The organism is Phocaeicola faecalis (assembly GCF_021730445.1).
Classification (GTDB): Bacteria; Bacteroidota; Bacteroidia; order Bacteroidales; family Bacteroidaceae; genus Phocaeicola; species Phocaeicola faecalis.
Window position 1 is genome coordinate 1 of the sequence record NZ_JADNRM010000017.1, and the last position, 57,671, is coordinate 57,671.

General features: G+C 49.7%; 54 protein-coding genes (1 of these 54 running past the window's edge). 20 read left to right on the forward strand and 34 right to left on the reverse strand.

From position 1 onward, the window contains the following. The first annotated feature begins 736 nt into the window (after positions 1–736). The 11 genes from IR173_RS14170 to IR173_RS14220 all read left to right on the forward strand — a co-directional run bounded on the left by IR173_RS14170 (position 737) and on the right by IR173_RS14220 (position 9,702). Positions 737–2,566: a VapE domain-containing protein gene (locus IR173_RS14170; protein WP_237040244.1), complete on the forward strand. Its 1,830-nt coding sequence runs from the start codon at positions 737–739 to the stop codon at positions 2,564–2,566. 405 nt (positions 2,567–2,971) lie between these two features. Then, the gene (locus IR173_RS14175; RefSeq protein ID WP_237040245.1) at positions 2,972–5,293 is read left to right on the forward strand and encodes a hypothetical protein; all 2,322 of its coding nucleotides are present in this window, start codon (positions 2,972–2,974) and stop codon (positions 5,291–5,293) included. Positions 5,294–5,808: 515 nt separating this feature from the next. Further along, positions 5,809–6,195 carry a hypothetical protein gene (locus IR173_RS14180; protein ID WP_009126113.1) on the forward strand — a complete coding sequence of 129 codons (387 nt, stop codon included), beginning with the start codon at positions 5,809–5,811 and terminating at the stop codon, positions 6,193–6,195. A gap of 161 nt (positions 6,196–6,356) precedes the next feature. Next, positions 6,357–6,572 (forward strand): hypothetical protein, encoded by a 216-nt coding sequence (locus tag IR173_RS14185; RefSeq protein WP_004291535.1) that lies wholly within the window; start codon positions 6,357–6,359, stop codon positions 6,570–6,572. Between the two features lie 11 nt (positions 6,573–6,583). Beyond that, on the forward strand, positions 6,584–6,805 hold the full coding sequence (locus IR173_RS14190; protein ID WP_004291534.1) for a hypothetical protein: 222 nt from the start codon (positions 6,584–6,586) through the stop codon (positions 6,803–6,805). A gap of 13 nt (positions 6,806–6,818) precedes the next feature. Continuing rightward, complete coding sequence (locus IR173_RS14195; RefSeq protein WP_004291533.1) at positions 6,819–7,235, forward strand: PcfK-like family protein; 417 nt, start codon at positions 6,819–6,821, stop codon at positions 7,233–7,235. After that, positions 7,232–8,563, forward strand: coding sequence for a PcfJ domain-containing protein (locus IR173_RS14200; protein ID WP_004291532.1), 1,332 nt, complete (start codon positions 7,232–7,234; stop codon positions 8,561–8,563). Before IR173_RS14195 ends, IR173_RS14200 begins: the two co-directional genes overlap by 4 nt. 24 nt (positions 8,564–8,587) lie before the next feature. Next, positions 8,588–8,845, forward strand: coding sequence for a hypothetical protein (locus tag IR173_RS14205; protein WP_004291531.1), 258 nt, complete (start codon positions 8,588–8,590; stop codon positions 8,843–8,845). A gap of 19 nt (positions 8,846–8,864) precedes the next feature. Continuing rightward, a complete protein-coding gene (locus IR173_RS14210) occupies positions 8,865–9,098 on the forward strand; it encodes a DUF3873 domain-containing protein (protein ID WP_004304291.1) in 234 nt (77 codons plus the stop codon). Next, entirely contained in the window at positions 9,095–9,340 is a 246-nt protein-coding gene (locus IR173_RS14215) for a DUF6956 domain-containing protein (protein WP_004291529.1), read from the forward strand. The genes IR173_RS14210 and IR173_RS14215 overlap by 4 nt, the downstream gene beginning before the upstream one ends. A 53-nt stretch (positions 9,341–9,393) precedes the next feature. Beyond that, a complete protein-coding gene (locus IR173_RS14220) occupies positions 9,394–9,702 on the forward strand; it encodes a hypothetical protein (protein ID WP_004304290.1) in 309 nt (102 codons plus the stop codon). Positions 9,703–9,735: 33 nt separating this feature from the next. Here the strand turns inward: IR173_RS14220 and IR173_RS18160 are convergent, their stop codons facing one another. The 19 genes from IR173_RS18160 to IR173_RS14315 form a co-directional block, all read right to left on the reverse strand. Then, a complete protein-coding gene (locus IR173_RS18160) occupies positions 9,736–10,125 on the reverse strand; it encodes a hypothetical protein (RefSeq protein WP_004291527.1) in 390 nt (129 codons plus the stop codon). Positions 10,126–10,189: 64 nt separating this feature from the next. Beyond that, the gene (locus tag IR173_RS14230; protein ID WP_004291526.1) at positions 10,190–10,717 is read right to left on the reverse strand and encodes a glycoside hydrolase family protein; all 528 of its coding nucleotides are present in this window, start codon (positions 10,715–10,717) and stop codon (positions 10,190–10,192) included. Next, positions 10,714–11,217: a DUF3872 domain-containing protein gene (locus tag IR173_RS14235; RefSeq protein WP_004291525.1), complete on the reverse strand. Its 504-nt coding sequence runs from the start codon at positions 11,215–11,217 to the stop codon at positions 10,714–10,716. The genes IR173_RS14230 and IR173_RS14235 overlap by 4 nt, the downstream gene beginning before the upstream one ends. After that, positions 11,214–12,116: a toprim domain-containing protein gene (locus tag IR173_RS14240; RefSeq protein ID WP_004291524.1), complete on the reverse strand. Its 903-nt coding sequence runs from the start codon at positions 12,114–12,116 to the stop codon at positions 11,214–11,216. The genes IR173_RS14235 and IR173_RS14240 overlap by 4 nt, the downstream gene beginning before the upstream one ends. A gap of 7 nt (positions 12,117–12,123) precedes the next feature. Next, positions 12,124–12,699, reverse strand: a complete 576-nt coding sequence (locus tag IR173_RS14245) for a conjugal transfer protein TraO (RefSeq protein WP_004291523.1) — start codon at positions 12,697–12,699, stop codon at positions 12,124–12,126. 2 nt (positions 12,700–12,701) lie between these two features. Next, positions 12,702–13,688: a conjugative transposon protein TraN gene (gene traN, locus IR173_RS14250; RefSeq protein ID WP_004291522.1), complete on the reverse strand. Its 987-nt coding sequence runs from the start codon at positions 13,686–13,688 to the stop codon at positions 12,702–12,704. 34 nt (positions 13,689–13,722) lie between these two features. Next, positions 13,723–15,075: a conjugative transposon protein TraM gene (traM, locus tag IR173_RS14255; RefSeq protein WP_004291521.1), complete on the reverse strand. Its 1,353-nt coding sequence runs from the start codon at positions 15,073–15,075 to the stop codon at positions 13,723–13,725. Next, the gene (locus IR173_RS14260; RefSeq protein WP_018697145.1) at positions 15,056–15,343 is read right to left on the reverse strand and encodes a TraL conjugative transposon family protein; all 288 of its coding nucleotides are present in this window, start codon (positions 15,341–15,343) and stop codon (positions 15,056–15,058) included. Before IR173_RS14260 ends, traM begins: the two co-directional genes overlap by 20 nt. 27 nt (positions 15,344–15,370) lie before the next feature. Further along, entirely contained in the window at positions 15,371–15,994 is a 624-nt protein-coding gene (gene traK, locus IR173_RS14265) for a conjugative transposon protein TraK (RefSeq protein WP_004291519.1), read from the reverse strand. A 31-nt stretch (positions 15,995–16,025) separates the two neighbouring features. After that, positions 16,026–17,030, reverse strand: coding sequence for a conjugative transposon protein TraJ (gene traJ, locus IR173_RS14270; RefSeq protein ID WP_004291518.1), 1,005 nt, complete (start codon positions 17,028–17,030; stop codon positions 16,026–16,028). A 3-nt stretch (positions 17,031–17,033) separates the two neighbouring features. Continuing rightward, positions 17,034–17,663, reverse strand: a complete 630-nt coding sequence (locus IR173_RS14275; protein WP_004304283.1) for a DUF4141 domain-containing protein — start codon at positions 17,661–17,663, stop codon at positions 17,034–17,036. A 23-nt stretch (positions 17,664–17,686) separates the two neighbouring features. Next, positions 17,687–18,067 (reverse strand): DUF3876 domain-containing protein, encoded by a 381-nt coding sequence (locus IR173_RS14280; RefSeq protein ID WP_004291516.1) that lies wholly within the window; start codon positions 18,065–18,067, stop codon positions 17,687–17,689. 40 nt (positions 18,068–18,107) lie between these two features. Further along, the gene (locus tag IR173_RS14285; RefSeq protein WP_004291515.1) at positions 18,108–20,612 is read right to left on the reverse strand and encodes a TraG family conjugative transposon ATPase; all 2,505 of its coding nucleotides are present in this window, start codon (positions 20,610–20,612) and stop codon (positions 18,108–18,110) included. Next, positions 20,609–20,941, reverse strand: a complete 333-nt coding sequence (locus tag IR173_RS14290) for a DUF4133 domain-containing protein (RefSeq protein WP_004291514.1) — start codon at positions 20,939–20,941, stop codon at positions 20,609–20,611. The genes IR173_RS14285 and IR173_RS14290 overlap by 4 nt, the downstream gene beginning before the upstream one ends. A gap of 10 nt (positions 20,942–20,951) precedes the next feature. Continuing rightward, positions 20,952–21,269: a DUF4134 domain-containing protein gene (locus IR173_RS14295; RefSeq protein WP_002560983.1), complete on the reverse strand. Its 318-nt coding sequence runs from the start codon at positions 21,267–21,269 to the stop codon at positions 20,952–20,954. A gap of 201 nt (positions 21,270–21,470) precedes the next feature. Further along, on the reverse strand, positions 21,471–22,199 hold the full coding sequence (locus IR173_RS14300; protein ID WP_004304280.1) for a hypothetical protein: 729 nt from the start codon (positions 22,197–22,199) through the stop codon (positions 21,471–21,473). Positions 22,200–22,215: 16 nt separating this feature from the next. Beyond that, the gene (locus tag IR173_RS14305) at positions 22,216–22,569 is read right to left on the reverse strand and encodes a DUF3408 domain-containing protein (protein ID WP_004291505.1); all 354 of its coding nucleotides are present in this window, start codon (positions 22,567–22,569) and stop codon (positions 22,216–22,218) included. A 2-nt stretch (positions 22,570–22,571) separates the two neighbouring features. Further along, entirely contained in the window at positions 22,572–23,012 is a 441-nt protein-coding gene (locus IR173_RS14310) for a DUF3408 domain-containing protein (RefSeq protein ID WP_004291503.1), read from the reverse strand. Positions 23,013–23,014: 2 nt separating this feature from the next. Next, entirely contained in the window at positions 23,015–24,064 is a 1,050-nt protein-coding gene (locus IR173_RS14315) for a ParA family protein (RefSeq protein WP_004291492.1), read from the reverse strand. Between IR173_RS14315 and IR173_RS14320 the strand changes: the two genes are divergently transcribed. The 4 genes from IR173_RS14320 (at position 24,049) to mobC (ending at position 28,189) form a co-directional block, all read left to right on the forward strand. Next, positions 24,049–24,216, forward strand: a complete 168-nt coding sequence (locus IR173_RS14320; protein WP_004313591.1) for a hypothetical protein — start codon at positions 24,049–24,051, stop codon at positions 24,214–24,216. The genes IR173_RS14315 and IR173_RS14320 overlap by 16 nt on opposite strands. Positions 24,217–24,485: 269 nt before the next feature. Continuing rightward, positions 24,486–24,914, forward strand: a complete 429-nt coding sequence (mobA, locus tag IR173_RS14325) for a conjugal transfer protein MobA (protein ID WP_004291488.1) — start codon at positions 24,486–24,488, stop codon at positions 24,912–24,914. After that, positions 24,893–26,140, forward strand: a complete 1,248-nt coding sequence (mobB, locus tag IR173_RS14330) for a conjugal transfer protein MobB (RefSeq protein ID WP_237040246.1) — start codon at positions 24,893–24,895, stop codon at positions 26,138–26,140. Before mobA ends, mobB begins: the two co-directional genes overlap by 22 nt. A gap of 30 nt (positions 26,141–26,170) precedes the next feature. Next, on the forward strand, positions 26,171–28,189 hold the full coding sequence (gene mobC / locus IR173_RS14335) for a conjugal transfer protein MobC (protein WP_004291482.1): 2,019 nt from the start codon (positions 26,171–26,173) through the stop codon (positions 28,187–28,189). A gap of 131 nt (positions 28,190–28,320) precedes the next feature. Here the strand turns inward: mobC and IR173_RS14340 are convergent, their stop codons facing one another. The 13 genes from IR173_RS14340 to IR173_RS14400 all read right to left on the reverse strand — a co-directional run bounded on the left by IR173_RS14340 (position 28,321) and on the right by IR173_RS14400 (position 51,726). Beyond that, the gene (locus IR173_RS14340) at positions 28,321–31,575 is read right to left on the reverse strand and encodes a P-loop NTPase fold protein (protein WP_237040247.1); all 3,255 of its coding nucleotides are present in this window, start codon (positions 31,573–31,575) and stop codon (positions 28,321–28,323) included. Positions 31,576–31,591: 16 nt separating this feature from the next. Then, entirely contained in the window at positions 31,592–32,722 is a 1,131-nt protein-coding gene (locus IR173_RS14345; RefSeq protein ID WP_004291480.1) for an ATP-binding protein, read from the reverse strand. A 301-nt stretch (positions 32,723–33,023) separates the two neighbouring features. Then, the gene (locus IR173_RS14350; protein WP_004304269.1) at positions 33,024–33,629 is read right to left on the reverse strand and encodes an RteC domain-containing protein; all 606 of its coding nucleotides are present in this window, start codon (positions 33,627–33,629) and stop codon (positions 33,024–33,026) included. A gap of 238 nt (positions 33,630–33,867) precedes the next feature. After that, positions 33,868–34,290, reverse strand: coding sequence for a dihydrofolate reductase family protein (locus IR173_RS14355; protein ID WP_004291474.1), 423 nt, complete (start codon positions 34,288–34,290; stop codon positions 33,868–33,870). A gap of 279 nt (positions 34,291–34,569) precedes the next feature. Next, the gene (locus IR173_RS14360; protein ID WP_004291471.1) at positions 34,570–35,892 is read right to left on the reverse strand and encodes a sigma-54-dependent transcriptional regulator; all 1,323 of its coding nucleotides are present in this window, start codon (positions 35,890–35,892) and stop codon (positions 34,570–34,572) included. Beyond that, positions 35,885–38,203 carry a hybrid sensor histidine kinase/response regulator gene (locus IR173_RS14365; protein WP_004291467.1) on the reverse strand — a complete coding sequence of 773 codons (2,319 nt, stop codon included), beginning with the start codon at positions 38,201–38,203 and terminating at the stop codon, positions 35,885–35,887. The genes IR173_RS14360 and IR173_RS14365 overlap by 8 nt, the downstream gene beginning before the upstream one ends. Further along, positions 38,203–40,128: a tetracycline resistance ribosomal protection protein Tet(Q) gene (gene tet(Q) / locus IR173_RS14370; protein WP_004291466.1), complete on the reverse strand. Its 1,926-nt coding sequence runs from the start codon at positions 40,126–40,128 to the stop codon at positions 38,203–38,205. Before tet(Q) ends, IR173_RS14365 begins: the two co-directional genes overlap by 1 nt. Before the next feature lie 657 nt (positions 40,129–40,785). Then, entirely contained in the window at positions 40,786–46,602 is a 5,817-nt protein-coding gene (locus tag IR173_RS14375) for an N-6 DNA methylase (RefSeq protein WP_004291462.1), read from the reverse strand. Next, the gene (locus IR173_RS14380; protein ID WP_004304266.1) at positions 46,592–47,044 is read right to left on the reverse strand and encodes a DUF1896 domain-containing protein; all 453 of its coding nucleotides are present in this window, start codon (positions 47,042–47,044) and stop codon (positions 46,592–46,594) included. The genes IR173_RS14375 and IR173_RS14380 overlap by 11 nt, the downstream gene beginning before the upstream one ends. 162 nt (positions 47,045–47,206) lie before the next feature. After that, on the reverse strand, positions 47,207–49,294 hold the full coding sequence (gene topB, locus IR173_RS14385) for a type IA DNA topoisomerase (RefSeq protein WP_237040248.1): 2,088 nt from the start codon (positions 49,292–49,294) through the stop codon (positions 47,207–47,209). 60 nt (positions 49,295–49,354) lie between these two features. Continuing rightward, positions 49,355–50,926 (reverse strand): DUF3945 domain-containing protein, encoded by a 1,572-nt coding sequence (locus IR173_RS14390; RefSeq protein ID WP_004291455.1) that lies wholly within the window; start codon positions 50,924–50,926, stop codon positions 49,355–49,357. A 20-nt stretch (positions 50,927–50,946) separates the two neighbouring features. Then, positions 50,947–51,297 (reverse strand): helix-turn-helix domain-containing protein, encoded by a 351-nt coding sequence (locus IR173_RS14395; protein ID WP_004291454.1) that lies wholly within the window; start codon positions 51,295–51,297, stop codon positions 50,947–50,949. A gap of 3 nt (positions 51,298–51,300) precedes the next feature. Beyond that, positions 51,301–51,726 carry a helix-turn-helix domain-containing protein gene (locus IR173_RS14400; RefSeq protein ID WP_004291432.1) on the reverse strand — a complete coding sequence of 142 codons (426 nt, stop codon included), beginning with the start codon at positions 51,724–51,726 and terminating at the stop codon, positions 51,301–51,303. Between the two features lie 138 nt (positions 51,727–51,864). On the opposite strand from IR173_RS14400, the gene IR173_RS14405 reads away from it, so the two are divergent. Together IR173_RS14405 and IR173_RS14410 are read left to right on the forward strand one after the other, a co-directional pair. Beyond that, positions 51,865–52,164, forward strand: a complete 300-nt coding sequence (locus tag IR173_RS14405) for a helix-turn-helix domain-containing protein (protein ID WP_004291426.1) — start codon at positions 51,865–51,867, stop codon at positions 52,162–52,164. Positions 52,165–52,195: 31 nt separating this feature from the next. After that, positions 52,196–52,501 (forward strand): helix-turn-helix domain-containing protein, encoded by a 306-nt coding sequence (locus IR173_RS14410; protein ID WP_004291424.1) that lies wholly within the window; start codon positions 52,196–52,198, stop codon positions 52,499–52,501. Positions 52,502–52,578: 77 nt separating this feature from the next. Here IR173_RS14410 and IR173_RS14415 read toward each other — a convergent pair whose 3' ends face one another. Both IR173_RS14415 and IR173_RS14420 read right to left on the reverse strand, forming a co-directional pair. Then, positions 52,579–52,941: a hypothetical protein gene (locus IR173_RS14415; RefSeq protein WP_004291423.1), complete on the reverse strand. Its 363-nt coding sequence runs from the start codon at positions 52,939–52,941 to the stop codon at positions 52,579–52,581. Between the two features lie 11 nt (positions 52,942–52,952). Then, positions 52,953–54,188, reverse strand: coding sequence for a site-specific integrase (locus IR173_RS14420; protein WP_004291422.1), 1,236 nt, complete (start codon positions 54,186–54,188; stop codon positions 52,953–52,955). A 467-nt stretch (positions 54,189–54,655) separates the two neighbouring features. Here IR173_RS14420 and IR173_RS14425 point away from each other — a divergent pair, with 467 nt between their 5' ends. The 3 genes in view from IR173_RS14425 to lepB are tightly spaced (at most 29 nt apart) and all read left to right on the forward strand, a layout consistent with a single transcriptional unit that may run on beyond the window. Then, positions 54,656–56,941, forward strand: a complete 2,286-nt coding sequence (locus IR173_RS14425) for a hypothetical protein (protein ID WP_237040249.1) — start codon at positions 54,656–54,658, stop codon at positions 56,939–56,941. A gap of 11 nt (positions 56,942–56,952) precedes the next feature. Next, positions 56,953–57,486, forward strand: a complete 534-nt coding sequence (locus IR173_RS14430; protein ID WP_237040250.1) for a hypothetical protein — start codon at positions 56,953–56,955, stop codon at positions 57,484–57,486. 29 nt (positions 57,487–57,515) lie between these two features. Then, positions 57,516–57,671: the beginning of a signal peptidase I gene (gene lepB, locus IR173_RS14435; RefSeq protein WP_237040251.1), read on the forward strand. It continues 705 nt past the right edge of the window; 156 of the gene's 861 nt are visible here — the first part of the coding sequence; its start codon is at positions 57,516–57,518; its stop codon lies off the right edge, out of view.

Consider the following 57,671-nt stretch of genomic DNA (forward strand, 5'->3'; position numbering starts at 1 on the left):
CCATAGTCTTTATGAGAAATAAGTATACATTTCAATCATATTGTCACGTTTCTTGCATTTTGCTTGTAGGGGCAGGCTGAAAAGAGGTGTAGAAAGTACACAAGGGATTGTGAAGGGACTCGGGAAGCGCGGCTGAAGGGAGGATGAGGGGATGTGCTGTCATTCTTAACCGACTGATTATGTGAGTGTTTTAATTAAAATGTAAGGATGAACGGAAAAGAAGGATGACCGGCTTAATGAGGGGATGATGCAATCTGCCCCTACATGAAAAACATACCGAGCTTTATTAAAAAGATGCCGAGCTTTTCTGAAAACACAACGACCTTTTTCAAAAAGACTTTGAGTTTTTTTTTAAACACCAAGGTCTTTTTGGAAAACATCAAAGTCTTTTTTGCAGCATGGGAAGTGTGTCAAAACGAAACTGGGCTATCCCATCGTCAGTTGTAGGGGCAGGGTTCGCCTGCCCGAAGACACAAAACAAACCGTTTTCGGGCGAGCAAACCTCGCCCCTACGCACGAAACGACAGCATTATCCACATTTTGACCCCCCTGTTTGTAAAGTGTGTACGTACGCATCGGTCTACACATACGGTGGCATAAGCCCACACGTATATATGTCATTGTGTCAGGCTCCGTCATATTGAGGTGCCGGGATTGGATTAGTTTGTCTTCCCTCTTGACAAAGGCTTTTTTATGTTGTATATTTGTAGTTCGTCAAATCTAAAAAGAAGTGCTCATGAATGTATTCGCCACTCTCAAAACAGTCTTCTTCGGAAGCAAATTCCTGTCAAGCCCTGTTCCCTCCGACGGAACACCGCGCCGTGACCTCGTATCTGCCCTCAACGGATTGATGCCGCTTTGTCGGACCATGCCCGGTGTGCACCTGGCAGTGGATATTCGCGAAGGCCGGGTGGCTTTGGTGTTGGACTGGACTCCGCGCACCGACAGAAATGCGCTGGCGGGCAGTTACCATTATATAGTTTCCGATGAAGACGGAGTGAAGGAAGTGGACAAGTCACAGGTTCTTCTTGCTGAAAACGGCAAGGGAAACTTGCCGGAAAGCAGAGACGGTTTTTTCGGGTGTCCGACAAACTTAACAGAAGAAACGGAGGAAGATTCCGTGCGACTGGGAAGCGTTCAAAAGGTTATGAATACTGTAGGCTCGAAAGACATTAAAAAGGAAGTCGAACCAACATCTTTGGAAGATATCCGAAAGGAACTCGGAGTGAAGTCCTCGAAATATATTGAAAATAAAGTCGGAGTGATATCTTCGAAAGACATCCGAAAGGAGCCCGGACTGAAATCCTCGAAAGATGTTGAAAAGGAAGTCGGACCGATATCTTTGGAAGATACTGAAAAGGAAGCCGCGCCCATATCTCCGGAAAAAACTGTTGGGAAGGCGAAATCACGTTCCTTAATGCAGGAAGTGACCGCTTTTCTCACCTCCCGCTACCACTTCCGGTTCAACGTGCTGACCGAGGAAACCGAGGTGGCGGGCGTGGAACACAGTATTCCCGATGACCATTTGCGCTACGCCAAGGTGGACGAACGGTGGATGAACTCGCTCAGTCTGGAAGCCATCGAAGCGGGCATAGACTGCTGGGACAGGGATATCCAACGCTTTGTGCGCTCGCGCCGCATCAGCGAATACCATCCCTTTACCGCCTACTTTGAGCAGCTTCCCGAATGGGACGGCACCGACCGGGTATCGGCACTCGCCCGCAGGGTGTCCGACGACCCGGTATGGGTGAACGGTTTCCACCGCTGGATGCTGGGACTCTCCGCCCAATGGATGCAGTTCCGGCCGGATACCAACCGCGCCAACAGCGTGGCACCCCTGCTGGTGAGCAGTCGTCAGGGACTGGGGAAAAGTACGTTCTGCCGCCTGTTGATGCCCGATGCGCTGAAAGCCTACTATACAGAGAGTTATGACCTCAGTTCCCCGGCATCCGCCGAAGCCAGGTTAGCTGCCTACGGCCTGATTAACCTGGATGAATTCGACAAACTCAGCGCGTCCAAAATGCCCCTGCTGAAGAATCTGATGCAGGCTTCCGCGCTGAATATTCGCAAGGCCTACAAACGCAGTGCCTCGGCACTTCCCCGCATCGCCTCGTTCATCGGCACCAGCAACCGGGAAGACCTGTTGGTGGACCGCACCGGCTCGCGACGTTTTCTCTGTGTCAGTCTGGAACACGCCATTGACTGCGTCACGCCTGTAGAGCATGAGCAACTGTACGCCCAACTCAAGGCGGAGCTTCTGTCCGGTGAACGCGGCTGGTTTAACAAGGAAGAGGAACAGGCCATACAGCAACACAACGCACTGTTCTACAAGCATGTACCCGAAGAGGAGGTGTTCCGCCTCTGTTTCCGCTTTGCCACGGAAGAGGACCATCCGCAGGAGGTGCTGACCCTTTCCGCCACCCAGTTGTTCGAGCGGATGAAGTCCGCCCATCCCTCGGCCATGAGGGGTATGACGGCCTACAGCCTGAGTCGCATCCTGCCCCAGTTGGGCGAGCGGGTGCATACTGCCAAGGGGAATGTGTATCGGGTGGTGGAATCGTATTAGCAATAGTGGAAGCTTTATCAGCAGTTCGTTAGGCTTGTTCATGCCGGATAAATACCGGAGAAACAACGTAGAATCAATGGATAACTGGACTTTACAGACTTGCTAACCACCGCAGTAGTATAAAATAGTTTAACAATGTATAATTGGTGGTAAGATAACAACAACCAGTCTTTAAAAGGCATATTTTTATTAAAGATTATGAGGAACACAGCAAACATAAATAATATCTCTGGAAGTAACCGATTTTTCATGTCCTTACTGTCCCTTGCCTTCTTTTTGTTTGCCATTGTTTGCCGTCCTTTGGCTGCCCGGACTTTTAAGGGAGGAGGACTGACTTCTGCTCTTTATAATTTGGAAAAACTATTAAAACAACAGCATAAAGAGTAATCTTTATCATAAAAAATAATGGAAATGCGGCTTTATAATGTAAGGTTATTATTTTTCTTTTTCCTGTGTCTGTTGATTGGTCATACGCTTACTTGCCATTCGCAGGAGAGAACCATGCCGGAATCCAGAGAACTTGTCTACCTCCAGACGGACAAAGGGATTTATGAGACGGGTGAAGACCTTTGGTTCAAGACATACGTTATGGATGCTCAGAACCTTGCTCTTTCCGAGCGAAGCAAGACGCTGTTTGTGGAGATGCTCAATGCCAAGGATAGCATCGTGTGGCAGGAGAAATATCCCGTCCTCTCCGGTATTGCCGAAGGGCACATGTATATAGATAAGGACTTGAAAGAGGGCGATTACCGCATCCATGCCTATACCCGCTTTTCTTTTCTGAATGACACGTTGCGTCCGGTCTATCCCAAGAAGATACGTGTTGTAAAGAGCATAGCCTACAAAGGAACGGACAGCCCTCAGGAAAAAGACCAACCTGTCGCCCGTCTTTCGTTCTTCCCCGAAGGTGGTGATTTGATTGATGGCATCCCCACCAAGGTGGCTTTCAAGGCACAGGATGCCAAAGGGATGCCCGCAAAAGTGGCAGGCCGATTGCAGGAAAACGGCAAGGAAATTGCGCGTTTGGAAACCGTGCATGATGGCATGGGATTTGTTTTCATACTTCCGCGAAAAGAATCATCCTACAAAGTAGTATTGTCCGATGGTCGGGAGTTTCCGTTTGCCGAGGTGACAGCTTCCGGCATGTCCATCCACCTGCGGAAACAGACCGATGAGTATTTGGAATTTCATCTTTCCCAGCCCAAGGAAGCTACTCCACAGAAAATAAGGCTGACAGGCAGAATGAGAGGCAAACTCTATTGTATGGCGGAAGGTACTTTACAGAATATTCTACGGATTAAGATTCCTGTCAAAGAGTTTCCCTTACAGGGCATAGCCGAGTTCACTTTATATAATGAGAACGGCCAGCCAATGGCGGAACGCTTGGTATATGTCCATCCCGAGCGTAAGTTGCACATCGAGTTGAACACGGACAGTGCACGCTACTTTACCCGTGGCAAAGGCAAGCTGAACGTAAAGGTAACGGACGAGGCGGGCAAGCCTGTACAGGCGCATTTGGGGCTGAGTCTTTTCGATGGTGCTTATCAGAATGAGTTGAATCCAGAGAATATGCTATCGTATTGTTTACTTTCCACCGAGATAAAGGGTAATATCCACAATCCGGCGTATTACTTTGATGGCAACAACAAAGACCGCCTGTCAGCTCTTGATTTATTGCTTCTCACCCAAGGATGGCGCAGGTATGTATGGGAGAAGGCTGATACGGCAATGCTGGCGGACTGTTTCCTTTCGGATGAAATCAAGGGAAGGCAGATTCTCGGCAAGAAAAAGAAGCGGAAAGAGTTGGGGAATGGAGAGCAGTTGCTACAAGTTTCCGGTCCAAGCACTGAAAGCCGTTTTGTGCTTATAGACTCTTTGGGAAAGTTCGTGGTGCCGACGGACTTGATGCTCGGATTGCGAGGCGGATATGTCTATTTGAAACCCATGCTGGATAAAGACGAATACAAGCCTTCCGTCATCGTGGAAGAGACTTTTGGTAAGGCAGGCAGCTTGCGGAAGTCTTGCCAGTCTTATTTCCCATATATGAATCCTTCGCAAGTGTTGTCGGAATTGCAGCTTGATTATCCCATTATCAGTCAGGATAGCAGTATTCTTTTGTCTGAGATAACAGTTACAGGTAAGAAAGGAAGAGTGTTTCGGGATAAGATGATGGGAAGATTGGATAGTTTGGCACAAATGACTTTGGGAGTTTCATGGATTTGCGGATGTAAGTCAGATTGTGGAACCTTCCTGAATGATTATAAAGGATATTCACATCATCCAATAGGATGTCCGGGTGCTCCACCCAAAAAGAAAGCACCTCCTGTTATTGGAGAGACGTATGCGCTTATAAAATATGAACCTGTGGGGAAAAAAGGTGAATGGAATGATGGATGGATTGTAACTGCTAAGGATCATGTCATTTATCAGGGAGAGGAATTTACCGAAGAAGAACTTCTTCGCATGAACAACCTATGGCGTGTAAAAGGCTATTACGGCACGCGTGAGTTCTACCAACCCGATGAGCTGGACATGCAAAGCCCGATGCCGGATGCGCGGAACGTCTTGCTGTGGAAACCGGACATTGTCACCGATGAGAAAGGAGAAGCCGAAGTGGAGTTCTTCTGCTCGGACATCAATACAAGTTTTGTGGGCGTGATGGAAGGGACGGATGGCTTAGGAAACTTAGGCACGTCGCAATGTGAGTTCAGGGTACTGAAACCATAATCATCCATAAAGGTATGAAAGAAACCGATATGGATTTTGTACATTTGCATCCTGAAGTTACGAAAAGAGTGTAATTTATTGGAAATGAGCGTAGGTTAATTGCTCTTGATAGTAATAGGTTACGATTTAGTTAGTTATCTACTGCATTATCCTTCTGCGCGTTGCGTAACCTTCAAAGAACTCTTCGTATGCAAAAGTAGCTATTTAATTCGAGATTTTGATATAAACTCCCGTTTTTTATCCCCTCATTCATAAGAATTTTCCGTAAAAGCGGTATTGTCCGTCGGCACACCATTGCCCAAAACGAGTTTGGAACAAACGTGTGCCGACTACCGCATAGCTGGAGAAAAGGGCATTGCCTCACGCCTAAACGATGTTTAGACAGATGAAGCAATGCCCCTTTCTTTTGCGCCTATGCCAAGAGATGCTTTTACGGGTTTTCAAATGATTTTTCTTTTTTCGCTGTCTCTTTTGCCGGAAGCGGAAAGTGAATGCAGAGTGTGTCAGCCTGCCCCATGAATGAAACAGGCGCCCACACACAGCCGGACAAACCGGGAAGAATGATTGTTGCCACCCGGCTGAACAAGTTCCGTCGGATCGGAAACAATCATACTTCCTTTGTTGTGGTTTGCCCTTTTCACGCTTCCGGTGATGTCTTTTTCCTTTTGGTGATTCTTTTTTTTACGGATTTTCCCCTGAAGTTTTTTTCTACACAATCTGCCTCTGTTTTCGTTTACCTCCATTTTGCGCCTTTCAGTAAGCCGCATCAGTCAGTCATTTTCGTTCTGGGCGCAAAGGTAATTCCGGGATTGGACGGGAAAGCAAGGTCAAGCCTCCTGTTTTCGGTAAAAATCTCCAGCCCTGCGGGTAGTATTTTGACCGAAAAACCTTGCATTCCCTAATCCCTACCTTTTCAAGCACCCGAAACGAAAACGACCGATGCGACAGAAAGACGCATAAAAAAAATGTCGGATAAACGAGAGGCAGATAAGATAGTTTGAAACTCAACTCCCTCAGCTCTTGAATCCGCATTAAAAACAAAAAAATCAAAAACAGCGAAGATATGACGGCAACGGCAAATTTCAGACAAATGGCGCAACACATCGGGTTGGCGATATGCGGCTTGATGATGCGCACCGCCTTCGGGGTGTTCGGCATCCTTTGGGGCATCATCAGAGAGATTGTAAACGGAGTGTTCCGAGTGGCGATAGGTGTAATCGTGGCTATCCTTTCCACCATTGCCTTCTTTGGCTTCATCCTTTGGTTATTCACCCTTTAACCCTTACCGACATGGCAAAAAGAAACAGCAAGACGGCAGCGCAGCAGTGCAGATATTACGAGGTGGACAACATCTTCGTGTATATGGTGGAAACGTACATCAACGGCAATTTTGAAACTTTCCGAAGATTGTACCACGAACTGAACAAGGACGCACGGAGGGATTTCATGGACTTCCTTCTCAGCGAGGTAGAGCCGACCTATTGGAGAGAGATACTGAAACAGATAATCTAAAAATGACAGCGATATGAAAGGAACAGACCATTTCAAGAGAACGATATATATGTACTTGGAACAGCGTGCGGAGGAAGATGCGCTATTTGCAAAGAAGTACCGCAACCCTGCCAAGAACATGGACGAGTGCGTGACCCACATTCTGAACTATGTGCAGAAAAGCGGTTGCAACGGTTTCACGGACGGAGAGATATTCGGGCAAGCCATCCACTACTATGAGGAAAACGAGATAGAGGTGGGCAAACCGATGGACTGCCAAGTGGTTGTGAACCACGTTGTGAAACTCACGGCAGAGGAAAAGGCGGAGGCACGTCAGAACGCTGTCCGCAAATACCAAGAGGAGGAACTCCGCAAGTTGCAGAACCGCCACAGACCGTCAGCGAGAAAAGAAAACCAACCCCAACCCTCATTATTTGATTTAGGCTTATGAAACCGAAGACCAAGATACAGAAAGAGGTGGCAAGACTTTCCGCCAACCTTCGCCCCATATCAGCGACACAAATAGATTGGGCATACCGCCACTGCGTTGAGCATATCGGCTACCGCACCAAGAAAGGGAACATCACCTGTTCCGACTGCGGTCACGAGTGGCACAGCGACAGCGGACTATGCGACACCCTTGAAGGCTGCACCTGCCCCAAATGCCATGCCGAACTCAAAGTGCAGGACACACGCAGACGCATCTACAAGGAAACGCAGAATTTCAGCGTGATAACCACCTGCAAAGGGTATCAGGTAATCCGCGTGGCGCAGGTCAGATGCGAGAGCAGGAAAGGCGAACCGATGCGTTTCTACTGCCACGAGGTCGTGCAGCGTTGGATTTCACCCGACGGCAAGGTTACGGACATGGCGTTGCTCCGTGGCTTCCTTTTCTGCTATTGCGATGTGTGGGCATTAGGCAGCGATATGGAGGTAAGACCGCACAACAGCCTATACGATGATGTGGTGGCAAGAAGCTGTGCATATCCAAAGATGAGGATATTGCCCCAACTCAGACGTAACGGCTTCAAGGGCGATTTCCACGGCATCTCCCCCGTGCGTCTTTTCAAAGCCTTGCTTTCAGACCCAAGAATTGAAACCCTTATGAAAGGCGGTGAGATTGAGGTCATGAAACACTTTCTTTTCAATACCCGTACTGCCGATGAATGTTGGGCATCATATCTGATTGCCAAGCGTCACAAGTATCAGATAGACAACCTCTCAATGTGGTGCGACTATCTGCGTATGCTCAAAAAACTCGGTCAAGACCTCCGTAACCCGAAGAACATCTGTCCCGAAGATTTCATGGCGGCACACGACAACGCAACCCGAAAAATTGAAGCCATACACGAGAAGGAAAGAGCCGCAGAGCAACGCCGTTGGGAGATTGAAAGGCGTGAGCGTGAGCAACAGCGACAACTCCAACGAAAGAAAGATGCGGAGGATTTCATCGCCAACAAATCCAAATTCTTCGGCTTGGTAATCACGGACGAGGAAATAATCGTCAAGGTGCTTGAAAGCATAGACGAGTATTACAACGAGGGCAAGACGCAGGGCATCTGCGTGTTTGGCAGTGGATACTACAAGAAAGCCGACACCCTCATACTATCGGCAAGGATTGGCGATGAGATTATTGAAACCGTAGAGGTGGACTTGCGAACCCTCGAAGTGGTGCAGTGCCACGGCAAGCACAACCAGGACACCGAATATCACGAGCGCATCATAGACCTTGTGAACAAGAACGCCAACCTTATCCGTGAGCGGATGAAAGCGGCATAGCATAACCCCTAAAACAACATTGATATGGAAGTAAGAATTGAAAGTATGATTTGTGTGTGGGATGATGCAATCCCCACGATGTTCCTTGAATTTGTGAACCTCCTCACTCTCACAACGAGTGAGGGGGAATTGAGAAAGAGCGTAAAGGAGTTTGCCGAGAAGCACGAACTTGACAAGTTTTTCCTTTACGGCTTCGGCTCACACCATTTCTACCTGCACCAACGCTACACAAGCAACCCCGAAATGGTGATGAAGAACAGAGTTCTGTCAGTACATTTTTAACCATCTAAAAAGCAACATTATGACAACACGAATGACCATCAACGGAGTAAGCACCTGCGCGGAAGCAGGTACGGAGAAATACGAGCGTTTCCAATCGGGTATCGGAAGACGCAGGCGGACACTTGTGCAGTACGACTACCGCCACCCCATAGACAGAGAATTGTTCTCTTGTGTCAAACCCACGTTGGACGAGTGCCGAGCCGCACGGGACAAGTGGCTGAACGCAAAGAAGGGAAAGGAGGACAGACTATGAACACGACCTATCAAACGCTGATAGTCAAGTTCAGCGAACCTATCACGGCATTGGACGGTATCTTTGACGATACCGGAGCGTGGGGAACGGACACCCTCAAGGGGTGGATAGATGATTACGAAAGCACACGTTTCACCGCCACCGACAGCCATACGGCAGTCATCACGAGCGAGTACAATATGGAATGTGTGAAAGAGTGGCTACAACGGCAGACCCCCATTTCCGAAATGCGAGAATTTTGAACGGGATGGCGGTGTCCGCACCGCCAATACTTAAAACCCTAAAAACAAAAGATATGATAGCCAAGACGATATTACAGCAGATAGGCGGAAAACGCTTCACCGCCATGACAGGTAGCCGTGATTTCATAGATATGGGCAACGGCTTACGGATGAGCCTTGCAAGGAACAAAACAAGTGCCAACCGCCTTGACATCATCTATGACGAAGGGGCAGACCTCTACAATATGCGCTTCTACCGCAGGACGTTCAGCAAAAAGACCTTTGAGTGCAAGACAAAGGACATTGCCGTACACGAGGGTATCTATTTTGATATGCTGGAGGAAATGTTCACGATGGTGACGGGACTTTACACACGCTTTTGAGTGGCGGGGCGGCGAGAGCCGCCCTACTTTCTTTCAGTGAGCATGATGGCGGACAAAGAAAGTAGCAAAGAAACCTTTGTCCAATCTGCGATAACTAAAAAATCCGCAAGTAAAACTTGCGGAGGCTATATATTGGGTCGTTATTTTTTGGTGGAGGGGAATGATAATCTCGAACCGTTGAACTACACATTTCTGCTTCGTCTCCATTTCCCCCAACGATTTGATACGTTCAATCATTTTTGTTGTTCCTTTCTGAATTTTCCTAAATACTTTCTTCATAATTTCGCTATACTTTTTATGGTTAATAACTATGTTTTGTATTGCTCTCACAACACTTACAACTTGAAGTGTTATTTGGAAACCGATAGGCAAAAATGGCTCAACGATGTCAATTAACGAGAAAATCCTACGATAATCTATCAAGTGATAGAGCAAAAGACGTGCCAAGTTAAATATGGCACGTCTTTTGCCAGTTTTGTCAGTCCTTTTATGGGATATACAACAGCGCAAACTCCGCCTTTCTCCGTTTGAGCAGCATGGCGTGGCGTTTTCCTTTGTAGTTGCAGAAGGCTATATACTCACGGTAGATGTTCCTGTCACCAGCTTCCAGCTTCTTGATTAAGGTGCTTTTGGGGATTGTTTTGCTGCCTAACAGCTTCGCCGGTCCCACATTGTAAGCTAACGTGCCAAGCAAAATCGAATCAACCCCGAATTTACGGAACATGGCGACAAATTTGCGCAGGTCTTTCCGCAAAAGTTCATCCGCATCCCGTTTTGTCATGGTTCGTGCCGAATACTTCTCGTTTGGCAAAAGTTTGTGACCCCAACCGACGTATGGGTAGTGTTTTTCTGAGTGCCAGCCTTCAAAGTAGCGGCAGCATAAAAAAGCACGTTCCATAAGCGGCAGTCGGTAGATTGCCGCCTGCCCGTCCGTTCCCTCTTGGCGGCTGATCTGCGCGGACACAGAACAGACCGTCAGAAGTGAACAGAGCATTGTCATGAATACACGCATCATTTCAACAAGGGGCTGAAGTTGCCGATGGGAACGATGGTAAGATCGTCGTCCTTTACATTCCTGTTGTTGAAGTCAAATTCCAGTTCGTAGGAGTTGCTAAAGTTATCCTCCACCACCACGATGAAATTATGCGCCTCATCACCCGCCGCCGTGTAGTACAGGCGGAATTTTTCGTTCTCCAGCAGGTAGCGGTCGTTAGGCAGGAAGGTGATGCCGTTATCCATTTTGAGCGAGCCTTCCCCCTCGAACTGGAAATAGCGGATGGTATAGAGCGTACCCGAAAAGTCGCCCTCCTTTTTCAGTTCACAGCGGATTTCCACTGTCTGCCCCTTTACTACCTTGTTCGGCACGGGCATGACCTCCACCGTGAAGGGATAGGACTGCTGGATGTCCATGTCATCGTCACATGACACGAGGGTGAATGACATGGCGGCTATCAGGCATAACGCCACTGCCTTGAATATTGATGTTCTCTTGTTTCTGTTGTTCAGTATGTTCATTGTTCTTCGATTTTTAGATGGTTGTTTTTCTGTTTTTTCGTTGTCAGTTGCAGGTACTCGTTCAAGTCCTTGCAACCGTCATAGAGGGAGGAACGGTCGGTGACACGTTCCCCGTATCGCATGGTAAGTGCGGCAAGCGTCCGCCGTCCGGCTTCGTCACGGTCGAGGAAGCAGCCGATGCGCCCGTATCCGTCCAGCAATCCCGCCGCCTTCTCCACGTTGGCGACTGAGTTCAGCACAAGACAGTCAGCGTTACCGGTTACACCAAGCGTCACGGCAGAGAGAAAGTCCATGAAGCCCTCGAACACGAGGCACTCGTCAGCCGGGATGTCATTCGCCTTTACCAGTGATACAGACTTCGGAGGTATGCAACCCTTGAAATATCGGCTTCTGACTTCATAGCCACCTGCCATGTTCGGAAAGCCAACGGCAAAATACCGTTTCCCACGCACACCGTAGTTCAAGCGGCAGCAGTGACGGGATGCGATGGCGTAAGGGATGCCCCGTTCCTCTAAATACTCCGTCAGCAGTGAGCGGAGCAGCGGAGCGACCTCCACATCCTCAAAAACGGATTCGGTCGGCTTCGAGAGATAGACGGGCTTTTCCCATCCGGCAACCGTCATATTGGCGGCTTCCGCTATGAACTTCGCTTGCTTCATGAAGTCATCGCTTTGCAGAAACTCCCCGGCAAGCGTGAAGATGTCGCCGCCCTTGCCCAAACCGAAGTCGTACCAGAGCTGTTTCGCCACGTTCACACGGAAAGAGGATGTGCGCTCGCCCCTGTACGGGGCAAGATACCACAGCTCGTTACCGCTCCTTCTGACAGGCTCATGCCCCAGCCGTGCGAGAAAATCCGCAAGCGGCATCCTTCTGACAGCATCTATTTCCGTCCTTTCCATGCCCGTGTCAGTTGATGATGAACTTGATACCGACCCCGAACTGCGTGTGGAACTTCCGTGTGTCGCCACCCCAAAGGCAACGCTCCCGCAGGTTGGCAAGCAGGGCGATACGGTCTGCCACGTAACACTCCACATCGAGCGTCAGCGCACCGCCGTAGATGAAGGCGTCCCGGTCGTGCAGCGTGGAGCCGTCATGCAGCACCTTCTTCCCCCAATTTACCGCCTCATATCCGGCGAGAGCCGAAGCCCCGGCATAGACGAAAACAATCTTTCGGGCGTCCGACAGTATCTTGAAGTAATAGCCGCCCTCCGCCGTGAACTGCGCCACGGGTATCTTGGTGTCCTTGTAGGGATTGTTCTTCAACAGGTATTCGCCACCGAACACCCACTTGTTCCCCTTCTTCGTGTAGGTGGAGAGAGCCGCCCCGAAGCTGTACCCGCCGTCCTTGCCGCCGAGATTGAAGCCGTCCGCCATGTCCGCCCTCACCTCGATGCCCTGCATCTTCGGCAGACACCGCTGGGCGTGCGCCTGCCCTGTAAAAAGGGCAAGCGACGCGATGATTATTGCGATGTACTTTCTCATGGTCAGCGTACTTGAAGTTCGTTGATGGTACCCGCGCGTACCAAATCCTCGTTCTCAATCACGAAGGACTGGTGACGGCCGCCGTTCTTCTCGTTCAATTCCACCACGAGGCACTTGTCATCGGGGATGGTGAACTTCGCCATCGTGAAGACCGTGCGCTCGCTCTTTTTGCCCGGCACGAGGGTGGCGTAGTTCTGCGCGCGGAGCGGCAGAATAATCTGCTCCTGCACGGCAGTACGCTTCGCAACCTTCTTGTCCACGATTTTCCAAGTGATGTAGTCCACATCGAAAGGCACGTTGCTCTGGTTCTTTATCTCCGTGTGGAAATAAAGCAAGCCGTTGTGCGTGTAGATGCCTTTCAACAGGTATTGGATGCCGAAACGCTTGCAGCCGATATGCTTCACCTCGCGCTTGTTCTGTTTGTGGATGGACTTCATGATAAGGCGCACCAGCATCGGGCTTTCGCTGCCCAGCTCTTTCAGATAGATTTCCTGCGCGTTGTTCGGGCGGTTCACCGTGCTGCCGTCATGGATGAAGTCGCACATCTCCACGTTGAGCAACAGCGGTTCGGCGGCGTACTTCACGTTGAAGGTGTAGAAACTGCCGTCCTCCGTGATGACGGACATATTCGTTTCGTTGGGAAAATTCCTTACGGTAGCCTTCACACGGATGATGTTCTCCGCTCCGTCGGCTTTCCCGGCAATCAGGTCGGGCGAGCCTAAATCGACATAGCGCACCTCCGCCGGAAAAATGACGTGGACGGTCTTGTCGTAGGTCACTTCCAGACCGTGCGGCGGTATCATGCGGTCGAAGGTCAGCTTGCGTGACAGCCCGTGATATAGGTCGCCGTCCGCCTCCTTCTGCGGATAGACCTCCTTCGTCAAGGTCGGTTGTTCACTTCCGTTGGTCGTTTCAACGGTTACATTCTCCTGCGCGTTGGCAGTTATGATGCCCATAGCGAGGGCAAACATGATGATTACTTTTCTCATTACTTTTGGATTTTAGTGGTAATTTTTATTGTTTTCAATATTTTTCTTGGTAAAGCATGACCCTGTACCCGGCTTTCAGATGCACCTTGACGGTTCGCATCTTTTTGGCGATGTACTGGCTCGTGCCTTGTATCAGCCCCTTGCCCAAGTCGGAGGCGAGCTGCGCCCCGGCATTGGTGGAGATGTTGATGCTGCTTCCCAGCGAGCCGCCCATGTTGGCGGCGACCTCCCGGACGGCGTTCATCTCCATCGAGTTCGGGATGAAGATGCCGGGCTGTCCGTCCGTGTCATAGACCGCAAGCTCCACGGGGATAATCGTGCCGTCGTATTCCAGCGAGGTAATCTCGATGTCGAGCCGCTCACCCTGTATCTTGCCCGTGCCGACCACCACCGCACCCCGGGGTATTGTCCTGCCTGCCACCGCCATAGGCTCCAGCAGGCGCAGCCTTACCGTCTGCCCGTCCGTCACGCTCTGCGCCCCATGCACGCACGCCGGTATGGTGTTCCTGTCCAATACCTCCGCCGTGCCGACAGCCGTGTTGAAACCCCGGTTGCGTTCCTGCGATAAGGCGGCGACAAACTCCGCGTTACTCATAGGCTGTGAGAGTGAAGAAACTACTTGATGCTCCACCTGTCTGATAGGCATTGCCTTGTTCTTCTTCCCTTTCTGCACGGTAGTTGGCTCTGCCCTCTGTTCCGCCGATGGCTGTCCTCCGTTCTGACCGCCCATGTACTTTGCCGCCAGCTCGTAGGACTTCTCCATAAGAGCCACCTGCTCGTCCATAGAGGAAGCCTTGCCCCTCTCGCTTTCCAGTTCCGACTCCAGCGATGCGATGCGCTCCAACAATTCGTCCATCTCCGCATTGTCGTTTTTCGGCTGGTCGTAGAAGTTTCCGAGCGTGGCGTTCAGGTCACGGTAGGCGGCTGCGGAGGACTGGATGGTCTGCGGCGTGGCTGGCTTTGCCCTTTCTTCCTTGCCGCCCGGATTGGCGAGGTCGAAGTCCACTCCGTTCTCCGTTCCCGCTATCTCGCGGTCGAACATGTCGCCCAGCTGCCCGATGGCACGGTTGCGGCTCTCCTGACGCTCTTCCATCTCCCCATGCTCGTAGGCTTTCAGCTTGTCGCCGATAATCTGCCGGTTCGCCTTGTCAGCGTCGGGCATCTCGGTGTTGTATCCGTCCGTTCCCGGCGGTTGCTCCTTGCCGGAGGACGGGGCGAATATCAGCCACATCGCCCCGATGAACACCAACACCATAGCGGGCAGCACGATCATCTTCTGCCGTTTCAGCCGTTGCGCCTCTGTCAGCGGTTCGCGCTCCTTTTTCGGTTTCCCCGTTTCGGGAGCAGCTTTGTTCTCTTTCGTCGGTTCATTCTTTGTCTGTTCCATATAAATAAGGTGTTAAGTGATTGCCTGTTTCCGCCGGGGTCGGCAGTTCCACCCGTCCGGCGTGTCCCGTTTCCATATGTGAGCCGTCGTTCCTGCCGATGTCATAGACGGCTCTGCCGAAGGTGTAAAGGGCAAGCACCGCGAAGGCGGCGAACATCCCCAGCACGATGCGGCGGCGTGTTTCCGGCGGCAAGCCGTCCAGATACCCTTTGAGACTTGCCGCCAAGCGTTTCCGTTTGTCGTGGAGTTTCCAATACATGCCCCACATTGATTTTCTGATACTTTTCATGTCCTGTTACCGTTTGATAGTCTGTAAATCCTTGTTCTCAATGATGGTGAAACCCTCGATGGTAAAACCGTTCGGGTTGTCATCCGACCGCGATGCGTTCAGCAGGCGGCAGGTGGTCACGAGGCTGCGCTCGGTGACGTTGCTCTGCCGGATGATTTTCTGTGTGGCGTAGGTCACGGCACGGTAGGGATAGGCGTTGAAGTCGCACACCACGCTGTCCACCTTCAGCACTTGGTTGATGTTCCCGGCGATGATGCGGTTGTAGTACCCCTTCTCCGCGAAGTCCGAATAATAGTGGTACACGCTCTTGTCCGCCAGCAGCAAGGCACGTTTCACGTTGTGTTCAATCGCGCTTTTTTCAGGTGATAGCGTGAAGAACATCTCGTGGAAACGGCGCACATGTTCCCGTGCCTCCGCCGGGCGGTTCTGCGACAAATCCTGAGACAAGGCGAGCATCAGGCTCTTGCCGTTGTCCAGCACATAGATTTTCTCCCGTTGCTTCTCTGCGAAACGGTAGGAGTTCCACACGCTCCACACCGTCACCACGGCGCACAGCGAGAGGAAGACGATACCGAACAGGCGTATCTGCCTGAACGACGATTCGATGTTTCTAAGTGATTTGAATTCCATTTATATTTTCCAATTTATGATTGCACATTGATTATTTCAGCAATTTGCCGACACGTCCGACTGCGTTTCCTGCGGCTGCACCCGCCACGCTGCCCGCCATGCTTCCGGCTCGTCCCGCCATCTGGTTCACGTTGCGACCGTAACCGCCCATGCCTCCGGCTTGGATAATCCAGCCCGCAACGGTGGGAATGGTAAAGTAGCCGATGATGCCGATGCAGAGGAATACGATATACACCCCGTCGCTCGAATCCAGCGAGAAGTTCGGGTCTGCCTGCATCCGCTCGATGTCGTTTTGCAGCATCAGAACCTGTATCTTCGCCAGTATGGTGCTGAACATGTCCGATACCGGTAGCCACAGATAGACCTGTATATAGCGGCATATCCACTGCGTGAGCGTGTTTTGGAAACCGTCCCATACCGACAGGGCGAAGGCTATCGGACCGAGAATCGCCAGCACCACGAGAAAGAAGGTGCGGACGGTGTCTATCACGAGGGCGGCGGCTTGGAACAGCAGTTCGAGTATCTCGCGGAAGAAGTCGCGGATGCTCTTCTTCATGTTGTACATTCCCCGGTCGATATACATTCCCGCCATCGTCACCATGTCGGAGGGCGACCAGCCGAGTTCCTCCAGTTGCTTGTCAAATTCCTCGTTGGACACGAGGTAGGCGGTTTCGGGGTTGCGTACCATCGCCTCGTATTCCAGTTTGTCCTTCTGCTCCCGGTATCGGTTCATGTCCAGCGTTTCCGCCTCCAGCATCTTTGCCGTGCCCTGTACGACGGGTGAGAGGATGCTGTTTATCGTGCCCAGCACCACAGTCGGGAAGAACATGATGCACAGACCGATGGCAAAAGGACGGAGCATCGGGAATACGTCTATCGGTTCAGCTCTCGCCAGCGACTGCCATACCCGGTAGGCGACGTAGAACAGCGCACCCAGCCCGGCGATGCCTTTCGCCACACCAGCCATGTCCCCACACAGCGGCATCATCTGCTCATAAAGTGAACGTAAAATCTGATGAAGGTTGTCGAACTTCATAGGCTACCAGTATCTTTCGTTCATGTTCCCGTACAGCCCCATGATGCGGTCGAGGTCGTTCTTCTTTTTCGCACGCAGGTAACTCACGGAGATGTTCTTGTTCGTGTAGTAGCTCACGAGGTTGCGGTAACGCTTCATCTTCGAGTGGCAGCGTTCCACCACGTCCATGCGCTCCTTGTCGGTCATGGAGAGCGTGGTGATGTTCACCACGTTCCTGAGTTCCGTCAACACTTCGTTGCTTTCCTCCAGCAGTTTCGTGTAGCCGAAAGCGATTGCGGAAAGCTCTTCGGGTCTGAAATTCCCGTCACGGAGCATCCGTTGGAAACTGTTCACATAGATGTCTGTGATGTCGCCCACCATCAGGATGGTCTGCTGCACCTTGCGGGCGTCCTTGACCAGATTGTTCACCGATTTGAGGGCATCGTAATACTTCTTGCCCTGCTGATAGATTTTCACCGTCTCCTGAAAGTTGCTCACCATGTTCGTGGCGGTCTTGGAGGTATGGATGATGTTTTTGGAGGCATTGATGATGCCCTGCGCTAGATTGCCCGGATCGCTTACGACCCACTGTGCGCTTGCCCTGCCCGCGAAAAGCAGGCACAGGCAGATAATCATTGTTATTCTTGTTCTCATGTTACTTTGGATTTTAGTGGTTGTTATTCTTCGGTCGGATGTCCCGGCTGCGGCTTCACCCGCACATAGTCCCCGTTTGGCGAGAAAGTCAGCACATCCGTGGCCTCGTTGTAGGACACGTCGATGCGGAAGCCGGTGTTCATGAACAGGTTGCCGTTCTCCTCCTGCAAGAGATAGGTTTCCGGCTTGAGCTTGCGGCGCAGACCGCTACGACGGAACACCGTCACTTTGTAGGCTTCGCCCTCCTTGTAGATAAGCACGTCAGGTTTTCCCTCCACGCTCTCCCAGTTCCCGCACAGCATGTCGCGGCGGTTGTCGGCCACGTCGCAGGATTGCAGCATCATGACCGCCAATCCGATAAGGCACTTGCTGACTTGCAGCATTTTCACTTTTGGTAAATTCATACGCGTTTTTCTTTTTTGGTTGATACATTCTGTTTTTTAGTTATTCCTTGTTTCTCCGCCTTTCGGCAAGCTGCCGGATGGCGGCTTCGATGTCGTCGCCCAGCTTCTCCGCCAGACGGTAAACCTCCACTTTTTCCGTTTCCTCGGTGGTGTACGCCAGATACTCTTCCGCGCTGACCTCCGTGGCATAGACCGCCGACTGCGTGCCGCCCAAGCCTATCCACACCTCCTTGTAGAGCCGTGAAGGGTTGTTCGCCATGTTGATGGAGAGTATCTGCGACTTCTCCTTTTCCGTCAGTCCGAGCAACGCCTGTATCTGGTCGAACTTGTTCATATATTTCCTTTGGTCAAGCAGGATTTTACAATCCGAGTTGTTGATAATGCTCTCTTTGACCACCGGAGAACTGATAATGTCGTCCACCTCCTGCGTCACCACGATTGCCTCGCCGTAATATTTTCTGACCGTCTTATACATATAGCGCAGATATTCAGCCATGTTCGCCGATGAGAGGGCCTTCCAAGCCTCTTCCACGATAAGCTGTTTCCGCACGCCTTTCAGCCGCCGCATCTTGTTGATGAAGGCTTCCATGATGATGATGGTCACGACGGGGAACAGTTCGCGGTTTTCTTTAATCGAATCTATCTCGAAGACGATGAACCGCTTGCCGAGCAGGTCGATGTTCTCCGTGGAGTTGAGCAGGAAATCGTAACGCCCGCCCCGGTAATACTGCCGCATGGTGGTGAGCATGTTGTCGATGTTGAAGTCGGACTTCTCCACCTTGATGTCACGCTGTGCCAGTTCCTTGCGGTAGTCGTCACGCATATACTCGTAGAAGGTGTTGAACGACGGCACGATGCTACGGTCGGATTGGATGCGCTCAATATAGGCACTCACGGCACTGCCCAGCTCGCCGCTCTCCGTCTTTGTCACCTTGTCGTCCTCCGACTTCCAGAGCGTCAGCAACAGGGTCTTGATGCTGTCCTTCTTCTCCACGTCGAAGATGTAATCGTCGGTGTAGAACGGGTTGAAGCTGATGGGCTTATCTTCCGTGTAGGTGAAATACACACCGTCCGCTCCGCCTGTCTTGCGTCGGATCATGCCGCACAAGCCCTGATAGGAGTTTCCCGTGTCCACCAATACCACATGTGCGCCTTGCTCATAATATTGGCGCACGAGGTGGTTCATGAAGAAAGACTTGCCGCTGCCCGAAGGACCCAGCACGAACTTGTTGCGGTTGGTCGTGATACCTCGCTTCATGGGCAGGTCGGAGATGTCAAGGTGCAGCGGTTTTCCCGTGAGCCTGTCCACCATCTTGATGCCGAAGGGCGAGAGCGAGCTGCGGTAGTTGGTTTCCTCTGTGAACAGGCACACCGCCTGTTCGATGAAGGTGTGGAAACTCTCTTCCGCCGGGAAGTCCGCCGCATTGCCGGGTATCGCCGCCCAGTAGAGTGTCGGGCAGTCGATGGTGTTGTGGCGCGGCACGCATTCCATGCTTGCCAACTGGCTGCCCACGTCGTTCTTGATATGCTTCAGTTCCTCCGCATCGTCGCTCCACGCCATGACGTTGAAGTGTGCCCGTACCGAGGTCAGTCCGTAGGAATGGGCTTCGTTCAGGTATTGGTCTATCCACTCGCGGTTGATGCTGTTGCTCCTTGAATAGCGAGATAGCGACTGCATGTTACGGGCGGACTTCTCGAACTTCTGCAAGGTTTCCTCACTGTTGTCTATCAGCACATACTGGTTGTAGATATGGTTGCAGGAGAGCAGAAGCCCCACCGGGGAGGCGAATGACAGTCGGCAGTCACTCCGGTCGGTGGAGAGCTTCTCGTAACGGGTGTCGGTAGCCACCTTGCCCGGCAGGTCTTCCGCGTCGGAGAGGGTGTGCAGACACAGGCGGTTGTCGCCGATGCGCATCTCCCTTGCCGAAAGCTCGATGTCCTGCAAGGTGGTGTCACCTTCCGGCATGAGCGAGAAGTAGCGTTCAATAAGTCCCGTCTTTCCCTCAGTACCCACAATCTCATCGGTGGAGAGGCGGCGCAGCCTGACAAGCCCGCTGTCGTTCATGATGCGCTCGAACTGTTCGCAGGCTTCCAAGAACTTGGTCGTGGTTTCCCTGTCCAGCTCCTTCGGGATGATATGTCCCCGGCACAGCGTGCTGAAATTGCTCTGCATCCGGTTACGCTCCTTTGTTGTCTTGGTCAGGTAGAGGTAGCAGGTGTGTTTCAGGTACGGACGCTCGTTGAAGTGACGCTCGAAAGAGCGGCTTAAAAAGCTCATGTCGTCCTTCTGAAGCTCCGGTTTGTAGCGTTCCTTGATGAACCAGTCCTGTTTGTGGACGACGGAGTAGTCCGGCAGCACCTTGATAGCCTTGCACCAGCAACTGTGTATCGCCTCGTACTCCGCACCCGTCACGGTGTAAAGTTCCGGTAGTTCCACCTCGAAAGCCACCGTGATGTCGGCGTCCTTTGAGATGATGCAGCCATGCTCCACCGCTAAAAGTGGGAACCTGTTTTCCAGTGTTGTCATTTTCGATGTATTCCTCATTGTCTTTCTTCCTTTCGTTGTCGTTTGAACAGACGGGTTATCCGCCGCCGGTTGATAAGGTATCGGGGATGGCTCCGTGCCGCTCCTAATTTCATCAGCCCGTGTTCACCGTACCGGGCGTTCAGCGCGAAGGTCTGCCATACAAGGAGGGAGGACGATGCCGCGCCGAAGCCGATACATATCCACTGGTCGATACCGACCATGTAGAGGATGACGAACAGGACGAAGAGAGCCAGCAGACCTCCGCAGAAGATGAAGAGGTACTGTGCCTTCAAGCCCTTGAACTCTACCGGACGGCCGATACCCTTGTTGATTGGGTATTCAGCCATACATTATTTATTAAAGGAAGAATGAGCGCAGGATGGTGGCGGCAACAATCAGGAAGATGCACGCGCCGAACCACGAGGCGGCTGTCTTGCTGGTGTCGGGGTCGCCCGATGAAAACTTGCCGTACACTTTTACGCCCCCGATAAGCCCGACGACTGCACCGATGGCGTATATCAGTTTAGTTCCGGGGTCGAAATAAGAACTCACCATAGAGGTGGCTTCGTTGATGCCCGCGATGCCGTTTCCCTGCGCGAAAGCGGAGGCGGTTGCGGCGATGACAAGTGCCGCGGAGAGGATTGCTTTTCTGTTTTTCAAGATGTTCTTGTTCATAAACTGTTCTTGTTTTTTGCCGTCAAAAGGGTGGATGGTCCTTTGTCGGGCGGTTGATACTTTGTTTCTTTACTTTGGTTTTAGTGGATGCCCGTTTGTTTCCACGGACGTGGGCGTGTCCGTTGCGGATGGGGATGCGCCTTGCGTTTCCTCGCCGCGTGGGTTGATGTCATTCTTTCATGTTCATTTCTTTTATTGTTGTCATACATAGTTGCGAATGTCGAACTCCTCGATGTTGTCCGGCACGACGAACTCCTTTTCAGATTTCTTCAGCCGAATCTCGATAAGCCCCTTGATGCGGATGCCTATCTCCGAAGAGCCTTCCATCATTTTCTCGTACAACTCCGTGCCCTCCATGTCGGTGAACACCTTAGCCGCCTTTTCACGTTCCGCCTGTGTCGCGTCCGGGTTTTTGGCGGTCTTGCAGGCGTCGTCAATCTCGTCAAAGCTGCTGCCCGAAGCCCGTGGCGTGTCCGAGGCGTCCTCTTCCGGTTCGTCGTCCCCGTATCCCAGTTCCTCCGGCGGTATGCTCGTGAAGGTCTCATCGAGTTTTTCCTCCGGGACTTGTGCCGGGCGGGATGCGTTTCCCGTTTTTCCGTCGTCAAAAGTAGCCTCTTCCTCCGACAGCTCAATGCCTTTTTCAATAGTGGCGGCTTCTTGCGTCGGTATGGCAGCGGTTGTCCGGGTGGATGCCATCCTGAAACGGCTCTTGCCGATGATGTCCGCCTTTTCCGCAGGGACTTCCTCGTGTGCCGCTATGCGTTTAGCCTCATTCCCGTCCAGTGACCGCCATAATCCGACAATGCCCTTGAAGAAGCGGACAATCCGCGTGTCCATGATGCGCTCGTAAAGGAGCAGGAACAGGAACCAGAGGTTGCAGCCGACCGATACCGCCAGCAGAATGTCTGTCATGCTGATTGTGTAATTCATATCCTTCCGTTTTTGGTTAGAATACTGAATTGTAATTTCGGGCATAAAGGCTCTTTATCGCATCTTCGCACTGGTTGAAGTGGTGCGTCAGCACATGGTCGATGTAAGCGGACAGCGTAAGCCGGTCATGCCCGATTACACGGGTGATACGCATGATACGCTCGTGGTACTCCGGGCGCACATACGCCATCTTCCCCTCACGTGCCTTTACTTCCGGGTCGCGGATGAACAGGCGTTCATAGTCCTTCTCACTGCATTTGCCGCTTACCGGGACAGGCGACAGTATTTCCACACTCGCCTGCACTTGGGTAAACATACCTCCGCAGTCTTGCTGTGGTCTTTTTTCATTCGGTGTCATTTCTTTTTCCATTTTCAAATCAGATCTTCACGTTGTTTCTTGTACAGTTCGTTGATTCTCTCCTTGTGCTGTTCCAGATGCTGGCGCAGCACGGTATCCACATATCCGCCTACTGAGATTTCCCCTCCGGCGATGTCGTTCACGATTCTGAGGATCTTGCCGTGGACGTCACGGCTGATATAGACACATTGGCGGGTCTTTATCTCGTTGCGGCGCAGGAATAGCTCGTTGTAGTCCTCGTCCTGCCTTTTCCGGCGTCCACTTTCCCTCTGCGCTTTTTCCCGTGTTACGGGTTGCACAGGAGATGGTTCCGGTGCGGCGGTGTCCTCTTCGGTCGGTGCAGCTGCGGGTACTTCCTGTGCGGGGCGCAGTGTCCCGTCCTGTGTGCGCCGCCCGATGGAGGCTAACAGCAGTTCCTCGTCGATGCCTTCCGTGTTCACTTTCCTGCTGCCCATGCTCACTGCGGTCTGATGATGTCGCTTATCTCTTCGGAAAACTCCCGGATGCCACTCCCTTTCAGCAGTGCCGTGTCCATCGGGAAGATGGTGGAGCGGAAAACGCTCTTGCGCTCTTCCGAAAGGTCACGGCGGAACTTCTTGCTGTCGGGCAAGCGGGTGGAAAGTACCGGAAAGCCCATTTCGGCTATCACTTCCTCGTAGATGCCGTACAAGTCGTTCCTCTCCCTGCCGTCCACCATCGTCCAGAACAGATGCAGCCCCTTTGTTTTCGCCTGTCCGGTAGTCATCAGCCTGTCGCGGAACATCGTGACGAATTTCAGGGTACTCTCCACGACAAAGCGGTCGGCACTCAGCGGAGTGAAAATGTAGTCCATCTGCGAGAGCGTCTTTATCACGCCGTTGCTTCGGAGTGTGCCGGGCATGTCGAAGAACACCACGTCGGGTTTCACGTCCTCAGTGGCAATCATCCTCTCGGCATCGTCGAGGGCGTTCACCGCATTGCTTTTGACGATGGTGTAGGCGTTCTTTTTGATCCGGCGGAAATGGTCGCAAGCGAGAGCCTTGAAGTAGGTGCTGCTGTCGATAAGCCCCATTTCGTGTTCGCGCAGCCCGTGGATGCTGTGCTGCGGGTCGTCGCAGTCCACGACGGCGACATTGTAGCCTTTCACGTTGTGCAGGTAGCTGGCGGCAAGTGCCGTGACAGTGGATTTGCCGATGCCACCTTTCTGTGTTGCGAATGCAACGAAGATTTCCTTACTCATAGTTCCATTTATTTTAATTGTTGATGATTTGTTTTTCTGTTTCCATACGGATTTGGCTGTCGCACCATCCGCTTCCGTGACTACACACGCAGGCGGGTCGTCGCGTATCCGGTTCTGTGGTGAAGCGGTGCGTCGGACAAATGGTGATTGACGACATTGCGTCATGAAGTCATTGAATCCATACGTCACCGAATTGTCGGAGAACCGGGTTTCCGACGGTTCGGGTATCCGTTTCGGCAAGTATCCGAAGAAGCGGATTTCCGGGTATTTGAATGTTCCGTTTATCATATCTTCAAATCGTTCGTTTCTTGAATCATGCTGCAAATAAACAAGTATATTTTGGAACCTGTATCACTTCTCCGGCAAGTGGCGGCACGTTGCGCCGGTTGGCAGTCATTGACCGGGTCAAGCATCTGTCCGATACCGCTTTAAGGGCGTAACTTTGCACCCGGACAGCAGGGTTCGCCGATGACGCGCGGCCCGGAGTCCTGAAAGGTATTTTCCCAATCCGTCCCCTGACGGATTTTTATGTTCACCTGAACATAGCAAGATGTCTTTTCAGCCGCTCAAAATATTTTGAGCAGCCACGAAAAGCACTTGCCCTTGCAGGGGGCGGGCTTTCCCTCCGAAGTCGGGAAGCCTTTCAGAACTGCGGTGCTGTAATCCGAAGCGGCGGCTTATGCCGTCAATCCGCTAAATCCAAAGTAATATGAAAGAGAAAAGGAAAAGCAAATCAGGGAGAAATCCCAAACTTGATCCGGCGGTGTACCGGTACACCGTCCGTTTCAACGAGGAGGAACACAACCGTTTCCTCGCCATGTTCGGAAAATCGGGTGTCTATGCACGGTCTGTTTTCCTCAAAGCGCACTTCTTCGGGCAACCGTTCAAGGTGCTGAAGGTGGACAAGACGTTGGTGGACTATTACACCAAACTGTCGGATTTTCATGCACAATTCCGTGCCGTGGGTACGAATTACAACCAAGTCGTGAAGGAACTGAGGCTGCATTTTTCAGAGAAAAAGGCGATGGCGTTGCTCTACAAATTAGAGCAACACACCGTCGAACTCGTGAAACTGAGCCGCCGGATTGTGGAACTTTCAAGGGAAATGGAGGCAAAATGGTCGCAAAAATCAGTGTAGGAAGTTCGTTGTACGGCGCGATTGCCTACAACGGGGAGAAGATTAACGAGGCGCAGGGGCGGCTTCTCACCCCCAACCGCATCTACAATGACGGTTCGGGAACGGTGGACATAGGCAAGGCGATGGAGGGTTTTCTCACCTTCCTGCCACCGCAGATGAAGATCGAGAAGCCGGTGGTGCATATCTCTCTCAACCCGCACCCGGAGGATGTGCTGACCGATATTGAGTTGCAGAATATCGCCCGCGAGTATCTGGAAAAACTCGGTTTCGGAAACCAGCCTTATCTTGTATTCAAGCACGAGGACATCGACCGCCACCACCTGCACATCGTGACGGTCAACGTGGACGAGAACGGGAAAAGGCTCAACCGGGATTTTCTCTACCGCCGCAGCGACCGTATCCGCAGGGAACTGGAACAGAAGTACGGATTGCATCCGGCAGAACGTAAAAATCAGAGATTGGATAATCCGTTGCGCAAGGTGGCCGCATCGGCAGGTGATGTGAAGAAGCAGGTAGGCAACACCGTGAAGGCTCTGAATGGGCAGTACCGTTTCCAGACGATGGGCGAATACCGTGCGCTCCTTTCCTTATATAATATGACGGTGGAGGAAGCGAGGGGCAACGTGCGCGGACGGGAGTATCACGGGCTGGTCTATTCCGTCACGGACGACAAGGGTAACAAGGTGGGCAACCCGTTCAAATCCTCGCTTTTCGGGAAGTCCGCAGGCTATGAAGCCGTACAGAAGAAGTTTGTCCGTTCCAAATCGGAAATCAAGGATAGGAAACTGGCAGACATGACGAAACGCACCGTCCTTTCCGTGCTGCAAGGCACTTATGACAAGGACAAATTTGTATCCCAACTCAAAGAGAAGGGCATCGACACCGTACTGCGCTACACAGAGGAAGGGCGCATCTATGGGGCTACCTTCATCGACCACCGCACGGGATGCGTGCTGAACGGTTCGCGCATGGGTAAGGAGCTTTCGGCGAATGCCTTGCAGGAACACTTCACCCTGCCATACGCCGGACAACCGCCGATACCGCTATCCATCCCTGTGGATGCTGCGGACAAGGCACACGGGCAGACCGCCTACGACAGTGAAGATATATCGGGCGGTATGGGCTTGCTCACTCCCGAAGGTCCGGCGGTAGATGCCGAGGAAGAGGCTTTCATCCGGGCGATGAAGCGCAAAAAGAAGAAAAAACGCAAGGGCTTGGGTATGTAATCAGAGTATCAACAATTAAAAAATCAATGTATGTCACAACAAGAAGACGATTTGAGGGCATTGGCGAAAATCATGGATTTTCTGCGTGCCGTGAGTATCATTTTAGTGGTCATGAACGTGTACTGGTTCTGCTACGAAGCCATCCGGCTGTGGGGCGTGAACATCGGCGTGGTGGACAAAATCCTTCTGAACTTCGACCGCACGGCGGGGCTGTTCCATTCCATTCTCTACACGAAGCTGTTTTCCGTCCTTTTGCTTGCCTTGTCCTGTCTGGGTACGAAGGGTGTCAAGGGTGAGAAAATCACTTGGGGGAGAATCTGGACAGCATTTGCCGTCGGGTTCGTGCTGTTTTTCCTGAACTGGTGGTTGCTGCCCCTGCCGCTGCCGCTTGAAGCGGTGACGGGACTGTATGTCCTTACCATTGGAACGGGCTATGTCTGCCTGTTGATGGGTGGTCTGTGGATGAGCCGCCTGTTGAAACACAATTTGATGGAGGATGTTTTCAACAACGAGAACGAGAGTTTCATGCAGGAAACGAGGCTTATCGAAAGCGAGTATTCGGTCAATCTGCCGACACGTTTCTATTACAGGAAACGCTGGAACAACGGTTGGATCAATGTAGTTAATCCCTTCCGTGCGTCCATCGTGTTGGGTACGCCGGGCAGCGGCAAGTCCTATGCCGTGGTAAACAATTTTATCAAGCAACAGATTGAAAAGGGCTTTAGTCAATACATCTACGATTTCAAGTATCCCGACCTATCTACTATTGCCTACAACCATTTGCTGAACCACCCGGACGGCTACAAGGTAAAGCCGAAGTTCTATGTGATCAACTTCGACGACCCGCGACGCTCTCATCGGTGCAATCCCATTCACCCGGATTTTATGGAAGATATTACGGATGCCTATGAGAGTGCCTACACAATAATGCTCAACCTCAATAAAACGTGGGTGCAAAAGCAGGGCGACTTCTTCGTGGAGTCACCTATCATTCTGTTTGCCAGTATTATCTGGTATCTCAAAATCTATCAGAACGGGAAGTTTTGCACGTTTCCCCATGCTATCGAGTTTCTGAACCGCCGTTACGAGGATATATTTCCGATACTGACCTCTTATCCGGAGCTGGAGAACTACCTTTCGCCGTTCATGGATGCGTGGCTTGGAGGGGCTGCGGAGCAGCTCATGGGTCAGATAGCGTCGGCAAAAATCCCGCTTTCGAGGATGATTTCACCGCAGCTCTACTGGGTGATGTCAGACAGCGAGTTTACGCTGGACATCAACAATCCCGAAGAGCCGAAAATCCTCTGCGTGGGTAACAATCCCGACCGTCAGAATATCTACGGTGCGGCACTCGGTCTGTATAATTCCCGTATCGTGAAGCTCATCAACAAGAAGGGGATGCTGAAGTCATCGGTCATCATCGACGAGTTGCCCACAATATACTTCAAAGGGTTGGACAATCTTATAGCTACCGCCCGAAGCAACAAGGTTGCCGTGTGTCTGGGCTTTCAGGATTTCAGCCAGTTAGTGCGTGACTACGGGGACAAAGAGGCGAAAGTGGTGATGAACACTGTCGGCAATATTTTCTCCGGTCAGGTGGTGGGGGAAACAGCCAAGACGCTCTCCGAGCGGTTCGGTAAGGTGTTGCAGAAACGGCAGTCCATCTCCATCAACCGGCAGGATGTTTCCACCTCCATCAACACGCAGATGGACGCGCTCATTCCACCGAGTAAGATTTCCGGGCTTACGCAGGGAATGTTTGTCGGTTCTGTATCCGACAACTTCAACGAGCGTATCGAGCAGAAGATTTTTCATTGCGAGATTGTGGTGGATGCCGAAAAGGTGAAACGGGAAGAAAGTGCCTACAAGAAAATTCCCGTCATTACAAACTTCACGGACGAGGACGGCAACGACCGCATGAAGGAAACGGTGCAGGCGAACTACCGGCGCATCAAGGAAGAGGTGAAGCAGATTGTGCAGGAGGAACTGGAGCGTATCAAAAACGATCCGGTGCTGTGTAAACTGCTACCAGATAATGAGACTGTCTAACAAGTCCCCAAAATTGAAAATTATCCCTATCGAAGTTTGAAGTGACCCCCAAAAGTTGGATACAATTTTTTTGGGGGGCACTTCAGTTCTGACGGGTAAAATCGTAAAATTCGGACTTGTTAGACAAATACTTACGCGGTTTCAACCTCAGGTACTGAATCTATCGAATTGACAAATTTAACCAATTGCGGATCTGAATCTTTTTGTATGAGGTTTCGGAGACTCTTTTTCAATTCATAAGCATCATCCCCTGCTGTATTTATTAAATCCATATAAAAATCTTTGTTTTGCAGAATCAATGAACGGCATGCCCCATCGGAAATTACAGGTTTCACTATTTTATCAATAACGTCTCCAGCTTGACTTTTCAAATTACCATGCGATCTAAGCCATGTTTCGAAAAATTGAAACTTTATTGCATTGATAGTCTTTTTACCGATGCAGAAATCATTTCTTATATCGGTAACTGTCGATTTAATTTTTCGTTTATCCAATCTTTCAACTATATTCTTGAAACAATTAGGGAAAGGATTCAAACTTTGAGTTCCAGAAGCAATATCCATCAGAATCTTTTTGCCAAATTCAGTCAAGTTATCTGGCAAGGATTTGATTTTAGCCAGTAAATGTTTTATTGCGACAAACCAATAATATGATGTATGTGCTGTTCTTTGGGCGTATAATGTATCAACACTTATTTCAGACAACGCTTCGAACGCTATTTTATTGATATGATTGGTCAGGACATTGCTTATTTTAGTGGTCAAATCGTAAAAAGATGCGTCAGGAATTACATCTTTAATATTGTTCTTAGTGATATACTTATCCAAATCGGTATTCCACTCTGCTAAATGCTCGATAAATACCTCATCCGTTACACCTATTCTGTTCTTAATATCTTCAAATTGGGGCAATATGTCTGAGAGCAATAATTTATAGCCAAGTTTATGATTTACCATGTATTGTAGTGTTTCATTTAATAGCGGTATATTCCATCCCACACTATTTACTAATAAGTCTCCATGATCCACATAATAGTCCATGAGTTCTGCAACATATTTTATATCTCCACCCTCTATTAAGGAAACGGAATGACCATGTGCCAATTGCATGGCGACTAAATCGTAATATCCAGACTCTTTAATGTTTCGGCCATCAGTTTCTAATTCAGAATGCAACTGATTTATGTAGGTTGAATCTAACGTTACAGGTAAAGGTCTTTCTTCGTCAGATGCCAATAAACGATAGGTTGTAAATATAGCCCCTATATTATCTTTATTTACATTCTGTTCATCAATGCAATTCGTGATCGCTTGCAAAAGCGTTGGAAACGTATAGGTAGAATTATCTTTTAACGTTTTTACAATATCTGCATGGTCGAAATTATCGGGTAGTAAGTTTGCCAAATAATTATCGAGCGCCTCCGAATTTGTTGCTACTTGATAATATTTATATGCTTTAGTTGTCGCGTTATCCCGATAGGCAGCATCTGTTGCATTTGCAGCTTGAATATAATCGATAAATGTATTTGGCTTGACTGTTTTTGCTTCAATCAATGACGTAAAATCGCACGCCAACTTATTTTGCGCAATAAACCTGTCTATTGCATCTAACGTTTTGAAATAGTCGCCGCCATTGAAGTCATTGAACCGAACTATCTTCTTATATAATTGAGCAATCACATGGTTTTGGCTTTCCGTGTCTAAATGCAACAGCAGTTCTTGGTATTCGACAGGGAACACCTGCTTCTCTATGGATTCTTTTAATTTCAATTGTGCTATTCTTTGCCATACACGCAGAATAACATCGCTCTTTCGAGTTAATTTATGCAAACAATGTATAATCTTATCGATAAGCGCATTGTCCATACATTGTATAACTTCTTCTAATACAGTGTCAAATTGTTTATTAGTCTCTGCATATTGATTTATGTCGTGGTCTTCTTCTCCGTTGATGCAGCCTTCAATATATTTTTTCAATGGAATTTGTCGAGCATCTTCAACATCGACACCATATACCAAAGCTGCAATTTCGCGTTGTGTTTGCAGATCATTGTTAATTATTGTTTGAATGCCATTCAGATAGTCGCCGGACAATATTTGTTCTACTGGATTTGCCAGAATATCCGTCTTCTTCAAACAGAACAATGCTATGTTTATCATCAAAATTTCGTTACACCACTCTTGTTTAAGAGCGACCATCTCATTGATATATGATATAATTTCCCTAACATTGGCATTAGGATTTACCAATCTGAATATCCGATTTATAGTTTCTTTCGCTTCATTTTCTGTTTCTCCAAATGCTTCAACAAACAGTTTGTTGAATATACTTCGATAGTCGGTAATAACAGGAGGAGCAACACGATAAACAATAGGGAAAGTTTTATTGATAAAATACTTGGTCAGTTGTTTCGTTTGTTCGTCGGTCTCATCTCCGAATGCACAAGCTAAATGTGTTTCATCGAAAGGAATAACAGCCCAAACATTTTCAAAACCGCTATCGGCGAAGAACGTATGGATAGAAGACCATAATTCTTTTACTTTTTCAGCGGGGAGACGATCCATGTTGTCAAAAACAAGGACTAATTTACGTTGTCCTTTTTCCTTGATAAAATCAGAAATGTCTTGCATCCATGTTTTGAACTCGTAAACCGTTGGTTCGTCTTCGCTCAAAGTCTCATAGCAAACGTCCTTTTCGACTTTATCTTGATAAATAGCTAACATATAACTCCATCCATATTTATGATCTTTGCTATATGCCCATTTCCAAACGCACAATGCAATAAGAACTGGCAGTGCAGCTATGATAATAGACAATAAAGAAAACCACCATGTTGTGGGTGTAGGTTTTACTGCATACGCAATAAATGTAAATATCGGAGTTAAAACTGCAACCAAAAATGCCGCAACCATACCATTACTGATAAGGGGATATTTTTCGGTTACGGTCTCCGTTTTACGGGCTAATAAATATTTCAGCTTTTCAGACCATGATACGGTTTTCGTACCTCCACCTTTGACTTTTATTGTTGCATTTCCAGATAGGATACCATCATCAATAAGTTTGCTTGTAAGCAATTCCAATATAGAGCGGCGTTGCAAGTCCTCTTGATGTCCCCATGCGTCATACTCAAAAAAGTAATAGTCGTCTGATAATTCACGTTCCAACATTTTAACCACGTTGGATTTTCCAGATCCCCAAATACCTTCGATGCCGATAATTCGAGGTAAAGTACATTCCTCATCCAATGAATCATTCTGACAAAAATGGCGAGCAATAGTTTTTGCCAACCTTTCTTGCGAACCTCCATCGAATTTGTCAATACCACACGGTTTATTTTGGATAAACCGCGGATATTGCTGTTTGGATTGTAGTTTTGTTTCCATATACGTAATTTATTGATTATACGAACTCCAAATAATTCTCCCGATTTACCACATGAAACTCGGCATAGGGATAGGCTTCTTGGAAGGCTTTCGGTGCGGCCGGCATTTTATTTCCCCACTTGAACTCCAAGGCGGTAAGACTGTCGGCACTCTCCTCAATCAGGTCGATTTCCTGTTTGTCGTAGGTGCGCCAGAAATAGAACTCCCTGTGCAGTCCCTCATTGAAGTTCGCTTTGCGCCGCTCTCCGATGATGTAGTTCTCCCACAGCGCACCGACATCCTGCCGAATGGCCAGCGGTGAGAAAGCCCCGATAATGGCATTGCGAATGCCGTTGTCGTAGAAGTACCACTTGCCAGCTTTTGTAACCTCCTTGCGTAGGTTACGCGAATAAGCCCCCAGACGATAGATAACGAAGACCTTTTCCAATAGGTCGAGGTATTTTTCAACGGTCGTCTTGCTCATGCCGAGTTGTTTACCTAACTCTTCGTAAGAAACTTCGCTGCCCAACTGAAAAGCTATCAATCGCAGTAGATCGCGCATCTTGCTCGAATTTTTTAAGCCGTCAATTGCTAAGATATCTTTAAGCAGGTATGCACCGACAATATCACGTAGGTAGTCTGTTTTACGTTCATAGTTCTCCATCATTACTACTTCGGGATAGGAACCGTAAATCAAGCGCGCTTCGAGGTTCTGGCGGGTTTCAAGTGCCGTTTCCGTCTGTGCGATTTCCCGTTGCGAGAATGGTGTAAGGAGAAATTGCGTACTGCGGCCGACCAACGGTTCACCAGTCTTATTCAGCAAATCGAATGACGAAGAACCACTTGCCAAGACACTTATTCCCGGTATTTCATCAACTATCAACTTCAGAATACTACCGATTTGTGGTATGTTCTGTGCCTCATCAATAGCCAGCAAATCAATACCATCCAATAAATGCCGATAATTGGCTATTGAGCGATTCTCCAATAGTGCTAATGTGTCGTAGTCTTCGCCGTTGAGCATCATCGTCCTACCTGAATAGTTGTCCACAATTTTACGCATCATTACCGTTTTACCAACACGGCGAGCACCAAAAATCAGTACTGCTTTATTGGGCGCGATTCGTGCTGTAATCTTCTCTTGAAGTATTCTATTTACTGTTTCCATACCTTATAAAATATAATGCAAAGATAATCATATTTTTTTAATTGGCGAATTTTACAAAAAAAACGGGCTATTAAATGGCGATTTTTACAACCACAATCTTATGGAAGTTGTTTCATTGTTTTTAGTAATGATATATGTTCATACTATGATGACTCAATAATTTACCAGACATACGTTTCTGAAATTTGTCCTTATAGGAATGAAAAACTCACATATATTGTGCTAATTAATATATAATTAAATGAAAATAAAAAGACAGGATACGAGTATTCCTGTCTTCTCATATGTAATGGATATTTTTTTATTTTCTCATCCGCTCCAACTCCTCATCACGCAACATTCTCTCGTTCAGTTTTTCCTGCATCCTGTCAATGAAATAGGTGCGGCTTTCGTTCTTCCGGCGTTTGATATCAGTGTAGAAGCGGTAGCAGTCTTTAGAATCAACCCCGAATATCTTATAGAGAAGTGGGGCGAGCTGTTTGAGCGGCATATTGCCGTTGTTGATGCAGCCCATCACGTCTATGCCGTAGATAAGTTCCACGAGGTCGATGGCATTGCCCGTCCATTGAAGAAGGCTGGCGGTGGTTTCTGTTGCGTTGTTGGCGGATATTAGTGGTGGCACTTGGGGCGTGGCAAGGAATTTCTGCATCTTTCTTACGAAAGACAGAGCCTTGCTGACGTAGGCGGCAATCTCTCTTTTTTCTTCTGACAGATTACGTACGGGATGGTGCTGCAACTCGATTTCGATGTAGGCAAGCGCGATGACGGTAAGGTTCATGTCCATGCCGCCGTTGCACAGTTCGATCACTTGGGTGGCGAAAGCCGTGTATGCCGTTTCCATATTGCAGTCGCCGGCTTCGTTTATCAGGCGGAAAAAGTCGGTTTCCGCCAGCAAGAAATAATTCATGGTTCTGTCAATTTTGAAAATTACACTTTGTTTTCTGCGTGCGCACATGAATATAATTGGCAAAAAACGCGGCAGAAAATAAAAAATCCAACACTCAATTTTACAAAGTGCTGGATTTCAGAGGTATAAAATTCAGTATTTTTTCACAAGGACAAATTATCTCCGACTTAAATTGTTTGTAATCGGAACATTTATTCTATTCCTGAAAATAGAAATGTATGCTTGCCGCACATTTTGGCTATCTTGCTTTTTTATCAAGGATATAGATAATGCGACATACACCGTTGGGATAGCTTTTCAAAGAGGAAAGCGTCCAGTGTTGCTCTGGCAGAGCCGACTTAAAAAAATGTCGTCCGCTTCCGGATATGAAAGGAACGGTGTATAGTATGATTTCATCCACAGCGTGCATCCGCAGCAGTCCGTTTATATAGTCTGCCGTGTCCGGTGTGGCTTCCGCGAGGTAACGGATGTTTGTGCAGTCTTTTCTCCATTCGTGCAGCATTGAAATGGAATAGTCCGGTGTCACACGGTAAAAGGCTTTCTTCCTGATTTCATCAAGACCGCAACGGTCAAGGCACAAATCCTGATGTGCTTTATCATATAACTCTGAAGAAAGACATCCGTCCATCGTCAGTACGGCGAGAATCTGAACTTTACCCATAATCGTTTCCTTTCGTTAGGCAAGGGTAAAAAAGTAGCGTGCAATTCACACTACCTTCAAGCGATGGCTCTGGTAAAGCCTTTACGGAGAGTACGTGAATGCACGCTATGCGTAAGCATAGCATAAGCATCACGCAATCGTCTCCGTAGTTCCAATTTACCAGATTTTCGCTTGAAACGCCTTGCGGTCTTATCCTATATGTTGGCGGCGAAAAGCTCCTGCCAATCGCCGTTTTTCTCAAATGTTATGCAAAGATAGCCAAATTCAGTGAATTACGGGCTATGATTGCTTGAATTTATATTTAAGTCCATACTCTTCAAGTTTGCTGTATAGTGTTGTCCTGCCTATGCCGAGCAGTTCTGCGGCGACACTCCGGTTGCCGTTTGCCTGTTTCAACGCACGCAATATCCGCTCCTTATCCTCCGCGTCATTGCGCAAGGCGAAGCTGACAGTAGAGGTCGGTTTCGTCACGGCAAGTTCCAGATGCTCTTTCATGACAACACCTTCCTGCGCCTGCAATACAGCACCCATAACTTTCTGCCGAAGTTCCCGCACGTTGCCCGGCCATGCGTGTGTCAGCAACGCTTTACGTGCTTCGGAACTGAACCCGCTCACGCTACACTCCAGCTCTCTGTTTGCCATATCACGGAAGAACTCTGCCAGCGGCATAATGTCTTCTTGACAGTCACGCAACGGAGGAACGGTTATCCCGAAGTCGTGCAGGCGGTACAGAAGATCCTGCCGAAAACGCTTTTCATTCACCGATACCTCCAAATCTTCATTGGTAGCAGCGATGATGCGGACATTGAAATTCCGGTCTGCCTTGTCTCCGACCGGGCGATACCGCCTCTCCTGTATGGCACGGAGCAACATCTGTTGGGTTTCCAACGCGAGGTTTCCTACCTCGTCCAGAAACAACGTGCCGCCTTCCGCCTCATGGAAATATCCTTTCTTGGCATTGTCCGCACCTGTAAATGCACCTTTGACGTGTCCGAAGAAAGCCGACGGTGCAAGCTCTTTGGAGAGTGAACCGCAGTCCACCGCCACAAATGGCTTGCCTGCACGTTTGCTCTTGTCATGCAACAGGTGGGCAATATGCTCCTTGCCCGTGCCGTTCTCACCAAATATCATCACGCTCATATCGGTGGCGGCTACCAGCCTTATGCGGTGCATGATTTTCTGAAAGGCGGAACCTTCACGGGCGAATATAGGCATACGGCGTTGTCCTGCCTGACGTTCTTTCAGTATGGAACGGATCAGGGGGACAAGTTTATCCTCCACAAGCTGTTTGGGAATATAGTCTATCGAGCCGAGTTTCATGCTTTCCACGGCGGTATTAACTTCGGCGTAGTCGGTCATAATGATGAAGGGCTGCATCTTTCCCTCCTTTCGCATCCAGCACAAAAGGTCTATGCCACTGCCGTCAGGCAGACGCAGGTCGGCAACCACGATATCATTATCTGTTGCCTGTTGCAGATGTTTCTTCGCGGTTGAGAGGTGGTAAGCCTTCATATTGCGGTAGCCCTCCCGTGACAGCATATTGCAGACATATTCGCAATACACGATGTTGTCTTCCACCACAATTATTTTTGTCTTATTCATCTTCGTATTTTCTCCTTTCCTCTTCTGCCAACCGTATTATTTCCACTCCCTTATCCAGCACGGCAGTCACGGCATGGCTTAACGCTTCACCATCCGGGAGAGCATCGCCACGAAGCAATCCGTAAAGTACATTCAGCGGTTGGTCGGCACGGAGCACCTCCCACGAACTGCGCAGGTGGTGGATCAGGGAATCCAGCTTTTGCAGGTCTTTTTCTTTTGCTGCATCCCGTACCGCCTGCATTTCCTTTTCTGTTTCAGTTATCAACTTTTCCAGCATGACGGCTTCATTGCCATAGGACAATAAGGCGGAAAAGTCCGGTTTCCCGTCCGGTGTCGCTTTTATGGCACACCTGTCGGAAACCTCCATCAGTTCCGATATGGAGAACGGTTTGAACAGGCATCCGGCAAAGCCTTTTGCCAATAGTTCCCCTTTGTTACAACTGCCCGAAGCGGTTGCCACAACCACCGGGATTGTTGGTGAATTGCCCACGTTGGACGAACGCAACAGTTCCAGCAATTCGAAACCGTTTATATCGGGCATATTCAAGTCTGTCAGCAACAGGCTGTATTCTTTCTGGCGTATCATTTCCATCAGTGCCGCAGCATCGGTGCAAGTGTCGCAGTGTATTCCTTCTTGGGAATACATCTCTTTCAGCATCAGAAGTAATACCTCATCATTGTCAATGGCGACAACATCATGGAATTTATTGTTATGATAAACAGGTGTATTGCTTGTATATCCAAGCTGTTCTTCAGCTTCCTGCATAGAAATTTCAACTGTGAAACGACTGCCTTTCCCTTTCTTGCTGTCTAAACGGATTGTTCCGCCAAGCATCGACACAATATTACGCATTATGGCAAGCCCAAGCCCGAAACCCTCCTTTGCGGCGGCATTTGATAGACGTTCAAACGCACCGAACGCTTGTTTCTGTTCCTCTTCTGTCATGCCTGTACCTGTATCTTCAACGACCAGTGTCAGAACTCCATTATCATATTCAGTAATCAAAGAAACACCGCCTTCTTCTGTGAACTTGACAGCGTTTGACAGCAGGTTATTCCCGATTTGTATTATTCGCTCTTTGTCGGTCAATACAATGGCATCGTGTCCAGTCTTCACGGACAAGGACAGCCCTTTGTTCACGGCAACAGGCATGAACTCCGTTTCAAGTGTGTGCGTGATTGCTGAAATCCGGCAGGGTGACAGACGGGGCTGTTCCTTGCCGTTGTCCAGGCGGAAGAAGTCAAGCAAAGTGTTAAGCATATCCCGCATACGGTCGGAGGATTGCAGTATGTTTTGGATATACTGCCCGGACTTATCCTCACACTGTTCTTTCCGTATCAGTCCGGCATAGCCTGTTATTGCTGTCAGCGGTGTGCGCAGTTCATGGGTGATAGTATGTACCGCCTTCTTCCTTGACGTTATCAGTGCCTCGTTCCGTTGTACGGATTGTTCCAGTTGCCTTATCAAATCAGTTGTCTTGTGCTTGTATTGTTTAATGCTTTTTGCATCACGATGTATGATGATGTAGGAAATTAACAACAATAGAAGAACGAATCCCATTAAACCGCCTACTTGCATAAATGACTTTTCACGCATGGCAACTATTTCGTTTTCCCGGCTTTGCAGTTCGGTTTGTACCTTTTCTTCTATTTGGCAAATCAATTCTTGCAGTTGTCTGTTAAGTTCTGCATTACGAGCTGCAAGGCTGTCGGCTTGTTCCGACAATTGGCGATCCTGCACTTTCTGTTCGCTGATTACGTTTCTATTGACCGAATGAAGGATAGTGGTTGATACTGCTGGAGTTACTTCCTTTTTTTTGCCGAATATGCCTAAGAAACCTTTTCGTTTTGGCTTTTTGGACTGTTCCTGCACACTTTTCTGTACAATAACCGGAATTTGATTGGCTATCTTCTTGTTAATAGATTGTTGTTCATCCATTAACCGGACTATCTGGAACATCTGTCGTTCCTTATCCTCTAAAAGACTGCGCACACTATCGATGCGCTCTGCTGGATAGGTGGCCTTGAAACGGCAGAGCATACTGTCCATTGCCATACGCCGTGCATGGTAATGCTCGATATCTTTATCGTTCCATTCCAGTATTGTTTCACCCAATAGAGAAAATTTTATCATTTGAATATTGATATTGTTTATTTCTTTTCGGAGCTCGTCTATTTTTTTATTGCCAAGTTCTAATGCTTCTATCTCCTGCCATTCATAGAGGCTATTATATGCCATACATCCGATAAGAATGGAGATAAGTATATATCCCAACCGTATTGCCTTATAGAAATTTCCTGACCGCTCCATTATTTTAATGACATTGATTTTTGGAACATGAATAAAAGTTTATCTTTTTCGTTCATGCGGATATTATCAGAATAACCGTCTTTTGTTATTTGATACCCACATGGCTTAACCATAAAAATGCCTAAGCCCTTAGTGTACGAACTTACTTCTGAGGCATAGTCTTTACTTGTATTTAATGGAACTTTCCCTTTAATATGACACCACTCATTATTACAACTGATGTCTTCAATCTCAGACATCAGTTTTTGCAAATCTGTAATAGCTTTGGAACTCGCTACTTGGGGTATCTGCAACTCAAAACAGAGCATCGGTTCGAGAATGTCCACACCTGACTGTTGCAAAGCCAGCCTGAAGACATAAGGGGTCAGCTGTCTGAAATCAGCAGGTGTACTTACCGGGCTATAATACTCGGCTTGAGTAAAAGTTACTTTCAGATCTGTCACTTCCCATCCATGTAAACCAGATTGGCAAGACATACGAATCCCTTCAAAAACGGCATTTTGAAAAGAATGGTTCAGATAACCATAGGAGATGTCACTTTCGATTTGCAACCCTGCCCCTAACGGTAAGGGTTCAAGAGTCAGCCCTATTGTGGCCCAGTAAGGGTTGGGTGGTACTTCGATCTGAATAATCTTATTGACCTTTTTTATAGGTCGTTCTTTGTAGATAGTCTTGATCTCATCAAAATGGACCTTTACGGAAAATCGTTCTTCCAGCAATGTCTGTATGATTTCCTTTTGGGTCAAACCATATAACGAGATTTCCAATTCATCACTATATGAGTTTATGGAAAAGGACAAAGACGGGTCTTCAATCCACAATGTATTCAGAGCGGATATCACCTTGCTTCTCTCTTCGGGCTTATTTGGCCGGACGGAGGATTTGAGAGCGGGATGCTGATGAGATAATCCTTGAATCAAACAAGGTTTAGCACCTAAATAATCTCCGATTCGAAAATCTTCTATATCTTCTACAATCGCGATATCATTGGCACCCACTTCATCAACATTTATCTCTCTGCCCTGATAAATAGTCTTTAGATTTTTAATCTTGATGAATTTTTCCGAATCGTTGATTCTTACAACGTCTCGAAGTCTCAGACTTCCGTCAATTATTTTAAGAAAACTTCTTTTATGCCCTTTGGGGTCATGCTCTATCTTATAGAGATAAGCTGAAAGTCTGTTTGAGACTGATGCCGGAGGAAGTATAAAAGAAGAAATGGCGTCCAACAACTCATTGATACCGATATTGAACATTGCTGATCCATGTAGCACCGGATAGACTTTGGCTTTTGCCACAAGAGCGATTATCGTATTCCAATAATCAGCCGGTGAAATTTCGCTATCCGCCAAATATCGTTCTAATATATCGTCGTCATGGTTGCATACAAATTCTTTGTATTCTTCCTTTATATATGTTTGGGAGCAAACCGGATAAACCGATCCATCGACAACAGTTTGCATAAACAGGACATCTTGCGACAGATTTGTTTTTATATCCATATACAAACGCTCCAAATTCACACCGGCACGGTCAATCTTATTGATAAATATAATTGTCGGGATTTGCAGCTTTTGTAAAGTACTGAACAGCAACTTTGTCTGCGCTTGTATGCCTTCCTTTGCGGATAAGATGAGGACTGCTCCATCAAGCATTTTGAATGTCCGCTCCACTTCCGCAATAAAATCCATGTGTCCCGGAGTGTCAATGATATTGCATTTCACTCCATTCCAGATAATAGATGTCGTAGAAGCCCGGACAGTAATTCCTCTACGTTTCTCTATATCCATAGAGTCCGTTATGGTGTCACCATTATCCACACGGCCGCACTTTTCCGTTGCTCCACTGGCAAACAGCAGATTCTCGGTTACGGAAGTTTTTCCTGCATCAATGTGAGCAAGAATTCCTAAATTTATAATATTCATTTGGATTAAGCAATAATATACTACAGTAGATGCATTGTCGAAACGCACCTTTTAATACCTCCTCGTAGCATATGAGAACTACAGGATTACTAACTCGTATTAATATGTATATTATTACTGCCGCATAACGATTACAAAATTACACAAAAAAATATATCTAACAAAAGTGGGAGGATTTTTTAACTTTTTACCATAGACATTTTATTAGGGAAGCGTAGGTTCAACTGGCAAGTACAAATAAGTAGAAATGTTTGAACAACACCGTTTTAGGAAGTTGAAAAATCAAGTTTCTCTCTCGGTATAGCGTTTATTTTGGCCAATATCTTCTTTAGTTTAGCATTTGTGTATTTCCCATTCGTGTTCTATTTAGCTCCTTATTATGAGTATGTAGCAAGTTACTTATCAAATTCAGCCTCTTTGAGGGTCAAATATGGTTTTGCAAATGGTGACTGACAAGACATAAACAAGGTCAGCAGGAATTTTTTACATAAATGGACATGAATGTATATAACCTAAAATAAGAATAAATTTTAATAAGGGCTGCCCAAAAAGAAAAAAATGCAGTTGCCATCCTATAGATACTTGCAGAAAGGATAAAATTTACTTTTAGACCTTTTGGGATAGCCCTTATTAATACTTCAGATAAAATTCCTTAGGTTATATTTTCAATCCTTTGGACCGGGTTTCCTCCTTGGCATACAGTCCCGGACGCCCGATTATGACATGGTTGGCAACGATACTATCCGCCGGACTGCGTATCTGCGGCGGTGCATTTTCGGGATATTGCGCCTGCCTGTTCCTCACATCTTCCGCTTCCGGCTTGAGCTGTTGCCCTTCATTCTCCTTTTCTGCGACTTCGGGCGTGGGTGGCGCAAGCTCCAGCTGAATTTTTCGGTCAAGGGCGGCAAGTTCGGACTTCAACTGCTTCAGCTCGTCCTCCTTCTTCCACACCTTACCCGCTATCTCCTGTAACTGCGGTATCTCCATCTCCAGCACCTCGTTCTTCGCCTTGTACTGGTCGATGATGGAGGGTATCCTCTCCATCGCGTTGAGGAAGTTGCGGGCGGCGGCCAACGGGTCAGCCATCGCCAGATGCCCGTTGTTGTAGGTGTACTTGTAGTTCCCCTCGACCACGAAGCGGTTGTCGGTGAACTCCAATCCCTCTTTGAGTATCCTTTCGCTCACCACCTTTATCGGAAAACCGTAAAGTTCACCGACCTGCGTGTACAACCCTCCGGTCGTGGCATTCTTGGCTATCTCCTGCAAACGCTTTCCGATGACCTTCTCATCGGCGGAATCCACTCCGTCCACCTTTATTATATTAAGGCGGTTGCCCTCCTTGTCGGTCTGCACCACCGACAGGAAGCGGTTCCAGTCCTCCGTCATGGCATCTATGAAAGCCGTGTTGTTGCGCAACTCGCCGGTCTTTGACTCCAGCTTGAACTCCGAATCACGCTTGCCCTTGTTGAACGACTTGCGTTCCCCTTCGAGCGATGCGATCCGCTTTTCCAGTTTCGCCTTGTCCAACAGGTCGGTATTGCCGGAGAGCAACGCCATGTATTCCGAGAAATTCATGCCCGATTTTTCGTCCATTGCCCCCTCGTCGATGGTACGCGCACCCATCGCACCGCTTTTGAGCTGGCTTATGAAAGTCTGCTTGCAGTGCAGGAGGTTGAACTTGTAGCTGTCCAGTGACTTCTCCACCGCGTAGATGATTACATCCACGTTGTTCCCGGCGAAATGTTTGGCAATCTCATTACCTGCCCTAACTCCGCGTCCGTCACGCTGTTGCAAGTCGGACGGTCGCCACGGCGTATCGAGATGATGGATAGCCACACACCGTTTCTGGGCGTTCACACCCGTTCCGAGCATAGAGGTAGAGCCGAACAGCACACGCACCGTCCCGGCGTTCATGGCGTCTATCACCGCCTTCCGCGCCTTGTCGGTCTTGCACTCCTGAATGAAGCGCACCTCGCTTGGCGGTATACCGTAGTCCTCCGTCAGTTTGCGCTTGATTTCCGAATAGACGTTCCACCCGTCGCCCGGCTGGTATGTCCCCAAATCAGAGAAAACGAACTGCGTGCCTTTCTGGGCGTCGTATTTTTGATAATACTCCGCGATCATCTTGGCACAGTGACTCGCTTTGTTGTCGGGATGATCTTCGTAATTCGGGTCTATCATGCGCATGTCGAGTGCCATTTTCCGGGCATAGTCCGTGGCGATGAGCATCTTCGCCTTTTCTTCCGTTTCCGAAAGCGGCAGCCTGCCCAACAAGGTGGCATCGCCCGTCTTGGCGAACTGCATCAGTTTCTGTATGAAGTCCTCCTGTTCCGGCGTGGGCGGTATATGGTGCAGTATCTCGTTCTTGGCAGGACGGTCAACGCCCACATCCTCCGCCGTGCGGTAGTCCGTGATTTCATTATAGAAGGCGGCAAGCTCCGGCACTTTGATGAAGTAGCGGAAACGCTCCTTCTGGACCACATTGTTCGTCACGTTAAATTCAAAATCCGTCGTCTTCTTGGCAAATATCGCCGCCCAAGCGTCGAAACACCTTATGTCCTGCCGTTCCAGCTCCTTCGGGCGCAGGTACTTGAACAGCAGGTACAATTCAGTCAGTGAGTTGCTGATAGTCGTGCCGGAGAGGAAGGTCGCACCCAAGTCTTTTCCTGTGCGCTCCTGTATGGTGCGTATGGCAAAGAGCATGTTAAGTGCCTTCTGGCTTCCCTCGCTGTTTCCCAATCCCGCCACACGGTCGTGGCGCGTGTTGAAAGTCAGATTCTTGAACTGGTGGCTCTCATCTATGAAGATGTGGTCGATGCCCATCTGCTTGAAATCCACCACGTCGTCCGTGCGTGACTTTATGGCGTGTTCCACCTTCTCCAGCTTCGCTTCAAGGTTGTGCTTGCGCTTCTCCAATCCTTTCAGCATCGCCCGCGACACGTTCTTTCCCTGCTGCCGTAGCACTTCGAGGTTTTCCTCCACCGTGTCAAGCTCTGCTTGCAGGATGCGCTGCTGCAATTCCGGCGACTGCGGTATCTTGCCGAACTGGTCGTGCGACATGATGACGCAATCGTAGTCGTTGTTCTTTATATTATTGAAGAAGCGCACACGGTTGGCGGTCGAAAAGTCCTTCTCCGAAGCGTACAGAATACGTGCGTTGGGATATGCCGCCTGATAGGTGGCTGCAATCTCCGCAACGTTGGCTTTCAGCCCGATAATCATCGGCTTGTGTGCCAAATTCAGACGCTTCATCTCATGCGCGGCGATGCACATTATCAGCGTCTTACCGGTTCCCACCTCGTGGTCGCAAATTCCGCCGCCGTTCTGTTTCAACATCCAGACGCAATCCATCTGTGAGGGATAGACGCTCTTGATACCCCGGCTTGCCAGCCCTTTCAGGTTGAGGTCGGGAAAGGTCTGATGGGAGCCGTCGTAGCGCGGGCGCACGAAACAGTTGAACTTGCGGTTATACATCGTCACAAGCCGCTCCTTGAACTGCGGCGACTGCTCTTCGAGCCATTCGGAGAAGCCGTTTCGTATCTCGTCAATCTTGGCGTTGGCGAGTTGTATTCCCTCGCTGTCGCGCATCTTGATGTCGTTGCCATGCTCGTCCTTGCCGATGGACTTCATCATGTCAGGGCAGGTGTTGTGCAGGGCGTGTTTTAGGAGGTGCATACCGTCATAGTTCCGGTAATACCCCTTCACCAGAAACTCGTCCGTGATTTTCATGGTGCGGTAGCCGCACACCACCGAAAACTCGTCCATGCTTGCGGAATAGGCGATTTTCACCTCCGTGTCGAACAGCCGGCTCATGTAGGCGGCATAGACACCCGTCGGAATCCAGCGTTCCCCGAAATTGAAGTCCAGATCCTCGAAGGCGATGCGCTGCGGCTCGGCATCTTTCAGAGCCTCCAACGCCTGCTTCACCTCCGGCATACGCTCATTTTCGGGATTGTCACCCATCCATGCCTCTATGCGTTCCGCTTTCTCTATGACATTTCCGGCGATGAAACGGTCTTTGATTTCGTAACCGGTCACGAGCGGATTGTAGTAGATGCGCCCTTGCAGGGCAGTGAGCAAATCCTCCGCCGTGCTGTCGGTTATCTCCCGCATATAGTCGAGATTGACCGTACCATATTTGTTGAGCGACGCAGACAGGGCTTCTTCGGGAGAGCCTACGTTGGCATGGCTCTCCACCGCGAAGGAAACAGGATGCTCGAAGATGTCCGCCTTGACGAACTTTCCGTTTTCCATCCGTTCCAGCGAAAGGATGTCGCGCCCGCCCGCATCCATCATCACTAACTTCACGTTCTGCTTGGCGTTGAGGTTGCCGTAGCGCATGACAAACTCATCGTAACAGGTATTCAGATGCTCTCGCCACGGAACATTTGCCTCGCGCCGGAGCGATTCATAACGGTACAGACGCTCGTAGGCGTCACGCAGCGACACATACAACAACGCCTTTTCCTTCTGGTATCCTTTCAGGTCGAGCGGCTGGAATGTCGCCCCGTATGGCGTGATGTCTTTCAGGTAGCCGATGTTATGACGCCCCCGGTCAGCCACCAGCGACCCTTCGCGCAGGTGCATCTCCGGCGTGCGGTGGTAGGCACGCGGAGAAAGGTCCACGACTTCCTCCTTCGGCTTTTCCGCTTCGATGTCGGGGAAAAGGAAAGTCCCCACCGCTTCCGATGGGGTATCTGTAACGGCAGGTGCGGCGACTGCCTCCGGCTGTGTTTCCTCCTGTCGTGGCTGCTCACGGGAAGTTTCCGGCACGGCTTTCACTTCCGTCTTTTCCGCCACTTGTTTCTCGTTATGCTGCCTTGCCAGTTCCCGAAGTTCTTTCCTACGCTCCGGCGTCAAACCCATCATCATTTCATAGAAACCGTTGATGGGAGGATTGGTATCCCAGTCCAGTGTGGCATAGATGTCGTCCGGGTCGGCAGGCTTGGCGGTGTTCTCCGCTTTCACCTCCTTATTCTCCATTGCGGGTTTTGCAGTTGGAGCTGTCGGTGTAACCGTGACTTTCGGTTTGGGCGGAGTGGACTTTGCCGTAACTGCCTTTTTCACCGTCTTTTTCTTTTTGGAGGTTTTCGGTTGGCTGACCTCTTCCGTCATCCCCCAGAGGTCAAGCAGGGTGAGCTGCACGCCTGCGGAATATTGCGGGCGCGGTTCTATCTCCGGCTTTTCATCTGCGGGTTGCGGCTTTTCTGTCGGAGTTTCCACCGTCTGCGCCGAGGATACTGTTTCCAATTTTATGGCAGGACGCTCTACTTTATTTTGAACGGCAACTTTTTCTTCCGTTCCTGCCTGCCGGATTGAACCCGAATACAAGCGCATGGCAAGCCTGTAATGGAAATCCTCGTCGAGCATACGGCGCAAATCCCCGGCGATGCCTGCTGCCTTGCCCTCGTGCAGATAAACCATAGCGGGCTTCCCGTAGGGGTCTGTGTCAAGTTTCGCCATCGTATGCACGATGCGTTCCGGGTGGTGGATGAAATAGGCGTTGTCGGTCAGGGCGGTTTTCGTGTCCGTCTGTATCACGGTCATCAGCCGCTCGTCCTGCGACATTTCCTTCTTGCTGAGGTTCTTTTGCAGGACAATCAGGTCACTGCCCACCTCCGTGCCCGCGTTGTCCGTGAACAGGTTGTTGGGCAGGCGTATCGCGGATACCAGATTGGCCTGACTGAACAGCTCGTTACGCACGGAGGTCTTGGTGCTATTCAATACCCCTTGCGAGGTGATGAACGCCACGATACCGCCGTCACGCACGGCATCCAGTCCTTTGAGAAAGAAATAGTTGTGGATGGTTTTCTGGGCGGAGCGTCTGCCGAAAGAGTCGCTCCGCTGAAACTCCGCGTCGAACACGGCAATGTCACCGAACGGAATGTTGGACACCGCCAAGTCGAAATAATTGTTGAACGGTCTTTCGATTTTCTCAAAACCGCAGGTGCGCATTTTCTGGTCGGGATAGAGATGCCTCAAGATTGTACCCGTGAGCAGATCCTTCTCGAAAGCCATCACATCCGCATTGGGGCTGTGCCGCAGCATGGAATCCACGAACACGCCGACACCTGCCGACGGTTCGAGCATACGGGCGGGGCGGACGCTGTAATCTGCCAGCACGTCCGCGATGGTGTCGGTTATCTCTTTGGGGGTGTAGAAAGCGGTCAGCACGGACGCTTTCAGCGAATCCACAAACCGCTTGTACTCTGTTTCGTCCTTGCTGTTCTCACGGATAAGCCTGTGCAGCTCCACCGTCGGGGCGAACAGTTCGAGGTCGGATTTCGCCCACCGGACGGCATCCGTCAGTTCCTTTGCAGGGTTGAGGATACATTTCAGACCGCCGAAACCGCAGTACCTTTGAAGTATGGCACGCTCTTCGGTTGTCGCTGTCCTATTTTCCCTGTCAAGGATGAATGCCGTCCGTATCGCCTCGATGTTGTCCCGCAGTTTCTGTTTGCGGTTAAACGCCATATTCGTCTAAGTAAAGGACGGTTGCTCCCGTCAGCTCCGTGTAGAGCAGGTCGTAATCGGAAGACAGGGCGAAATTGTCATCCGAGAGGTCATAGACGGAGAACACGTTGCCGACAAGCGGCAGCAGTTTCAGGACAAAGGCTTCACGCTTCTCTTCCGGCACTTCATCGGCAAACTCGTTTTCCACGACTTCGCGGAGGATGGCGTAACGGGAATAATGCAGCCCGCGCAGCAGCGTGTCCATCGCCAGTTCCTGCGCACCATCGGCGGGATAGCCTTCAAGCCGTGCCCTCTCATACGTTTCGGCGGCACGGTCGGCCCGTTCCCGTATGAAAGCGGTGTCGTCAGCCTGTTCAAACTTGTTCGTGCGGAGATAGTCCAGCAGGTACAGACCGTAATAGGAAAAGTCGGTCTGACCCTCGTTTTTCTTCTTGTTGTTCATTACTTTGGATTTAGCGGATTGATAATTAACGGGATAATCGGTTGGAAAAAGGAAGAAAAAGGCACTCGGTATCCCTCCGAGTGCCACCACTAAATCCAAAGTATGAGTGTAATCCGGTATCGAAGAACAATTCATTACTCTGAACAAGTGGCAAAGTTAATACTATTTCTTCCGTCCTGAAAATTTCTTGTCCTTTTTAGCCTCCGGGAACACAAAAGTCGTGTTATATTCCCCGTCAAAGGCGACAACAGCATCGAAACTCTTGCCCTGTTTGCTCTTGAACCCTTTGAGCAGCTTGGTATGCCCTTCGGTGAGCAGGTCTTTGATTTCATCGTCGGACAGGGTGCGTCCCGCTTTCAGCCGGAACACGGGCAGTCCGCACTCCGTGTTGTCGCAGCGTACCACCTTGCCGTAGAACCGCATCCTGCCCGTGCCACACTTGGGACACGCGCAGCCGGAGTCACGGCTGCCGAAGAGCTTGTCGCACGAGATCAGTTCGGAGGTTATCTCACGTGTGTACGCCTCTATCTCCTTGCGGAAGGTGTCGTCGGACAGTTCCCCGCGCTCGATACGCGCCAGCTCCTTTTCCCATTCGCCCGTCATGGCAACATCGGCGATGCGCATCGTCTTGACGACGGAATTGAGGGCAAGTCCTTTTTCGGTGGGAACAAGCGACTTCTTGCAGCGTTCCATGTAACCGCGCTTGAAAAGCGTTTCGATGATGGAGGCGCGTGTGGCGGGAGTACCGATGCCACAGTCCTTCATCACCTGCCGCAGTGCGTCGTCCTCAATTTCCTTGCCCGCCGTTTCCATTGCCGAGAGCAGGGTGGCTTCGGTATGCAGCGGCTTGGGTTTGGTCTTTCCTTCGGTAATGGACGAGCCTTTCGGTGTCAGCGTGTCGCCTTCCTGCCAGCCGGGGATGGTAATTTCCTCTTTTTCCTCGCCATAGACGGCACGCCATCCGGTTTGCTTCACGACGCTGCCTTTTACGGTAAACTCCACTCCGGCACATTCCGCCGTGACAGTGGTCACATCCTTGACGCATTTCTCAGAGAATGCCTCGACCATGCGCCCGGCAATCATCTGATAGATGGTATTGTCCTCTTTGGAGAGGAAGAGCGGTTTCTCACCCGTGACGAGCAGGGCATGGTGGTCTGTCACCTTGCCGTCGTCCACGCTGCGGCGTGTCGGGGCGGCTTTTGCCCGCACCTTGTCTTTCCATTCGGGCTGTGTGCCGATGAAAGCGAGCAGTTTGGGAATTTCGGCAAACACGTCTTCGGGGATGTAGCGGCTTCCCGTTCTCGGATAGGTTATCAACTTCTTTTCGTAGAGTTTCTGCGCGATTTCAAGCGTCTGTTCCGCCGTGAAGCCGTGCTTGGCGTTGGCTTCTTTCTGGAGCGTGGTCAGGTCGTAGAGCAAGGGAGTTTCCTCCGTCTTCTCCTTGCGCTCGGCTTTCGTGACAGTGGCGCAACCTGCCGCCTTTACCTTATTATATAGTTCCATCGCCGGTTCTTTCTCTTTCCATTTCTCGGAGGATGAGAATTTCACGACTTCGCCGTCGCAACCGTCCGTTGCGATATGGAGCTGCCAGAATGCTTCGGACGTAAAGCGGCGGTTCTCCCAGTAGCGTTCACATACCATAGCCAACGTTGGTGTCTGCACCCGCCCCACGGAATACGTGCCGTGTCCGGCGGCGATGGATAACGCCTGTGTGCCGTTGATGCCCACGAGCCAGTCGGATTCGCTCCGCGCTTTGGCGGCGAGGTAGAGGTTGTCGTATTTGCTGCCGTCTTCGAGTTTCCGCAGTCCCTCGCGGATAGCTTTGTCGGTGAGAGAGCTGATCCACAGGCGCACGAAAGGAGTGGTGCAACCCGTATAGTGGTAGAGGTAGCGGAAGATAAGCTCTCCCTCGCGTCCGGCATCGGTCGCCACGATGATATGTTCGCTTGTGTCGAACAGTCTTTTGATGACTTTTATCTGCGACACCACGCCGCTGTCGGGCTTGTAACCTTTCTCCGTCCTGACCTGACGGGGGACGAGCGTGAATGTGTCGGGAATAATCGGGAGGTTGTCACGGACAAATCCGCGCACGCCGTAGCCGTCGGGCATGGCAAGCTGAACGAGGTGTCCGAATGCCCATGTCACGGCATAACCGCCTCCCTCGAAATATCCTTCCTCTCTCTTTGTCGCGCCCACGATGCGGGCGATTTCACGTGCCACGGAGGGCTTTTCTGCAATGATTGTCTTCATGTCTTCTTCTTTTTTGTTGATACTTTGGATTTTATTTTGGATTCAGTGGCGGACACGGGATTACATTTTCATGCCCTTGCCCGTTTTCTTCTGCGGCTTCTCCTGCTGCTGTTGCTGGCGGGCGTCCTTCGGGTTGGTCTGACCTTTCTGCAACGGCTCTCTCAGATTCTTTGTAGCCTCGTTGGTCTTGCCATCGTTGTTCACCGCCACCTGCGTGCGGCTCTCGTTGGACGGAGCAACCTGCTGTGCATTGTCAGGGTTCGTGTCGTAGCGGTACGGGCGTCCCTTCTCCGGGTTGAACTTGATATACATCGTGGCATGGAAGCCCTGCTTGTCGGTCACGTTCTCCAGCTTCACGGCTTTACCCGCCACATAGTCGGCTTTCTGCTGGTCGGTGAAGCTCACGCCGCTCCATTTGCTGATGGGGCGGATGCTGCCGTCCTCGTTCGTCCACGTGTTGCGGCGTTGCTCCTTCTTGGTCTGTGCGGCATTTTCCCCGCCCTGCGCCTGACTTTTCGATGTGTCGCCTTTGGTTTCCTGTGTCTGTGCGGTACGGGGCGACTTGCCGGTTCCCGGCACGAACTCCACGCCGCGCTGCTCCACGTTCACTTGCAGGGTGGTGACGAACTTTCTGCCGTCGTTGCGCTCGATGAGCTTGTCGCGTACGGGCAGTCCGGCGCGGAGCATGTCCCGCTCCTGCGTGGTGATTTCCGTCTTGCCGATGCGCTCCGGGATGCGCACCCTGCTTGCCGGAATGTCCGTGATTTCATTCGTCTTGCGGTCGATGCTGATGTAGGAGGGGATGATCTCGCCCGTTTCCCTGTCCACAATGTCCACGACCCTACCGAGATTGCCCGTTTCGCGGAGGTTCTTCCGGTCATTGTCGGAGAATTTGTGTTCCTTGTACTCATCCAGCTTCTGCTCCTTGCGGATGAAGTGCGGCACGAGGCTGATGTTTCCCTCACCGTCCTTCTTGAAGGAGAGGCGGGCGTCCAGCTCGAATGATTCGCCGCCGAAGGTCGGTTTGACCTTTACCAAGTCGGACTTGCCATAGTTGAGCATCTTCGTAAGGTCGCCGGACTTTTCAAGGTTGTCCCGCTTTACGCCCCATCTGTCCTCCAGCTCCTGCCAGTTGATTTTACTCTCGTCGATGGGCTGGTAGCCACGTTTGCCCTGCATCTGTTCGGATTTGTCCTGTTGCTGTTCTTTCCGTTGTTCCATGTTCTCCTGTTTTTGAGGTTCTTGTTTCTCTGTCTGTTGTGCTGCCATCTCTTCCTGCACCTTCTTCTCATAGTCGGAGGTGTCCACCTTGTGAGGGGCGAGCAGCTCCTTGTTCGCTTCGGGGTCTTTCAGCAGTTGCTTCATCACCTCTAAGAGATTTTCAGCTTGGTCTGCCGCAATGCGGTAGAAACCGAAGCGGCTGGGTTCCTTGCACTGCCGGAAGAAGTTCTTGAAGAAGTTGTCCAGCACGTCGCCATGTCGGTCGAATTGCAGGAAACTCTGCGCGTTCTCCGCTTTTGCGGGGGTGCGCTTGGGTGTGCCGTCCGCGTTCAGCCCGGCTACCACGCTGATCTCGCCTGTCTTCTCGTCACGGACTACCAGCACGTCCTTTTCGTCTTTTTTCTTTGCCATCTGAAAAATGTTTTAATGGGTTATTTATGAAAGAAATTATGGATACGAGCCTTGTAGAAGGCTATATCTTCCTTTTTGAAGTCCTTGATATGGTTGGAAAGGAATGTCAGCACGTCCTCCTCGCTGTAATAGGTCTTCTTGCCCAGCGTCTTGTAGGGCAATGCGCCTACGCTGCGGTAGCGTTGGAGGGTGCGTTTGCTTATCTGGAGCAACATGCACAAATCCTGATTGTCGAAAAGGCGGATGCTTTCCGTGATAGTGGGCTGTTTCCCCTCAGCCTTCATCGCCAGCAGCAGTTCGTCCTGACGGTCGAGCCGTTCCATCAGCTTCTGCATCCAGCCCTCGAAGTTGTTTCGTGTGAGCAGTTCCATGACCTATGTCCTCCTTCCTTTTGGTTTGCCGCCCGTGCGCAGCGTGTGGTTGTGGAACAGGGTGTCTATTGTCCCTTCCTCGTTCCTTACTGTGTTGTCCTCCAATAGCCGCAGTATCTCGGAAAGGCGGTAGCGGCAGCTTCCGCGTACCACCACATACTCGATACGGTGGTCGGTGCGCATACGCTGCATGGTGCGCTTGCTCACGTTGAGCATCTTCGCCGCCTGTGCCGTGTCAAGCAGCTTGTCTTCGGTTTCCCGCTTCCGTTTCTTCTCGTCCCTTGCCTCGCGGATGTACCCTGCGATGTTCGCAATCTGCGCCATCATCTCCTTGTAGGCGGAACTTTCCATTGTTATCACTTTCATGTTCAGTCCTTTCTTTTTGTTTCTGCGACAAAATTCGGCAATAAACAAAAGGGGCTTTAACAACTCACTACGTGACTCACGTAAGATTTTTGCGGAAGATGGCTCCGTAACCCGGTCAAACGGCGCAACAGGCAGCCTTTCAGCGGAAAACGATACGTCTTGTATGCCGTTTCGTTACCTTTGCGGCAAACTCTAAATGACATGAATATGGAAATAGTATCTATCGAGAAAAAGACTTTCGAGATGATGGTGGCGGCATTCGGCGCACTCTCGGAGAAGGTCGCCGCCCTGAGGCGCAAAAGCGACACGGGGCGCATGGAAAGATGGCTCACGGGCGAGGAGGTCTGCGGGCAGTTGAGAATAAGCCCGCGCACGTTGCAGACGCTGCGTGACAGGCGGCTTATCGGCTACTCGCAGATAAACCGCAGGTTCTATTACAAGCCAGAGGAGGTGAAGCGGCTGATACCGCTTGTCGGCACGCTCTATCCGCACGGCAGATGATTTGATTTATTCACCCACTGAATCCGAAGTTATGATGAACGAGAACAACGATGTTTTTACGATGGAAGACGAGCCGATAGCCTCTGTGGTGCAGGATATGCGCAAAGGCTCGAAATGGCTGTCCGCATTTCTGGAAAGCTACCGTCCTCCGCTGGACGGGGAACGTTACCTGACGGACGGCGAGGTGTCGGAACTGCTCCGTGTGAGCCGGCGCACCTTGCAGGAATACCGCAACAACCGCGTGTTGCCCTTCATACTTTTGGGAGGGAAGGTGCTTTACCCGGAAACGGGGCTGCGCGGGGTACTGGAAGCGAACTACCGCAAGCCGCTGGAGTGAGGCGGTTTCATGAAAAAGTAAACGGGTGACACCTTTTGTGGTGCTACCCGTTTACTTGTCTTATGGGGTATGTGCAATCAGCAATACCCGGCTTTTCCGTTCTGTATGAACATCACGTATGTCTGCCGTTTCTCTTGTGAGAGTGCCTTTCCCACCAGCCATGTGCGGAACAGGTGGGTGTTGTAGGTATTCACCCTGAAAGCGACCGGGATGATGATTTCAAGGGCGTACACGTCCGCGTGCAGCCCGTTTTCAAGCTGCATGTAGCGGCACACCTCGTAGTCGTTCAGCACGTCCGACTTGCGGACGGCTCTGATGGCGGCGTTCACTGCCGGGACGGTCGTATGGAACAATCCGGCTATTTCGGTGGCGGTCATCCACACGTCGTTACCGGTTACGCTGACTGCCTTGTCCTCGATGATGATTGTGTCACGTTTCATGGCTTTTCTTTTTAGATGGTGCAACCTGCAAATTCCTCGACGCCGTTCAATCTTGCGGCAAGGTTCTCCATGTCCTGATTGAGCTTCTCTTTGGTTATCTTTGCGTAAATCTGCGTCGTCTTTATGCTCTTGTGTCCGAGCATGGAGCTGACCGTTTCGATGGGAACACCGTTGGAGAGGAATATCGTCGTGGCTGCCGTGTGGCGGCTCTGATGCCACGTGATATGCTTGGTGATGCCGCAACGCTTGGCGACGGCACGGATACCGGCAAGGCACGTGTTATAATGCGGAACGGGAAATATCCTGCCGTCCCCGCACAGTCCCCGGTATTTGCCGATTATGCGGTTGGCGATGTCGAGCAGGCGGATGTTGGACACCACGCCCGTTTTCTGGCGGTTGATGTTTATCCACTCGTGTTCGTCGAAGTAGGTGCGGATATTCTCTTCCGTAAGGTTGCGCATATCCGCGAACGACAGCCCCGTGAAGGCGCAGAACAGGTAGAGGTCGCGGTACAATTCCTGTTTGGCGTTTTTCAGTTTCCCCTCCATCAGCAGGCGGATCTCATCTTTGGTCAGGAAACTGCGTGTTGTTTCCTCCTTCTTGATTTCATACTCGCGGAACGGGTCGCGCGTCAGCCACTCGTTGTTGATGGCGATGAATACCATCGTCCGTAACGGGCAGACGTACAGCCACACGGTATTGGTGCAGCAGTGCTTGTCCGTGCGCAGGAACATCTCGAAGTCGGAGATGAAAGCCGGGGTAAGCTCTTTTAGGGCGATGTCCTTCACATGGTAGCGGATGTCGAGGAACTCTTGCATGTGCTTGTAAACGGTGCGGTACTTCAGCAGCGTGCCTTTGGCTTTCATGCCTGCCTCCACCTGCTTCTCGTAGTCCTCGTTGTGCTGGCGGAACACCTGCATCAGCGTGTGGTAGCGGTGTTCCAGTCCGAGAAAGGCGTTCTTCACCTTCTCCGCCGTGACGAAGTTGTCACGCTCCATGATTTCCTGATAATGCCTGTTGATGCGTACCCGCATCTTGTCAAGCATACGGTTCGTTTCGAGTGCCGCCGTGCTTCTGCCCGTGACACGTCCACCTTTGGTGTCCCACAGTTTCGGATCGACAGTCAGTTTGCAGCTGAACTGTGTCTGGCTGCCGTCCACCGTGATGCGTCCCATGACGGGAACTGTCCCGTCCTTTTTCACTACCTGACGCTTGAGGTAGTAGATTACTGAAAATGTACTCTTCATTGTCCTTAATTTTTGGGTTTCAAAATTAGTTGGTGAAGAGTCCGGTGTTGGTACGCAAAACGGGGAGGAACGGCGCAATCTTTTTCCGTAACCTGATTTTTCGCATGAGTTATGGATAACTCACTATTCCTTAGAGCCTTGTTTCGCTATTCGTACCCGTTTGTCGCATTTTCGGGCATGGTTACGAACAAGTAACGTAGCGGCGTCAGGATTTGGCTTCGGCAGGGATTGTAATGGCTTCACGGATTATCGCCACTTCAACCAAAACCCTTGTAACTCAATTCTATCACTATATCTTTCCGCATTTCACTTTTTTGTAGTAACTTTGCATTAAAAAAATGAGGTAAAGCAATATAAATGAACCAATTAAATAAAGAATATATATATGGACTAAGAGAGAATGAATAAAAATGTGGCTAAGATATGGATATAAAACTACTAAAACAACGTAACTTTAATATTGTCTTATGAAAAGCATCCGGAACCTGTTTCTACTGCTTGTCTCCTGCCTGACCATAGCCGGGCGTAGCCAAACTATATTTCCCGAAACCGTCTATTTTCAGACGGACAAGGGGATTTATGAGACCGGTGAAGACCTTTGGTTCAAGACATACGTTATGGATGCTCAGAGCCTTGCTCTTTCCGAGCGAAGCAAGACACTGTTTATGGAGATGCTCAATGCCAAGGACAGCATCGTGTGGCAGGAGAAATACCCCGTCCTCTCCGGCATTGCTGCGGGGCACGTCTATGTGGACAAGAACTTGAAAGAGGGCGATTACCGCATCCATGCCTATACCCGCTTTTCTTTTTTGAATGACACATTGCGTCCGGTCTATCCCAAGAAGATACGTGTGGTAAAGAGCATAGCCTACAAAGGAACGGACAACCCTCAGGAAGAAGACCGGCCAGTCGCCCGTCTTTCGTTCTTTCCCGAAGGAGGTGATTTGATTGACGGCATCCCCACCAAGGTGGCTTTCAAGGCACAGGATGCCAAAGGAATGCCCGCAAAAGTGGCAGGCCGATTGCAGGAAAACGGCAAGGAAATTGCGCGTTTGGAGACCGTGCATGATGGCATGGGATTTGTTTTCATTCTTCCGCGAAAAGAATCATCCTACAAAGTAGTATTGTCCGATGGTCGGGAGTTTCCGTTTGCCGGGGTGACGGCTTCCGGCATGTCCATCCACCTGCGGAAGCAGACCGATGAGTATTTGGAGTTTCATCTTTCCCAGTCGAAAGGAACGGCGACACAGACGGTCAAGTTGGAAGGCAGGATGCGTGGCAAGCTTTGCTGCATGGCGACAGGCACTTTACGCGAACGTCTGAAAGTACGGATTCCACTGAAGGAATTCACGACGCAGGGCATTGCCGAGTTTACTTTATACAATGCCGACGGGCAGCCAATGGCAGAACGCTTGGTGTATGTCCATCCCGAGCGTAAGTTGCACATCGAATTGAACACGGACAGTGCGCGCTACTTTACCCGTGGCAAAGGCAAGCTGAACGTAAAGGTAACGGACGAGGCGGGCAAGCCTGTACAGGCGCATTTGGGTTTGAGCATTTTCGACGGTGCTTATCAAAATGAACTGAATCCTGAGAATATGCTATCGTATTGTTTACTTTCCACCGAGATAAAGGGTAATATCCACAATCCGGCGTATTACTTTGATGGCAACAACAAAGACCGCCTGTCAGCTCTTGATTTATTGCTTCTCACTCAAGGGTGGCGCAGGTATGTATGGGAAAAGGCTGATACGGCAATGCTGGCGGACTGTTTCCTTTCGGATGAAATCAGGGGAAGGCAGATTCTCGGCAAGAAAAAGAAGCGGAAAGAGTTGGGAAACGGAGAGCAGTTGCTACAAGTTTCCGGTCCAAGCACTGAAAACCGTTTTGTGCTTATAGACTCTTTGGGAAAGTTCGTGGTGCCGACGGACTTGATGTTTGTACTGCGAGGCGGATATGTTTATTTGAAGCCTATGCTGGATAAAGATGAATACAAGCCTTCCATTATCATGGAAGAGACTTTTGATAAGGCAGACAGTTTACGGAAGTCTTGCCTATCTTATTTCTCGTATATGAATCCTTCACAAGTGTTTTCGGAATTGCAGCTTGATTATCCCGTTATCAGTCAGGACAGTAGCATTCTTTTATCCGAGATAACAGTTACAGGTAAGAAAGGAAGAGTGTTCCGGGATAAGATGATGGGAAGGTTAGATAGCTTGGCACAAATGAAGGTTGGAGCAGCATGGGTATGCTCTGGGTGTATATCGGGAGGAGGTAATATAGAGTACCTTAATGATTATAAAGGTTATTCACATCATCCTATAGGATGTCCGGTACCTCCTCCTGGAAAAATAAGCTCCCCAGTTATCGGTCGGAAATATTATCTCATAAAATATGAACCAAAAGGAGAGAATAACAAATGGATTCTAACGAAACTAGACGAGATTATTTGGAAAGGTGAGGAATTTACCGAAGAAGAACTTCTCCGCATGAACAACCTGTGGCGTGTGAAAGGCTATTACGGCACGCGTGAGTTCTACCAACCCGATGAACTGGATATGCAAAGCCCGCTACCGGACGCGCGGAACGTCTTGCTGTGGAAACCGGACATTGTCACCGATGAAAAAGGAGAAGCCGAAGTGGAGTTCTTCTGTTCGGATATCAATACAAGCTTTATGGGTGTGATAGAAGGAACGGATGGCTTAGGAAACTTAGGCACGTCTCAGTGCGAGTTTAGGGTACTAAAACCATAAAAAATGATAGGATGACAAAATTAAAAAATAGATGGCTCTTGTGGATATTGCCTTTGGCTTTCTTCGTTTCCTGCAAATCGAATGAAGGACAATGGGAAAACAAGCAAATTTCCTTTCCTGAAAATATTGTATTTACAAAAGCCGGAAAGGATACGATTTATTTTGATTTTGACAAGTCGAAATGGAAGTTCTTTATTTATGCAGATACAACAGACTGCATGGGGTGTAAATTGTATCTGGACAGATGGAGCGATTTGATTGCTAAAATCAAGGCGGACGAGTCATTAAGCAAATCAGTTTCATTTGCTTTCTTCTTGTTTCCTAATGACGTGGAAGAGATGAAATTTATGCTGGACTGTGATTTACCCGACTATCCGGTCTGTATTGATGCAGATAATCGAATTGGTAGATTGAATGAATTTTCTTCTGATAAATATTTTCTATTGGATGAGCATAACCGGGTTGTTTTAGTCGGCAATCCTGTCTCCAGCCCTCAGATGGAAAAATCTTATTGGGATGAAATTATAGGTAAACCTGTCAAATAACTATAACCATGAAGAGGGCTCGAAAATGGATGAATAAGGCAGTTAATGCTATCTTTGGTTTGGCCGCGCTGTTGGTGCTGTATGTTTTGGCGCAAATATTATTGTTCGCTACATTCAAAATTCCCAGTGACTCGATGGAGCCTACATTGATAGAAGGGGATGTCATATCTGTCTGTAAACCGGCT

Bases quoted from the DNA above. Each gene is read 5' to 3' on its own strand.
- IR173_RS14170 (WP_237040244.1), top strand. From the start codon at position 737: ATGAATGTATTCGCCACTCTCAAAACAGTCTTCTTCGGAAGCAAATTC.
- IR173_RS14175 (WP_237040245.1), top strand. From the start codon at position 2,972: ATGGAAATGCGGCTTTATAATGTAAGGTTATTATTTTTCTTTTTCCTG.
- IR173_RS14180 (WP_009126113.1), top strand. From the start codon at position 5,809: ATGAATGAAACAGGCGCCCACACACAGCCGGACAAACCGGGAAGAATG.
- IR173_RS14185 (WP_004291535.1), top strand. From the start codon at position 6,357: ATGACGGCAACGGCAAATTTCAGACAAATGGCGCAACACATCGGGTTG.
- IR173_RS14190 (WP_004291534.1), top strand. From the start codon at position 6,584: ATGGCAAAAAGAAACAGCAAGACGGCAGCGCAGCAGTGCAGATATTAC.
- IR173_RS14195 (WP_004291533.1), top strand. From the start codon at position 6,819: ATGAAAGGAACAGACCATTTCAAGAGAACGATATATATGTACTTGGAA.
- IR173_RS14200 (WP_004291532.1), top strand. From the start codon at position 7,232: ATGAAACCGAAGACCAAGATACAGAAAGAGGTGGCAAGACTTTCCGCC.
- IR173_RS14205 (WP_004291531.1), top strand. From the start codon at position 8,588: ATGGAAGTAAGAATTGAAAGTATGATTTGTGTGTGGGATGATGCAATC.
- IR173_RS14210 (WP_004304291.1), top strand. From the start codon at position 8,865: ATGACAACACGAATGACCATCAACGGAGTAAGCACCTGCGCGGAAGCA.
- IR173_RS14215 (WP_004291529.1), top strand. From the start codon at position 9,095: ATGAACACGACCTATCAAACGCTGATAGTCAAGTTCAGCGAACCTATC.
- IR173_RS14220 (WP_004304290.1), top strand. From the start codon at position 9,394: ATGATAGCCAAGACGATATTACAGCAGATAGGCGGAAAACGCTTCACC.
- IR173_RS14230 (WP_004291526.1), bottom strand. From the start codon at position 10,717: ATGATGCGTGTATTCATGACAATGCTCTGTTCACTTCTGACGGTCTGT.
- IR173_RS14235 (WP_004291525.1), bottom strand. From the start codon at position 11,217: ATGAACATACTGAACAACAGAAACAAGAGAACATCAATATTCAAGGCA.
- IR173_RS14240 (WP_004291524.1), bottom strand. From the start codon at position 12,116: ATGGAAAGGACGGAAATAGATGCTGTCAGAAGGATGCCGCTTGCGGAT.
- IR173_RS14245 (WP_004291523.1), bottom strand. From the start codon at position 12,699: ATGAGAAAGTACATCGCAATAATCATCGCGTCGCTTGCCCTTTTTACA.
- traN (WP_004291522.1), bottom strand. From the start codon at position 13,688: ATGAGAAAAGTAATCATCATGTTTGCCCTCGCTATGGGCATCATAACT.
- traM (WP_004291521.1), bottom strand. From the start codon at position 15,075: ATGGAACAGACAAAGAATGAACCGACGAAAGAGAACAAAGCTGCTCCC.
- IR173_RS14260 (WP_018697145.1), bottom strand. From the start codon at position 15,343: ATGTGGGGCATGTATTGGAAACTCCACGACAAACGGAAACGCTTGGCG.
- traK (WP_004291519.1), bottom strand. From the start codon at position 15,994: ATGGAATTCAAATCACTTAGAAACATCGAATCGTCGTTCAGGCAGATA.
- traJ (WP_004291518.1), bottom strand. From the start codon at position 17,030: ATGAAGTTCGACAACCTTCATCAGATTTTACGTTCACTTTATGAGCAG.
- IR173_RS14275 (WP_004304283.1), bottom strand. From the start codon at position 17,663: ATGAGAACAAGAATAACAATGATTATCTGCCTGTGCCTGCTTTTCGCG.
- IR173_RS14280 (WP_004291516.1), bottom strand. From the start codon at position 18,067: ATGAATTTACCAAAAGTGAAAATGCTGCAAGTCAGCAAGTGCCTTATC.
- IR173_RS14285 (WP_004291515.1), bottom strand. From the start codon at position 20,612: ATGAGGAATACATCGAAAATGACAACACTGGAAAACAGGTTCCCACTT.
- IR173_RS14290 (WP_004291514.1), bottom strand. From the start codon at position 20,941: ATGGCTGAATACCCAATCAACAAGGGTATCGGCCGTCCGGTAGAGTTC.
- IR173_RS14295 (WP_002560983.1), bottom strand. From the start codon at position 21,269: ATGAACAAGAACATCTTGAAAAACAGAAAAGCAATCCTCTCCGCGGCA.
- IR173_RS14300 (WP_004304280.1), bottom strand. From the start codon at position 22,199: ATGAATTACACAATCAGCATGACAGACATTCTGCTGGCGGTATCGGTC.
- IR173_RS14305 (WP_004291505.1), bottom strand. From the start codon at position 22,569: ATGGAAAAAGAAATGACACCGAATGAAAAAAGACCACAGCAAGACTGC.
- IR173_RS14310 (WP_004291503.1), bottom strand. From the start codon at position 23,012: ATGGGCAGCAGGAAAGTGAACACGGAAGGCATCGACGAGGAACTGCTG.
- IR173_RS14320 (WP_004313591.1), top strand. From the start codon at position 24,049: ATGTTCCGTTTATCATATCTTCAAATCGTTCGTTTCTTGAATCATGCT.
- IR173_RS14315 (WP_004291492.1), bottom strand. From the start codon at position 24,064: ATGATAAACGGAACATTCAAATACCCGGAAATCCGCTTCTTCGGATAC.
- mobA (WP_004291488.1), top strand. From the start codon at position 24,486: ATGAAAGAGAAAAGGAAAAGCAAATCAGGGAGAAATCCCAAACTTGAT.
- mobB (WP_237040246.1), top strand. From the start codon at position 24,893: ATGGTCGCAAAAATCAGTGTAGGAAGTTCGTTGTACGGCGCGATTGCC.
- mobC (WP_004291482.1), top strand. From the start codon at position 26,171: ATGTCACAACAAGAAGACGATTTGAGGGCATTGGCGAAAATCATGGAT.
- IR173_RS14340 (WP_237040247.1), bottom strand. From the start codon at position 31,575: ATGGAAACAAAACTACAATCCAAACAGCAATATCCGCGGTTTATCCAA.
- IR173_RS14345 (WP_004291480.1), bottom strand. From the start codon at position 32,722: ATGGAAACAGTAAATAGAATACTTCAAGAGAAGATTACAGCACGAATC.
- IR173_RS14350 (WP_004304269.1), bottom strand. From the start codon at position 33,629: ATGAATTATTTCTTGCTGGCGGAAACCGACTTTTTCCGCCTGATAAAC.
- IR173_RS14355 (WP_004291474.1), bottom strand. From the start codon at position 34,290: ATGGGTAAAGTTCAGATTCTCGCCGTACTGACGATGGACGGATGTCTT.
- IR173_RS14360 (WP_004291471.1), bottom strand. From the start codon at position 35,892: ATGAATAAGACAAAAATAATTGTGGTGGAAGACAACATCGTGTATTGC.
- IR173_RS14365 (WP_004291467.1), bottom strand. From the start codon at position 38,203: ATGGAGCGGTCAGGAAATTTCTATAAGGCAATACGGTTGGGATATATA.
- IR173_RS14375 (WP_004291462.1), bottom strand. From the start codon at position 46,602: ATGGCGTTTAACCGCAAACAGAAACTGCGGGACAACATCGAGGCGATA.
- IR173_RS14380 (WP_004304266.1), bottom strand. From the start codon at position 47,044: ATGAACAACAAGAAGAAAAACGAGGGTCAGACCGACTTTTCCTATTAC.
- topB (WP_237040248.1), bottom strand. From the start codon at position 49,294: ATGAAGACAATCATTGCAGAAAAGCCCTCCGTGGCACGTGAAATCGCC.
- IR173_RS14390 (WP_004291455.1), bottom strand. From the start codon at position 50,926: ATGGCAAAGAAAAAAGACGAAAAGGACGTGCTGGTAGTCCGTGACGAG.
- IR173_RS14395 (WP_004291454.1), bottom strand. From the start codon at position 51,297: ATGGAACTGCTCACACGAAACAACTTCGAGGGCTGGATGCAGAAGCTG.
- IR173_RS14405 (WP_004291426.1), top strand. From the start codon at position 51,865: ATGAATATGGAAATAGTATCTATCGAGAAAAAGACTTTCGAGATGATG.
- IR173_RS14410 (WP_004291424.1), top strand. From the start codon at position 52,196: ATGATGAACGAGAACAACGATGTTTTTACGATGGAAGACGAGCCGATA.
- IR173_RS14415 (WP_004291423.1), bottom strand. From the start codon at position 52,941: ATGAAACGTGACACAATCATCATCGAGGACAAGGCAGTCAGCGTAACC.
- IR173_RS14420 (WP_004291422.1), bottom strand. From the start codon at position 54,188: ATGAAGAGTACATTTTCAGTAATCTACTACCTCAAGCGTCAGGTAGTG.
- IR173_RS14425 (WP_237040249.1), top strand. From the start codon at position 54,656: ATGAAAAGCATCCGGAACCTGTTTCTACTGCTTGTCTCCTGCCTGACC.
- IR173_RS14430 (WP_237040250.1), top strand. From the start codon at position 56,953: ATGACAAAATTAAAAAATAGATGGCTCTTGTGGATATTGCCTTTGGCT.